The 55,035-nt window shown below is 65.5% G+C and carries 54 protein-coding genes and 1 tRNA gene (1 of these 55 only partly in view); 30 read left to right on the top strand and 25 right to left on the bottom strand.

Annotated features, from left to right (window positions below):
* Positions 1-268, bottom strand: partial view of a septum site-determining protein MinC gene (minC, locus tag ARC78_RS12065; protein ID WP_057506391.1) — the 5' portion only. 494 nt of this gene lie to the left of the window's left edge; 268 of the gene's 762 nt are visible here — the first part of the coding sequence; it begins with the start codon at positions 266-268; its stop codon lies beyond the left edge, outside the window.
* A gap of 1 nt (position 269) precedes the next feature.
* On the bottom strand, positions 270-860 hold the full coding sequence (locus ARC78_RS12060) for a GNAT family N-acetyltransferase (RefSeq protein ID WP_054659603.1): 591 nt from the start codon (positions 858-860) through the stop codon (positions 270-272).
* A gap of 140 nt (positions 861-1,000) precedes the next feature.
* Between ARC78_RS12060 and ARC78_RS12055 the strand changes: the two genes are divergently transcribed.
* The 4 genes from ARC78_RS12055 (at position 1,001) to ARC78_RS12040 (ending at position 4,739) form a co-directional block, all read left to right on the top strand.
* Positions 1,001-2,200 (top strand): sensor histidine kinase, encoded by a 1,200-nt coding sequence (locus ARC78_RS12055; protein ID WP_054659605.1) that lies wholly within the window; start codon positions 1,001-1,003, stop codon positions 2,198-2,200.
* Positions 2,200-2,841: a response regulator gene (locus ARC78_RS12050; RefSeq protein ID WP_054659606.1), complete on the top strand. Its 642-nt coding sequence runs from the start codon at positions 2,200-2,202 to the stop codon at positions 2,839-2,841. The genes ARC78_RS12055 and ARC78_RS12050 overlap by 1 nt, the downstream gene beginning before the upstream one ends.
* 284 nt (positions 2,842-3,125) lie before the next feature.
* Positions 3,126-4,265 (top strand): polyketide cyclase, encoded by a 1,140-nt coding sequence (locus tag ARC78_RS12045; RefSeq protein WP_054659608.1) that lies wholly within the window; start codon positions 3,126-3,128, stop codon positions 4,263-4,265.
* Positions 4,266-4,367: 102 nt separating this feature from the next.
* On the top strand, positions 4,368-4,739 hold the full coding sequence (locus ARC78_RS12040; protein ID WP_054659610.1) for a DUF423 domain-containing protein: 372 nt from the start codon (positions 4,368-4,370) through the stop codon (positions 4,737-4,739).
* A gap of 608 nt (positions 4,740-5,347) precedes the next feature.
* On the opposite strand, the gene ARC78_RS12035 is transcribed toward ARC78_RS12040, so the two are convergent.
* Genes ARC78_RS12035 through ARC78_RS12005 form a run of 7 tightly spaced genes read right to left on the bottom strand, consistent with a single transcriptional unit; the run spans position 5,348 to position 9,574 of the window.
* Positions 5,348-6,157 carry a M15 family metallopeptidase gene (locus ARC78_RS12035; protein ID WP_057506390.1) on the bottom strand — a complete coding sequence of 270 codons (810 nt, stop codon included), beginning with the start codon at positions 6,155-6,157 and terminating at the stop codon, positions 5,348-5,350.
* A gap of 9 nt (positions 6,158-6,166) precedes the next feature.
* Entirely contained in the window at positions 6,167-6,736 is a 570-nt protein-coding gene (locus ARC78_RS12030; RefSeq protein WP_083468564.1) for a PH domain-containing protein, read from the bottom strand.
* Positions 6,733-8,025 carry an alpha/beta hydrolase gene (locus ARC78_RS12025; RefSeq protein ID WP_057506389.1) on the bottom strand — a complete coding sequence of 431 codons (1,293 nt, stop codon included), beginning with the start codon at positions 8,023-8,025 and terminating at the stop codon, positions 6,733-6,735. Before ARC78_RS12025 ends, ARC78_RS12030 begins: the two co-directional genes overlap by 4 nt.
* A complete protein-coding gene (locus tag ARC78_RS12020; protein ID WP_054660372.1) occupies positions 8,025-8,207 on the bottom strand; it encodes a DUF4177 domain-containing protein in 183 nt (60 codons plus the stop codon). The genes ARC78_RS12025 and ARC78_RS12020 overlap by 1 nt, the downstream gene beginning before the upstream one ends.
* A complete protein-coding gene (locus ARC78_RS12015; protein WP_054660374.1) occupies positions 8,204-8,389 on the bottom strand; it encodes a type II toxin-antitoxin system antitoxin in 186 nt (61 codons plus the stop codon). The genes ARC78_RS12020 and ARC78_RS12015 overlap by 4 nt, the downstream gene beginning before the upstream one ends.
* The gene (locus ARC78_RS12010) at positions 8,386-8,670 is read right to left on the bottom strand and encodes a hypothetical protein (RefSeq protein WP_083468556.1); all 285 of its coding nucleotides are present in this window, start codon (positions 8,668-8,670) and stop codon (positions 8,386-8,388) included. The genes ARC78_RS12015 and ARC78_RS12010 overlap by 4 nt, the downstream gene beginning before the upstream one ends.
* Before the next feature lie 22 nt (positions 8,671-8,692).
* Entirely contained in the window at positions 8,693-9,574 is an 882-nt protein-coding gene (locus ARC78_RS12005) for an SPFH domain-containing protein (RefSeq protein ID WP_054660378.1), read from the bottom strand.
* A 270-nt stretch (positions 9,575-9,844) separates the two neighbouring features.
* Here ARC78_RS12005 and purT point away from each other — a divergent pair, with 270 nt between their 5' ends.
* Positions 9,845-11,032, top strand: coding sequence for a formate-dependent phosphoribosylglycinamide formyltransferase (gene purT, locus ARC78_RS12000; RefSeq protein WP_057506388.1), 1,188 nt, complete (start codon positions 9,845-9,847; stop codon positions 11,030-11,032).
* 67 nt (positions 11,033-11,099) lie between these two features.
* On the opposite strand, the gene ARC78_RS11995 is transcribed toward purT, so the two are convergent.
* Together ARC78_RS11995 and ARC78_RS11990 are read right to left on the bottom strand one after the other, a co-directional pair.
* On the bottom strand, positions 11,100-12,305 hold the full coding sequence (locus ARC78_RS11995) for an endonuclease/exonuclease/phosphatase family protein (protein WP_054660047.1): 1,206 nt from the start codon (positions 12,303-12,305) through the stop codon (positions 11,100-11,102).
* A gap of 37 nt (positions 12,306-12,342) precedes the next feature.
* Positions 12,343-13,098, bottom strand: a complete 756-nt coding sequence (locus tag ARC78_RS11990; RefSeq protein ID WP_054660049.1) for an arginyltransferase — start codon at positions 13,096-13,098, stop codon at positions 12,343-12,345.
* 151 nt (positions 13,099-13,249) lie between these two features.
* Between ARC78_RS11990 and ARC78_RS11985 the strand changes: the two genes are divergently transcribed.
* The gene (locus ARC78_RS11985) at positions 13,250-13,816 is read left to right on the top strand and encodes an EF-hand domain-containing protein (RefSeq protein ID WP_054660051.1); all 567 of its coding nucleotides are present in this window, start codon (positions 13,250-13,252) and stop codon (positions 13,814-13,816) included.
* Between the two features lie 104 nt (positions 13,817-13,920).
* Here the strand turns inward: ARC78_RS11985 and ARC78_RS11980 are convergent, their stop codons facing one another.
* From ARC78_RS11980 to ARC78_RS11965, 4 genes are all read right to left on the bottom strand, one after another.
* Complete coding sequence (locus tag ARC78_RS11980) at positions 13,921-15,120, bottom strand: RNA polymerase sigma factor (protein ID WP_057506387.1); 1,200 nt, start codon at positions 15,118-15,120, stop codon at positions 13,921-13,923.
* Between the two features lie 60 nt (positions 15,121-15,180).
* Complete coding sequence (locus ARC78_RS11975) at positions 15,181-15,690, bottom strand: putative signal transducing protein (protein WP_057506386.1); 510 nt, start codon at positions 15,688-15,690, stop codon at positions 15,181-15,183.
* A gap of 3 nt (positions 15,691-15,693) precedes the next feature.
* Entirely contained in the window at positions 15,694-16,590 is an 897-nt protein-coding gene (gene tesB, locus ARC78_RS11970) for an acyl-CoA thioesterase II (RefSeq protein WP_054660821.1), read from the bottom strand.
* Between the two features lie 64 nt (positions 16,591-16,654).
* A complete protein-coding gene (locus ARC78_RS11965) occupies positions 16,655-17,437 on the bottom strand; it encodes an enoyl-CoA hydratase/isomerase family protein (RefSeq protein WP_057506385.1) in 783 nt (260 codons plus the stop codon).
* 37 nt (positions 17,438-17,474) lie between these two features.
* On the opposite strand from ARC78_RS11965, the gene ARC78_RS11960 reads away from it, so the two are divergent.
* Positions 17,475-17,927, top strand: coding sequence for a copper chaperone PCu(A)C (locus ARC78_RS11960; protein ID WP_054657105.1), 453 nt, complete (start codon positions 17,475-17,477; stop codon positions 17,925-17,927).
* A 143-nt stretch (positions 17,928-18,070) separates the two neighbouring features.
* Here the strand turns inward: ARC78_RS11960 and ARC78_RS11955 are convergent, their stop codons facing one another.
* Together ARC78_RS11955 and uvrA are read right to left on the bottom strand one after the other, a co-directional pair.
* Complete coding sequence (locus ARC78_RS11955) at positions 18,071-18,478, bottom strand: acyl-CoA thioesterase (protein ID WP_054657103.1); 408 nt, start codon at positions 18,476-18,478, stop codon at positions 18,071-18,073.
* Positions 18,478-21,438 carry an excinuclease ABC subunit UvrA gene (gene uvrA / locus ARC78_RS11950; protein ID WP_057506384.1) on the bottom strand — a complete coding sequence of 987 codons (2,961 nt, stop codon included), beginning with the start codon at positions 21,436-21,438 and terminating at the stop codon, positions 18,478-18,480. The genes ARC78_RS11955 and uvrA overlap by 1 nt, the downstream gene beginning before the upstream one ends.
* Before the next feature lie 273 nt (positions 21,439-21,711).
* Here uvrA and rplU point away from each other — a divergent pair, with 273 nt between their 5' ends.
* From rplU to obgE, 3 genes are all read left to right on the top strand, one after another.
* Positions 21,712-22,020 carry a 50S ribosomal protein L21 gene (rplU, locus tag ARC78_RS11945; protein ID WP_054657101.1) on the top strand — a complete coding sequence of 103 codons (309 nt, stop codon included), beginning with the start codon at positions 21,712-21,714 and terminating at the stop codon, positions 22,018-22,020.
* Positions 22,021-22,039: 19 nt separating this feature from the next.
* Positions 22,040-22,300 (top strand): 50S ribosomal protein L27, encoded by a 261-nt coding sequence (gene rpmA, locus ARC78_RS11940; protein WP_054657099.1) that lies wholly within the window; start codon positions 22,040-22,042, stop codon positions 22,298-22,300.
* A 184-nt stretch (positions 22,301-22,484) separates the two neighbouring features.
* The gene (gene obgE, locus ARC78_RS11935) at positions 22,485-23,540 is read left to right on the top strand and encodes a GTPase ObgE (protein ID WP_054657097.1); all 1,056 of its coding nucleotides are present in this window, start codon (positions 22,485-22,487) and stop codon (positions 23,538-23,540) included.
* A 279-nt stretch (positions 23,541-23,819) separates the two neighbouring features.
* Here the strand turns inward: obgE and rpsT are convergent, their stop codons facing one another.
* Positions 23,820-24,089, bottom strand: coding sequence for a 30S ribosomal protein S20 (gene rpsT, locus ARC78_RS11930; RefSeq protein WP_005408560.1), 270 nt, complete (start codon positions 24,087-24,089; stop codon positions 23,820-23,822).
* Positions 24,090-24,201: 112 nt separating this feature from the next.
* On the opposite strand from rpsT, the gene murJ reads away from it, so the two are divergent.
* The 12 genes from murJ to radA all read left to right on the top strand — a co-directional run bounded on the left by murJ (position 24,202) and on the right by radA (position 37,757).
* Positions 24,202-25,818 (top strand): murein biosynthesis integral membrane protein MurJ, encoded by a 1,617-nt coding sequence (gene murJ / locus ARC78_RS11925; protein WP_083468364.1) that lies wholly within the window; start codon positions 24,202-24,204, stop codon positions 25,816-25,818.
* A 79-nt stretch (positions 25,819-25,897) separates the two neighbouring features.
* Positions 25,898-26,845 (top strand): bifunctional riboflavin kinase/FAD synthetase, encoded by a 948-nt coding sequence (locus ARC78_RS11920; protein WP_054657093.1) that lies wholly within the window; start codon positions 25,898-25,900, stop codon positions 26,843-26,845.
* Positions 26,842-29,673 carry an isoleucine--tRNA ligase gene (ileS, locus tag ARC78_RS11915; RefSeq protein ID WP_057506383.1) on the top strand — a complete coding sequence of 944 codons (2,832 nt, stop codon included), beginning with the start codon at positions 26,842-26,844 and terminating at the stop codon, positions 29,671-29,673. The genes ARC78_RS11920 and ileS overlap by 4 nt, the downstream gene beginning before the upstream one ends.
* A complete protein-coding gene (gene lspA, locus ARC78_RS11910; RefSeq protein ID WP_054657091.1) occupies positions 29,673-30,179 on the top strand; it encodes a signal peptidase II in 507 nt (168 codons plus the stop codon). Before ileS ends, lspA begins: the two co-directional genes overlap by 1 nt.
* 51 nt (positions 30,180-30,230) lie before the next feature.
* Positions 30,231-31,181 (top strand): 4-hydroxy-3-methylbut-2-enyl diphosphate reductase, encoded by a 951-nt coding sequence (ispH, locus tag ARC78_RS11905; RefSeq protein ID WP_054657089.1) that lies wholly within the window; start codon positions 30,231-30,233, stop codon positions 31,179-31,181.
* A 36-nt stretch (positions 31,182-31,217) separates the two neighbouring features.
* A tRNA-Thr gene (locus ARC78_RS11900) sits at positions 31,218-31,293 on the top strand.
* Between the two features lie 277 nt (positions 31,294-31,570).
* A complete protein-coding gene (cyoA, locus tag ARC78_RS11895) occupies positions 31,571-32,584 on the top strand; it encodes a ubiquinol oxidase subunit II (RefSeq protein ID WP_054657087.1) in 1,014 nt (337 codons plus the stop codon).
* Positions 32,585-32,586: 2 nt separating this feature from the next.
* Positions 32,587-34,584: a cytochrome o ubiquinol oxidase subunit I gene (cyoB, locus tag ARC78_RS11890; RefSeq protein ID WP_054657085.1), complete on the top strand. Its 1,998-nt coding sequence runs from the start codon at positions 32,587-32,589 to the stop codon at positions 34,582-34,584.
* Positions 34,581-35,213: a cytochrome o ubiquinol oxidase subunit III gene (gene cyoC / locus ARC78_RS11885; protein ID WP_054657083.1), complete on the top strand. Its 633-nt coding sequence runs from the start codon at positions 34,581-34,583 to the stop codon at positions 35,211-35,213. Before cyoB ends, cyoC begins: the two co-directional genes overlap by 4 nt.
* Entirely contained in the window at positions 35,213-35,554 is a 342-nt protein-coding gene (gene cyoD / locus ARC78_RS11880) for a cytochrome o ubiquinol oxidase subunit IV (RefSeq protein ID WP_054657081.1), read from the top strand. The genes cyoC and cyoD overlap by 1 nt, the downstream gene beginning before the upstream one ends.
* 96 nt (positions 35,555-35,650) lie before the next feature.
* A complete protein-coding gene (locus ARC78_RS11875) occupies positions 35,651-36,331 on the top strand; it encodes a lysoplasmalogenase (RefSeq protein WP_057506382.1) in 681 nt (226 codons plus the stop codon).
* 31 nt (positions 36,332-36,362) lie between these two features.
* Positions 36,363-37,757, top strand: a complete 1,395-nt coding sequence (gene radA / locus ARC78_RS11870; RefSeq protein WP_054657078.1) for a DNA repair protein RadA — start codon at positions 36,363-36,365, stop codon at positions 37,755-37,757.
* A 15-nt stretch (positions 37,758-37,772) separates the two neighbouring features.
* On the opposite strand, the gene ARC78_RS11865 is transcribed toward radA, so the two are convergent.
* Complete coding sequence (locus tag ARC78_RS11865) at positions 37,773-38,564, bottom strand: cytochrome C assembly family protein (RefSeq protein WP_057506381.1); 792 nt, start codon at positions 38,562-38,564, stop codon at positions 37,773-37,775.
* Positions 38,565-38,674: 110 nt separating this feature from the next.
* On the opposite strand from ARC78_RS11865, the gene ffh reads away from it, so the two are divergent.
* The 7 genes from ffh to rplS all read left to right on the top strand — a co-directional run bounded on the left by ffh (position 38,675) and on the right by rplS (position 44,257).
* Positions 38,675-40,054 carry a signal recognition particle protein gene (gene ffh / locus ARC78_RS11860; protein ID WP_057506380.1) on the top strand — a complete coding sequence of 460 codons (1,380 nt, stop codon included), beginning with the start codon at positions 38,675-38,677 and terminating at the stop codon, positions 40,052-40,054.
* An 89-nt stretch (positions 40,055-40,143) separates the two neighbouring features.
* Positions 40,144-41,214 (top strand): NAD(P)H-dependent flavin oxidoreductase, encoded by a 1,071-nt coding sequence (locus ARC78_RS11855; RefSeq protein ID WP_057506379.1) that lies wholly within the window; start codon positions 40,144-40,146, stop codon positions 41,212-41,214.
* A gap of 5 nt (positions 41,215-41,219) precedes the next feature.
* A complete protein-coding gene (locus tag ARC78_RS11850) occupies positions 41,220-42,005 on the top strand; it encodes an aminotransferase class IV (protein WP_054659047.1) in 786 nt (261 codons plus the stop codon).
* Between the two features lie 116 nt (positions 42,006-42,121).
* Positions 42,122-42,382, top strand: coding sequence for a 30S ribosomal protein S16 (rpsP, locus tag ARC78_RS11845; RefSeq protein WP_054659045.1), 261 nt, complete (start codon positions 42,122-42,124; stop codon positions 42,380-42,382).
* 40 nt (positions 42,383-42,422) lie between these two features.
* Positions 42,423-42,938 (top strand): ribosome maturation factor RimM, encoded by a 516-nt coding sequence (gene rimM / locus ARC78_RS11840; RefSeq protein WP_054659043.1) that lies wholly within the window; start codon positions 42,423-42,425, stop codon positions 42,936-42,938.
* A 5-nt stretch (positions 42,939-42,943) separates the two neighbouring features.
* On the top strand, positions 42,944-43,720 hold the full coding sequence (gene trmD / locus ARC78_RS11835) for a tRNA (guanosine(37)-N1)-methyltransferase TrmD (RefSeq protein WP_054659041.1): 777 nt from the start codon (positions 42,944-42,946) through the stop codon (positions 43,718-43,720).
* Between the two features lie 138 nt (positions 43,721-43,858).
* Positions 43,859-44,257: a 50S ribosomal protein L19 gene (gene rplS, locus ARC78_RS11830; RefSeq protein WP_057506378.1), complete on the top strand. Its 399-nt coding sequence runs from the start codon at positions 43,859-43,861 to the stop codon at positions 44,255-44,257.
* Between the two features lie 356 nt (positions 44,258-44,613).
* Here the strand turns inward: rplS and ARC78_RS11825 are convergent, their stop codons facing one another.
* A complete protein-coding gene (locus ARC78_RS11825) occupies positions 44,614-46,107 on the bottom strand; it encodes an MATE family efflux transporter (protein WP_054659039.1) in 1,494 nt (497 codons plus the stop codon).
* A 106-nt stretch (positions 46,108-46,213) separates the two neighbouring features.
* Between ARC78_RS11825 and ARC78_RS11820 the strand changes: the two genes are divergently transcribed.
* Positions 46,214-46,621: an RNA-binding S4 domain-containing protein gene (locus ARC78_RS11820; RefSeq protein WP_054659037.1), complete on the top strand. Its 408-nt coding sequence runs from the start codon at positions 46,214-46,216 to the stop codon at positions 46,619-46,621.
* Positions 46,622-46,715: 94 nt separating this feature from the next.
* On the opposite strand, the gene ARC78_RS11815 is transcribed toward ARC78_RS11820, so the two are convergent.
* The 5 genes from ARC78_RS11815 to ARC78_RS11795 form a co-directional block, all read right to left on the bottom strand.
* Positions 46,716-47,324: a DUF937 domain-containing protein gene (locus tag ARC78_RS11815; RefSeq protein WP_054659035.1), complete on the bottom strand. Its 609-nt coding sequence runs from the start codon at positions 47,322-47,324 to the stop codon at positions 46,716-46,718.
* A 171-nt stretch (positions 47,325-47,495) separates the two neighbouring features.
* A complete protein-coding gene (locus tag ARC78_RS11810; RefSeq protein WP_057506377.1) occupies positions 47,496-49,145 on the bottom strand; it encodes a catalase in 1,650 nt (549 codons plus the stop codon).
* A gap of 379 nt (positions 49,146-49,524) precedes the next feature.
* Positions 49,525-52,080: a DNA mismatch repair protein MutS gene (gene mutS, locus ARC78_RS11805; RefSeq protein WP_057506393.1), complete on the bottom strand. Its 2,556-nt coding sequence runs from the start codon at positions 52,078-52,080 to the stop codon at positions 49,525-49,527.
* 127 nt (positions 52,081-52,207) lie between these two features.
* Entirely contained in the window at positions 52,208-53,326 is a 1,119-nt protein-coding gene (locus tag ARC78_RS11800; RefSeq protein WP_083468374.1) for a metallophosphoesterase, read from the bottom strand.
* Between the two features lie 142 nt (positions 53,327-53,468).
* The gene (locus ARC78_RS11795; protein WP_054657345.1) at positions 53,469-54,908 is read right to left on the bottom strand and encodes a GGDEF domain-containing protein; all 1,440 of its coding nucleotides are present in this window, start codon (positions 54,906-54,908) and stop codon (positions 53,469-53,471) included.
* Positions 54,909-55,035 lie beyond the last annotated feature (127 nt).

Raw genomic sequence — 55,035 nt, 5'->3', positions numbered from 1 at the left:
TGCCATAGGCCAATGCCACCGGCAGCACGCCAGCCTCACGCAGTCCGTTCAACAGGGCCTGTGCGGTCGCCAGATCCGGCACCTGGCTGAGCCCGCCGAAATCCAGAATCACCGCCGCGCGCCCGAACAGCTTCGGGGCGCGGGTGACGCGATCGCGCATTTCCTGGCTCAGGCGCTCCACATCCAGGGTGCGGATGCGCAGGTTGGCAATGCCGACCTGCCCGATTTTCAGTTCACCCGCCTGTTCGAAATCCAAATTCACTGCCATCTCAAGTTCCCGTCGGCCGCTGCTGCAGCGGTCGGCGTGTGTGGCCTACCCACGGTACGTCGGGCAGGTTGTCGCCATAGGTTTGATGCACCCATTCGTAGCTGCACAGGTCCTTGAGCAGCATGCTGGTGCGCACGTCCACGTCGGGCATGGTGTTCTGGCCGACTTCGCGGAAGCCGAAACTGCCATGGAACAGCAGTGCGGCGTCGGCGCCATGGTCCAGGAACACCTCGCAGGCCATCTGTGGATAGCGAAGTTCCGCATAGCTCTGCGCATCGGCATAGAACGCGCGGCCCACGCCACCGCCACGGCGACGGCTGGCCACCACGATGCGGTCGATATAGAAAAAGCTGGGATAGCGCTGCTGGAACCACGCGTAGTTGCAGCTGTCATGGGCGCTGCCGCTGCCATAGCCGACCAGGAACCCGGCCAGGTTGCCATCGCGCTCGGCCACCCGGAAATATTCGGCGGTTTCGTAGAAACGGCGGAGTTTTGCCGCGTCCAGCGGGAGGATCGCCAAGCCGGCATTGTTGTTCAGTGCCAGAACGGAATCGAGCTCATGCTCGAGCACGTCGCGGATGACAATCGACATTGTGACTCCGTGGGGTAAAACGGTCGGCCTGTGGAGGCTGTGCGGCCAATTATCGCATGGGTGGCCGGAGCCGGGCGAGCCGACGCGGGCATGACTTCCGAGGGAGGGCGCAACCTGCCGCATATCCTTACTATGCCGGGATGTTGGGATACCTCAGCCACACCCGCGTTCTCCGCCTGGCCGGCCTTTTCACCTGGGCGCTGGTCAGCCTGCCGTTGATCTACACCCAGTACGCGCCGGAGGAGGGCGTGGCGCAGCCGGCGGCCGGAGAGGCGGCATGGCTGTTTGTGGCCTATCTGGTGTTCGGCGGTTGCTACTTCTGGCTCACCCGCGGGCTGAAAGCCTCCGGCCATACCAACTGGTATGACCGCACGGTGCTGCTGGTGCTGACGGTTTCGGCGCTGGCGGTGAGTTATCTCTCGGCCACCGGCCTGGGCAGCATCCTGATGATGGTGGCCGCCGGGGTGATTCCGTGGCTGCTGAGCAAGCGGGTGGGGATCGTCTGGCTGGTCCTGAGCCAGTTGGCGGTGTTCCCGGTCTACAACCTGATCCTCGGCCTGCCGTTGTTCGAGGCCCTGCTGCAGTCGCTGCTGTACGGCGGTTTCTCCATGTTCCTGTTCGTCACCAGCCTGGTGGCGCGCCAGCAGACCCAGGCGCGGGAGGAGCAGCGCCGGCTGAATGCGGAGCTGCGGGCCACCCGTCTATTGCTGGCCGAAAGCGCCCGGGTCAATGAGCGCACCCGCATCTCGCGCGAGCTGCATGATCTGCTGGGCCACCACCTGACCGCGCTGAGCCTGAATCTGGAGGTGGCCGGACATATCACCGAGGGCCAGGCCCAGGAGCATGTCCGTCAGGCGCATACGCTGGCCAAACTGTTGTTGACCGACGTGCGCGAAGCTGTGAGCCAGCTGCGGGAGAGCGGCGCGATCGATCTGGCGGCGGCGCTGCGGCCGCTGACCGAGCGGGTGCCCTCGCTGGACATCCATCTGGAGATGGACGAGCCGTTGAACGTGGAGGACCCCGAGCGCGCCCATGTGCTGCTGCGCTGTACCCAGGAGATCATCACCAACGCGGTGCGCCACGCCGGTGCCCGCAACCTGTGGATCCGGGTCCATCGGGAAGATGGCCAGGTCGTGATCGTCGCGCATGATGACGGGATCGGTGGCGAGGTGGACGAGATACTGCCGGGCAACGGTCTGCGTGGCATGCGTGAGCGCCTGGTTCAATATGGGGGGGCGCTGGAGGTGTCCATGCGGCGCGGTGAGGGCTTCCGTCTTCGCGCCTCATTGCCGGGCGTAACCAATATGATGCTGGCCTCCGGGCCCCAAGGAGTGAGTTGATGATCCGTGTCTGCCTGGTCGATGACCAAACCCTGGTACGGCAGGGCATCCGTTCGCTGCTGGCGCTGGATGACAGTATCGAGGTGGTGGCCGAGGCCACCGATGGCCGCCAGGCGGTGGAGATCATTCCGCAGGTCGCGCCCGATGTGGTGCTGATGGACATGCGCATGCCGGTGATGTCCGGCCTGGAGGCGCTGCAGACGCTGTCGCGGCTGGGCCAGTTGCCGCCGGCGATCATCCTGACGACCTTCGATGACGACCAGCTGGTGCTGGCCGGGCTCAAGGCCGGGGCCAAGGGCTATCTGCTCAAGGATGTGACCCTGGAGCAGCTGGTCGGTGCGATCCGCACTGTCGCCGATGGCGGCTCGCTGGTGCAGCCGGCCGTCACCCAGCGGCTGCTGTCGGGGCTGGAGCACATGCGCAACGAATTTGTCAGCCTGGACCGGCCCGATCCGCTCACCGACCGCGAGACCGAAATCCTGCGGCTGATGGCCAGCGGCTTCTCCAACAAGGAGATCGCCAACTCGCTGGGCGTGGCCGAAGGCACCATCAAGAACCACGTGTCCAACATCCTGTCCAAGCTGGGGGTGCGCGACCGCACGCGGGCGGTGCTCAAAGCCTTCGAACTCCAGCTGGTCTGAAGTGGTGGGAGTGAAAAATCGGGCCCGGCCGGTTTCCGTGCTGGCGTTAGGGTCCGGTGAGGATGGAAAATAGCCGCAACCGGCCCTCGGCCGTGTCGGGTCCGCAGGTGGCGGGGCTCCTGATCCGGGAGCGGAACGCCGCGCTTTGCAGCCCTCAACCCATGTTCCGTACCAGGCAGGGAAACCGGTGCGTCAATTCAGTCAACAACCTGCGCAAAGCCTGATAGGATGGGGGCTTCGCTTCAATCAACCCGGCCGTGGGATCGGCCACGGAGACTCTCTGAATGACCCGTATTATCGAGTTCCTGATTGCCCTGGGGATCGTGGCTGGCCTGTTCGTCATCATTGGCGTGTGCCTGCCGGGCGAGCGCCATATTTCTGAAAGCATCGAAACCAACCGCAAGATGACGATCGTGTATGACACGGTCAACAGCCTGCGCCGTTTCAAGGACTGGAATCCGCTGGTGCTGCGCGACAAGGGCATGGAACTGAAGCTCAGCGGTCCGGAGGCCGGCGTCGGTGCCCGCCTGGATTACAGCTCCAAGGACAGCGCGCTGGGTAGCGGCAGCTGGGAAATCAAGGAAAGCGAAAAGAACAAGCTGGTGCGTATCGCCATCGAGGACCCGACCCGGGGCCACGACAAGGTCACCACCTTCACTCTTGAGCCGACCGGCAAGAACGACCGCAACGTCAAGATCACCCAGGACTACTCCGTCAAGTACGGCATGGACCTGTTTGGTCGTTACGCTGGCCTGTACGTGAGCCGCCATATCGGTGATGACGTCAAGCTGGGTCTGTCACGCATGGCCAACATGCTGGCGACGGTGCCGAACGTCGACTACCGCGCTGCCGAAGCCCCGTTGACCGATCTGAAGATCGTTGACGTTCCGGCCGAGGATCTGCTGGTCGTCAATGCCGGCAACATCGATCGCAACAACGACACCATCCGCAAGTCCATCCAGGACAACCAGGAATGGATCAAGCGCACGATGGAGGCCAATGGCCTGGAAGCTGCCGGTCCGGTGCGCATCGTCACCACCGACTTTGCCGCTGACAAGTACGCCTTCGACGTGGCCCAGCCGGTCCGCAAGAAGAGTGGTGCCGCCGCCGCTGCCGACAAGCAGGAAGGTGATGCTGCCAAGATCGAAGCTCCGGCCGCGGTGGCTGCGACCGACGGCAAGTTGAACGTGAAGATTCCGGCCGGCAACCCGGTGACGTATTCGCACGTTCCGGCGCACCGTTCGTCCTTCGCTTCCTACGCCGGTCACATGGCGGGCCTGGATATCGCGCGCAACGCACTGCGTGCCTGGGCGACCACCCACGGCAACGAAGTGATCGACCGTCCGTACGAATCCTGGAAGGGAGGCGTCGACAAGGCGTTCACCACTGACGGTACGTATGACGTTTACTGGTCGGTGAAGTAATTCGCTGTCACAGCGGATGAACTGATCTGCCCTGAAACGCGCCGCTTCTTGCGGCGCGTTTTTTTTTGAGCCGCGCCAAGGCGCAAGTGGAGAAGTGGAATGATGCTGGGGCTGGAACGACGTGCGCGCAAATCTTCTTTCCTGGCGTTCAGTGGCGGGCTGCTGGCGGCGCTGGCCATCGGTCTTTCGGCCTACGCGTCACATGGGCTCAATGAGCCACTGGCGCAGTCGAACCTCAACACTGCCGCGCTGTACCTGTTCGGGCATGGCGCAGTGCTGGCGATACTCGGCCCGGCCTCGCTGAACACCCTGGGGCGAAGTGCGCTGTACGTGCTGCTGCTGGGGGTGCTGCTGTTTTCCGGCAGTCTGGCCGCCGGGGTGCTGGCGGGCTGGACTACGCGGCTGGCGCCCGCGGGCGGCATGTTGCTGATGGGCGGGTGGGTGCTGCTGGCCATTGCCGCGTTGCGGCGCTGACGCCAGGCCCTGCTGTCGACGCGGGTTCGCCCCCGGCTTTGCGCATTCCCAGCTGCTGCGCGATCACCGCGCTGGGGTCTGGATCAGGCGACTGGGTCTGATCCGCGGCAGCCAAGGCTGGGCGGTGGCGATGCTGCCGATGTTCCCGCTGGGCCGGACCGATATTCTGCCCATCGACGGCCGTGGCATCGGCAAGAAAGTGCAACGGGTGGACGGGAGCGCAGCGCCGCCCACGCCGCGCGCACTGCCGGCCCGGGGCGAGCGCCGGGGCCTGGATCGCAGCTGGGCCATCCTGTTTCTGTGGCGGATAGCCGATTTCCCCGAAGCCTCACGTGCGAAAGCCGGTCGTTTTCAGGCGTCAGCGCGATCGGCAGCGCCAACGGCCCGCGGGCCGGTTCCTGGCAACGAGCGAGTCTGCATGCTGGCGGCAGACGATGCAGGGGATGGGCGCGGCGATGGCAGGCGGGTTGTTCCTGCCCGTCGCTTACCCCCGCAAAACGGGGGACGCTGGCGCCTGCGAACAGGGCGGGCGATATCGCTGGTGGTCATCGCCACTGCCGGCGTGGCACGCCGGCGCGAGGCCCGTGCCGGCGACGCCCAGAGGCCGCTCAGGGAGTGGTGCGGCGGAAGCACCAGTGCCAGGGCTCATAGACGATGCCGTGCGGGTTGTCGCGCGGATAGCTCATGTGGAATCCGAAGTCGCCGGCCCGTCTCTGCAGCCAGCTGAAGGCGGCGGTGTGTTCGAACGACTCCTCGGCCGCCGGCGCGTCCGGAGCGCTGATGTCCAGCGCGTTGCCGCCATGGTGTTCGCTGTAACCGGGCGCGGCATTGACGGTGAGGATCTGCGCCACGTCCAGGCCGCGCGCCAGCTTGCGTTCAAAAATGCCGAGCTGGTAGGCATGGCTGCGGTAGCCGGAGATCGCCTCCAGTGCGATGCCGTCAAGGGAGGCGGTGTGCTGCATGCGCTGCCAGGCACGGCTGGCGCCACGGGTCAGCCACAGTGGCCGGCGGTAGCGGTCGAATCCGGCCAGATGCAGGTGTGCCGGTTCGGCGATCAGCCACAGGCCGGTGTGGCTGGCGTAGCGGGTACTGTGCAGGCCGAGCTGGTCCAGGCGCTGCTGCAGCTGGTGCAGTGGAAGTTCGCCCTCCGGTGGCGGAACACGGGCCGGGGTTGCCAGTGTGGCATCCAGTGCCACCATTGCCGGTTCGATGCCGGGCTCCGCCTGCAGGCGGCTGACCAGCGGCATCAGCCCATGCGGCAGTTGCACCGCCAGATAGCGGCCATCGCGCTTGCGGCGCAGCACGTGACTTGCCTGTGACAGCAGGCGGGCATCGTGGTTGCTGCGCGCCCGCAGCAGGCCACCGGGCCAGATCTCGATATCGGGCGTGTTGATCAGGAGGCGGGGGACATTGCGCATGGGGGCAGCTTAGGCGCGGGGCAGGTTGTCGGCCAGCCGTTTGAGTTCCTCCAGCAGGGCGCGCGGCTGCTCCGGGCTGAGCAGCACGCTGCTGCCATCGCGCAGGGGCAGCACCAGTACGCGGTGGTTGTCGGTGATCAGGCAGAAGCCCTTGCTGCCGTCCTTCATCCGGAAGTGGCCGGCGCGAAAGCCGGGCATCTGGAAACCGTTGGTTTTCAGGGCGGGTTTGAAGCCCGGGTTCTCGTCGAAGTCGACCACGCGGGCGCGGTCCAGTCGCATGGCACTGATCGGCACCTGCTTGCTGTACAGCGTGCTGGCGATCTTCAGCCGCCGGGCATCCAGCTGCAGATGACGCCGCCGGTAGGCCAGGGTCAAGCCGGCAGTGATCAGTGGCAGAACCAGCAACGGGCCCCAAGAGGCGAACGCGGCGGTGACGGGGGGCTTGCCTGCGAACAGCTGGATCAGCGGGTTGATGCAGATCACCAGCAGCACGGGACCCCACAGCCACAGCAGGGACGTCGCCGCCGGTGCGGCCAGCGGGATGGACTGCGCTGGAATCGATGGGGTCTGCGGTCTCATGGCCGGGTCTTGATCCACCGCGCGATGTCGCCGATCAGCACCTGCTCCACATGGCCGGGCCGGGAGTATTCCTCCAGTGAGCTTTTGCCTTCGCCGGTGATGCCCAGATGGTTGAGCGTGGGGTAATGCCGGAACTGGTAGCGCTCCCCTTGCAGCCCCTGGTTCCAACGCTGCCAGTCGGCATCGATCACCTGGAAGTCGCGGCCGCCCTGCAGCAGCAACACCGGCAGGGCGGTGCTGCGGGCATCGGCAACGGGGTCCACCTGTTCCAGTTGCTGCCAGAAGCGCCCGGGCAGGTTCATCAACGTGGCATCCGGATCGCCGCGGACGGTGGCGATCGCGGCTGTCAGCGCGTCCAGCTGCGCCTGTTCGGCAGTGCTGATGCTGCCGTCCAGCCCGGCCATGTAGCGGTTCTGTTCGGCCAGCAGATCGAGGATCGGCCGCGCCGGCGCGGCAAGCAGCACCAGCCCGGCGATCTTGCCGCTGGCGTTGGCGATGCGCCCGGCCAGCAGGCCGCCCTGGCTGTGGCCGAGCACATAGATGTGGTCGGGATCGATCCGCGGGCTGCCAGCCAGCGCCGCCACGGCGGCGACGGCATCGTCGGTGGTCTCATCATCGATGCTGAAAGCGCCGTTGAACTCCTGCGGTCGCGCATAAGTGCGTTTGTCGTAGCGCAGTACGGCGATCCCCTGCGCGGCCAGGCCGCGGGCGAGATCCAGGAACGGGCGGTTCGGGCCGATGGTCTCGTCGCGGTCCTGCGGGCCGGAGCCATGGACCAGTACCACCGCCGGGAACGGGCCCGGGCCCTTGGGCAGTGCCAGCGTGCCGGGCAGGGCGGCTTTGGCGCTATGCGGGGCCGGCACGCTGAAAGCCTGTTCGCTGAAACCGGCATCGGCGGCCGGGGCGGCGGCGGGTGGCGGCGCCGCCGGTTGAACCAGAAAGCCGGTGATCCGGTCGTCTTCGTCGAATGCGATCCTGGCCTGCAGCTGGCCGTTGGCGTAGTCCAGCGGGACGATGACGATGCGATAGCCGCCTTCCTCGCTGGTGCGGGCCTCGCCCCGCTTGCCGGCGGCCCCCAGCTGCGCGGTCAGCGATTCCCACACCGCCTTGAGCCTGTCGGCCGGAACCGCGGCCTTCATCTGCGGCGAGAACATCGCCTCGGCGGTGCTGTACCGGCCGGCATCGAGCTGGTCGAGCAGGCGCGTGGCCAACGCGGCCGGGTCCGCGGCAAAGGCGGTGCTGGAGAAGGCGAGCAGCGTTCCCGCAATCCACGCGTTGAGCCTGGTCATCACTGCTCCTTCTTGAACACCAGCGTGGGCGAGGAAGTGGTGGGCAGGGCATGGACCACGTTCACCAGCTCCCACCCCTGGCGCCCATGCTTGTCCAGCTGCTCCTGCAGGCTCTCGGGCTTGAACGTGCCCCACATGCTGGTTTCGGCTTTGACGACCAGATACTTCCACTGCTTGCTCATGACTCCTCCTTATTCGAATCATCCGGTGCGGGGCGGGGCAGGCGCCCGGCCTTACGCAGGGCGTCGCGGATCACGTACTCGATCTGCGCGTTGAGACTGCGCAGCTCGTCGTCGGCCCACCGCTGGGCAGCCGCCAGGACTTCGGCGTTGATGCGCAGCGGATAGGCCTTCTTCTCGCTCACGGGCGTGGCGCTCCATCGCCGCCGCGGCGCAGGTGCATCACCAGCGAGATGCCCAGCGCATTGACCGCGATCACCAGCGCGACGATCACTCCGTAGGCGATGGTCTGCTGGTCGCCGGCCAGGTGGAGACCAATGCCGCCGACAAACAGGCACAGCGCGATCAGCGCCCAGCGCAGGCCGATGCCGCGGGCGTGGGCGGTGCCGGGGCGTCCGCTCCACACCGCGAAGCACAGCGCCGGAATGCCGGTGGCGGCGATGATCAGGGGGGCGAAGACATTCACTGCGGTCACCTCAGGATGTTGTTCAGTACAGCGAGCCGGCGTTGACGATCGGCTGGGTGCCACGATCCGAGCACAGCACGGTGAGCAGGTTGCCGACCATCTGCGCCTTGCGTTCCTCGTCCAGCTGCACCACGGCATTTTTCTGCAGCTCCAGCAGGGCCATTTCGACCATGCCCACCGCGCCGGCCACGATCTGCGTGCGGGCGGCGATCACCGCGCTGGCCTGCTGCCGCTGCAGCATCGCCTGGGCGATTTCCGGGGCGTAGGCCAGGTGGCTGATGCGGGCGTCCAGCACCTGCACGCCGGCATCGGCCAGACGCTCGGCCAGCTCGTTTTTCAGGTGCTGGGAGATCTCGGCGGCATGGCTGCGCAGCGCGAGCTGGCCAGCGGTGTGCTGGTCGTACGGATAGCTGGTGGCCATCGCGCGCAGCGCCGATTCGGACTGGATATGCACGAAACTTTCGTAGTCGTCGACGTTGTAGACCGCCTCGGAGGCGTCCACGACCTGCCAGACGATGACCGCGGCGATCTCGATCGGCGAGCCGTCCAGCTCGTTGACCTTGAGCTTGCCGCTCTCGAAATTGCGCACGCGCTGGCTGACCTTGCGCTTGGTGAAGAACGGGTTGTTCCAGCGCAGGCCGTTGTCCTTGACCGTGCCAACGTACTTGCCGAACAGGCTCAGCACCGCGGCCTGGTTCGGCTGCACCATGTACAGGCCGCAGCTCAGGAAGAGGCCCAGGCTCACCAGCACGATGCCGGCCAGTACCAGCAGGCCACCGCCGCCCACGCCGGATTTGGTCAGCACCACGGCGAAAATGATGGCGGCCGTGCCCGCCAGCATCAGCGCGAGTGTGCCGAGCAGGGTGGGAATGCCGGACAGGGAACCGATCGACTTCTCTTTCATGGCACATCTTCCGTGGTAGTTTGATAGAAAGATATCAAATTGATATCAACATGCAAGTGGGTGCCGGTAGCGGGCGGGCGTAGTGCTGCTCCAGCGGGACCCGGTGGCGCGCGGGCCTGGGTTTGGGCCAACGGCCGCGGTTTCTGTTGCCACTGCTGATGAGCTGTCGGACGCCTCGGGCAGCGGCGCGGGGAACGGCTCGCCGGGGGCGGTTTCCGCCCGGATTGCCTAGAATGTGCACCCTCTTTCGCGCTTTCCCGGAACCGTCTGATGATCACCCTTGGTACCCCGCTGTCTTCGTCCGCCACCCGCGTCCTGCTGCTCGGTTCCGGCGAACTGGGCAAGGAAGTGGCCATCGAGCTGCAGCGCTTCGGGGTGGAGGTCATCGCCGCCGACCGCTACGCCAACGCGCCGGCGATGCAGGTGGCGCACCGCAGCCATGTCATCGACATGCTCGACCCGGTCGCGCTGAAGGCGCTGATCGCCCAGGAGCAGCCGCATCTGGTGGTGCCGGAGATCGAGGCCATCCATACCGAAACCCTGGTGCAGCTGGAAGCCGCGCAGGGCCTGCGGGTGATCCCGACCGCGCGGGCCGCGCGCCTGACCATGGACCGCGAAGGCATCCGCCGGCTGGCGGCCGAAACCCTGGGCCTGCCGACCTCGCCGTACCGCTTCGTCGATACCGAGGCCGAGTACCGCGAGGCGGTGGCCGCGATCGGCCTGCCGTGCGTGGTCAAGCCGGTGATGTCGTCCTCGGGCAAGGGCCAGAGCACGCTGCGCAGCGAGGGCGATATCGGCCCGGCCTGGGACTACGCGCAGACCGGCGGCCGCGCCGGTGCCGGCCGTTGCATCGTCGAAGGCTTCATCGATTTCGATTACGAGATCACCCTGCTGACCGTGCGTCATGCGGGGGGCACCGCGTTCTGCGATCCGGTCGGGCATCTGCAGAAGGATGGCGATTACCGCGAGAGCTGGCAGCCGCAGGCGATGTCGGCCAGGGCGCTGGAGAGTGCGCAGCAGATCGCCCGTGCCATCACCGACGATCTGGGCGGCTGGGGCCTGTTCGGCGTGGAGCTGTTCGTGAAGGGCGACGCGGTGTGGTTCAGCGAGGTCTCCCCACGCCCGCACGATACCGGACTGGTGACCCTGGTGTCGCAGGAGCTGAGCGAATTCGCGCTGCACGCACGCGCCATTCTCGGCCTGCCGATCCCGACCATCCGCCACTACGGGGCGTCAGCCTCCTGCGCGCTGCTGGCGCAGGGCCATGGCGTGCCGTTCTTCAGCAATGTGGCCGAAGCACTGGTCCATCCGGATTCGGCATTGCGCCTGTTCGGCAAGCCGGTGGTGGAAGGCCAGCGCCGGGTCGGTGTGACTCTGGCGCGCGCGGCGGATGTGGAGCAGGCGCGTGCGATCGCGCGCGACGCGGCGGCGGCGATCGGTATCGAGCTGCGCGGCTGAGCAGGCGCGGCGTTGCAATGAAAGACGCCGGCGATTGCCGGCGTTTTTTGTTCAGGGTGGAGGCGGGTCAGCGCACGTCGACCCAGACCAGGTGATGGTCGCTGCCATCGGCGATCTTCGCCTCGGGACGGTCGCTGGCCGGCCAGAACACGCCGCTGCCCACGTGCTGGAATCCGGTCGAGGGCAGCACATAGTCCAGCCGCATTGTGCCCGAGCGCGGGCCGAAATCGCCGGTGGCATGCTGTGGCGCGCCCTGGCGGAGCAGGCCCTTGCCGGCATACCTCAGTCCGGTCTCCTCGGCGCCCTTGCTGCTGGGCGTGGGGTAGCGCAGCACGCGCGGATGTTCGAGCAGTTCGAGGATGCCCTCATGGCGGCCATCGCCATCGACCGGGTCATTGTTGAGGTCACCGACGATCACAAAGCGCGCGTCGCCGGCCAGACCGCCGCAGCGGTGCTGGTCATCGCACAGCCACGGCTTGTCGCCGCCATCCAGATATTCCTTCCACAGCCGCAGTTCGTCGTGGTTGCGGGCGGCGTTGCGCTTCTCCTTGCCATCGAACACCGGCGGAGTCGGGTGCGAGGCCAGCACGTGCACGGTGCCCAGCGGGGTCTTCACCGGCACATCCCAGTGGGACTTGGACGACAGCCGCAGCTGTGACCAGACCGTATCGTTCCAGAACGGGGCGCCGCTTTCCGGATCGACCGGGCGCAGTGCGCCGGGCATCGTGCTCCACTTCAACAGCTGGAAAGTGCGTACCGCCGCCGCGTCGATCGGGTACCGGGACAGCACCAGCATGCCGTACTGGCCCGGGTGCAGGCCGTAGCCCCAGGCATCGTTGCCGCGGTCGCGGCCGGTGCCGCCGATCTCGCCGTTGTTGTCCAGATCCAGCCCGCTGGGCACGCCGGTGTTGACCGGGGCCAGGTAGCGGTAGGCGTAGTGCAGCGGCTGGCCGCCGCCAGGCTGGGCGACTTCCAAATAGCGCTGCTGGAACAGGTCGGCCGCACGGTGGGCCTCGTCGAAATCGAACTCGTTGAGCAGCACCAGATCCGGGCGGGTCTGCTGCAGCACCGCGGCGATCTTGCGCGCATGCGCGCTGTCGCCCTGCAACTGGCGGATCAGTCCGCCGGTTTCATCCGAATACAGCGAGGTGTTGTAGGTGGCCAGACGCAACTGGTTGGCGGAGGTGTCGGGCATCGCGGATGTCCGCTCGTCGGTTTGTGCGCAGGCGCTGCACAGCAGGGCAGCGGCGGCGATCAGGGCATGGGCTTTCATGCCGCTATTGTGTACCGGTTGAGGTGTCAGGCGTTTGTCAGGGGCTGTCCGGCAACGCGCCGAAATCGACCCAGCGCCGGCCGTCATAGGCCTCCAGCGGCTGGTAGCGACGTTTGTAGTCCATCTTGCGGTGGCCGCGGATCCAGTAGCCCAGGTACAGGTGCGGCAGGGCTTCGCGCTGTGCCCACGCGATCTGCTGGAGGATCGCGTAGGTGCCCAGGCTGCGCGCCTGCTCGTCCGGGTCGAAGAAGGTATAGACCGCCGACAGCCCCTGCTCGGTGACATCGGTGACCGCCACCGCCAGCAGGCGTCCGCGCTGATCGTCGATCCGGGCGGCGCGGACTTCCAGGAACCGGCTGTGCGGCCAGCTGCCGATCAGGAACTGGTCGAACTCGTGCGGACCGTGGTTGTCCATGCCGCCGTTGGCATGCCGCTGGCCCAGATAGCGCTGGTACAGCGCGAACTGTTCCTCGGTACGTTCGGCCGGCACCACCCGGCATTCCAGATCCGCATTGCGTGCCAGGCAGCGGCGCTGGCTGCGGTCGGCCAGGAAACGTTCTGCCGGAATTCGTACCGGCACACAGGCGTGGCAGTGGGCGCAGTGCGGGCGGTAGACCAGATCCCCGGAACGGCGAAAGCCCCAGCCCAGCGCGGTCGGATACAGCGCCCCGAGCCGGGCGTCCTGCGGGTCCAGCACCAGGTCGCGGGCCTGCCGGTCCGGCCAGTAGCCGCAGGGGTGCTCTCCTGTCTGGAACAGGCGCAGCTCTTCGTTCGGGTTGCCTTGCAGTGCCATGTCCACAGCATAGCCGCCAGCGGTCGCAAATCCTGCGCCTGTCTGAGTGATGAATACGGCCCGGTTCGTGGTCAACGGCGCAGGCCACCGCGCGTTGACGGTAACGAGGACGCACTGTCGCGTCCGTTCCACCACCCCAGGGAGTCATACCATGACCCGACGCAAGCCCCTTCTCCTGCTGGCCACGTTGCTGGCAACCTCCGTGACCGGCCTGGCCGTGGCCGCCAGTCCGGCCCCGTCCAAGCCGATGGCGCCGCGGATGGATACCAACGGCGACGGCGTGATTGATCGGCAGGAGGCCGCCGCGCATCCGCGTCTGGCCCAGCGTTTCGACGCGCTGGACAAAAACAAGGACGGCAAGCTGGCCCGCGATGAGATGCCGGCACCCCGTCATGGCATGCGCCACGGCCGTCATCATGGCGGTCGCGATGGCGGCTTCATGATGCGCGGCATGGATGCGGACAATGACGGGCGTATCAGCGCCGCCGAGTACCGCGCCCACTTCGACAAGCTGGATGTCAACAAGGACGGTTACATCGACCAGGCCGATCGCGTGGCCCGGGCCGAGCAGCGTCGCGCCGAATGGTTTGCCAAGGCCGATACCGACAAGGACGGCAAGCTGAGCCCGGCCGAGCTGGAGGCGTCGCGCAAGGATGGCCCGCGTGGCGGGCATGGCGCGCATCGCGCAATGCCTTCGCATACGCCGGCGGCGAAGTAGGTACTGGCCAAGCAACCAACGACAACACCCCCGCTGGACTCAGCGGGGGTGTTGCGTGTGTGGCGTTCAACCTTGCCGGAAATGCAGCAGCTGCGTGCGCTGGCTTACTTGGTCAGTAGTGAGAACAACACCGCGCCCACCGTGAACACGGTGGCGCTGACCATTGCGGTGCGGCCGAACATGCTGCGATAGACCCAGCTGGGTCCAGTGCGACCATGACGGGCCGCATCGCGTGCCAGCATCGGTGCCATCACCCGCGGCAGGGTGACCAGGTACTGGTAGTTCAACGCGATCATGCCGGCTGCCATGATGCCCAGGCCTGTCGCCAGCCCCAGGTTCAGCACCACCACGGCCAGAATGCTGCCGCAGAACAGCACGGTGGTCACGTTGTGCAGGCGCAGGAAACGACGGACCCGTTCGCGCTCGTCGGCGGTCTCCGCATAACGAAGCAGGTACAGGCTGGCAATACACGCCGTGAGCATGCCGATGCCGATGCCGACGGCGATCAGCCAGAGGTCGTGCGGGTTGTGCATCAAGCTGTTGGCGACGGCACCGATCGAGCCTCCGGCGGCGCCGCCGCTGACGGTGTTGGCGCCCAGTCCGCCGGCCCCGAGCTTGCCGGCGCCCGCCATGCTGCCGATGGCAATGGCGCTGGCGGTGCCGGGCGCCGCCAACATCACCGCCGAACTGACGACTGCCGCGAACGCCGTACCCGGCGCACTGGCGCGGGCGAATTCGCCAAAACGCCTGAGCATCTCCCCGCGCACACTGGCGCGGGCGCGCGACAGGCGTTTGCGCACGGCCGCATCGCTCAGGCCCAGCAGCAGCGCGACCTGCTGCGAGCTCTGGCCTTCGCGGTAGAACAGCAGCAGGGTTTCGCGGCTGTCCTCGGGCAGCGCGGAGATGATCTCCGCCGCCGCCAGCTCTTCTTCCACCCGCATCAGTACGTCGGCGCCATTGGGCGAGGGGTCGGCTGCCATGCCGATGGCGATCTCGGCCGCCTCACCGCTGAGCGGGCGGTTGCGGTTGGCGCGCAGCCAGTCGCGGGCCAGATTGCGGGTGATCTGCCGCAGCCATGGCAGGAAGCTGGAGGTGTTGCTGAGCTGGTTGAGCTGCTGCCAGGCCTTGATGAAGGCTTCCTGGGCGATGTCCTCGCTGGCGTGCACGTCACGGGTGATCGCCAGCGCGATCGCCGTCACCGTGTTCTGGCAGACCGCCACGATGCGCCCATAGGACTGCGTGCAGCCGTTGCGGGCGGCAGGCAGGTCGCGTTGCAGGGTGGCTTCCAGCTGGGCGGTGGTCATCGGCGGCTCCGGTGGACGATGCAAGGCATGACGGACGCCGGCGCCGGATGTGACCGCGGCTCAGTTGCGCGGGGGCTGCGCGCTGGGCTGGATGCGCACACGGACCTCGTCGGTCCGGTCCTGCGCCGGTGCGGTCGGCTGTGCCTGTGGCGCGGGCGCGGCGACCACCGGTTCCGGGGCGCCGCGGTGGCGCAGCACCATCATCAGGATCACTGCGGCAATGACCGCCATCAGGATGAAGCGGATGCGCCAGGCCCAGCTGCGACCGTTGCCGGTGGCCGCCGGGGGTTCGCTGAAGGCGTACTCGGCGGTGGGATGGTCGCGGCGGGTGGTGTCCAGCAGGCGTGCCTCGCGCAGTATCTCGCGCGCCCGCGGCTGGTCATTGGCATGCACCACCCACACCGACGGCAGATTGCCGGCGCTGGTCCTGTCCAGATAGCTGAACTGGCCCCGACGCTTGCTCTGGTACGAGCGGCCATTGGTGACGCGCACTTCGATACCGGCATCGCGCAGCATCTGCGCCACGCCCTCGGCGTTCTCGACCCGCTGACTGCTGAAAATCTTGCGCATGGTTCAGCCCTTGCTCGTTTCGTTGGCATCCGGCGTGACCCGGATCAGGCCTTCCTGCGCGGTGCTGGCCACCAGCACCCCGTCGCGGGTGAAGAACTGGCCGCGCGCCAGGCCGCGCGAATCCTGCGCGCTGGGGCTGTCCAGCGAATACAGCAGCCACTGGTCCACGCGGAACGGACGGTGGAACCAGATCGCGTGGTCCAGCGAGGCCATCTGCACATGCGGCTGGTAGTAGCTGATGCCGTGCGGGAAAGTGGCCGTGCCCAGCAGGTGGAAATCCGAGGCGTAGGCCAGCAACGCCTGGTGCAGTTCCGGCGCATCGCCGACCGGTTCGGTCAGGCGCAGCCACACCTGGTGATAGGGCGGGCGCTTAGGCGGATTGAGCTCGTCACGCGGGTAGACATGGCGGAACTCGAACGGGCCGCCGCGCGAGAGCCAGCGCTGCACCTTCACCGGCAACCGCTCCAGCACCTCGGCCGGCAACGGGCGGTTGGGCTCGATGTCCTCCGGTTGCGGCACCTCGGGCATCTTGTGCTGGTGCTCGGCGCCGGTTTCGGCCTGCTGGAACGAGGCCGCGCAGAAGAAGATCACCTTGCCGTGCTGGATCGCGGTGACCCGGCGCACCGAGAAGCTGCCGCCGTCGCGGGTGCGGTCCACGTCATAGACGATGGGGTGGTCGATGTTGCCGGCCCGCAGGAAGTAGGCGTGCAGCGAATGCACATGGCGGCCGTTGTCGACCGTGGCCTGGGCGGCGGCCAGCGCCTGGCCCAGCACCTGCCCGCCGAACACGTATTTGGTGCCGATATCGCGGCTCTGGCCACGGAACAGGTTGTCCTCCAGCCGCTCCAGCGACAGCAGGTCAATCAGTTCGGATACCACGGGTTCGGCGTTGGCGGACAAGACGGCGACCTTCAATTCGACAGGCCGCGATTATAGCGGTCGCCGGCTGCCCGCCGGTCCGCGGTCAGCGCTTGCCCAGCCGCGCCACCAGCGCCTGCAGCGCGGTCTGCGCATCGGCCGAATACCAGGCCTCGACGAAGCGCTCGAGCTGGATGTGTTCGGCCTGCATCGCCTCGTGCAGGTCGGCGCGGGCGATGGCCCGGGTCTGCAGCATCGGCTGGTGCGGCAGCGCCAGCTGCGTCTGCAGCCAGCCGATGGCGCGGGCCACGACCTGTGTGGCGTCATCGGCCAGTTCATCGACCAGGCCGATCTCCAGTGCCCGCTCGGCGCTGACCAGCTCACCGCCGGCCAGCAGCACGCCGGCGCGGTGGGCGCCGACCACGCGCCGCAGCAGGCGCTGGATGCCTTCCGGCGCGACCAGTCCCACCTGTACCTCGTTCAGGCCGATCACATAGGGCTTGGCCGGATCGGCGCTTTGCGCCATCACCCGGTAGTCGCAGCACAGCGCCAGCACGCAGCCGCCGGCAGGGGAGTGGCCGGTCAATGCCGCCACCACCGGGATGCGGCTTTCGGCGATCACCCGGGCGGCGCCGAAGAAGGCCTGCCAGCTGTCCAGCAGCTTGTGCCGGTCATTGCCGTGGCCGAGCAGGTGGGGCACATCCATGCCGCCGGTGAAGATACGCTCGCTGCCGGACACCACGATGCCCTGCACATCCTCGGCAATCGCCTGGTTCAGGGCGGCGATCAGGGCGCGGCACAGCTCGGTATCCAGCGCGTTGACCGGCGGTCGCGCCAGGCGCAGTTCGCGGATCGGGCCATGGTTGATCACTTCGATGAGCGTGGTCATGCTGCGGCTTCTCGTACGGCAGGGAGTTGTGGTTTCGATGATAACCAAACCATTCGTGTGCGTACTGTTGGCCGTGTGTGCGTCCAGTGCCGCCGCACAAACCCCGGCGCCGGCCTGCGTGACCATTAGCGGTGGCTGGGTGCGTCTACCGCCGGGTACGATGCCGATGGCCGCCGGTTATGCCCGCATCCGCAACGACTGCAGCGCTGAGGTGGTGGTGGTGGGCGCGGACAGTCGCGTGTTTGCCGAAGTGTCATTGCACGAAACCACGCGGGTGGACGGGGTCAGCCGGATGCGAGAGATCACGCGCCTGCCGGTGCCGGCCGGCAGGGGGGTCGAACTGGAGCCCGGCGGCCTGCACCTGATGCTGATGCGACCGGAGTTGGCGCTGACCGAAGGGGGGCAACTGCCGCTGCGGTTGCGTCTGGCCGATGGCAGCACGGTGGAGGGCCGTTTGCAGGTCAGGCGGCAGGCGCCGCCGCGGCCGTAACGACCGGGCGGTGCCAGTCGTGGGAGTCGGCGTGGAAGGGGCTCATGATGCGGTGCTCCGCAGGACCGCTTATCGGGTATCCGAACTGCATGAAAAAGCCGCCCGGCGGGCGGCTTTTGCGGTGTGCGGGTGTGGGGGAGGCGTCAGCTCGAGGCGTTGCGGATGGCCTCGGGCAGTGGCGCGCTCCTGCCGGTCTGCGTGTCCATCCACACCACCACCACGTTGCCGTCAGAGTACAGCTTGCTGCTGTCCTGCTGATCGATGATGCGGTGGCCGATGGTCACGCTGCTGGTGCCCAGCCGCTCGACGAACAGCTCCACGACGATGTCGTTGGGCCAGACGATGGGCAGGCGGTAGTTGATATTGGTGTTGGCCACCACCGGGGCGATGCGGTCGGTCATCGAGACGCCTTCCACGCCCTGCATCCAGCGCACACGCGCTTCTTCCAGATAAGACACATATTTGGCGTTGTTGACGTGGCCCATCGCGTCCATGTCGCGCCAGCGCACGCTGATCGGCACGCGGGCCAGCTGTTTGGGTTCAGTGCTCATCAGTCCGTCTTCTTCTTGCTGGGGGTTGCTGCTTTCCTGGTTGCGGTCTTCTTGACCGGCTTTTCCTTGCGCGGTGGGCGCGCATCGGGCTTGTTGGCCACGGCGGCCGGTTGTTCGGGACGCGCACAGGTGGAGGGCAGCATCCGCGCCAGGAACTGGCCGGTGTAGGAATCCGGGTACGCGGCCACGTCTTCCGGCGTACCGGTGACCAGGATGGTGCCGCCGCGGTGGCCGCCTTCCGGGCCCAGATCGACGATCCAGTCGGCGGTCTTGATCACGTCCAGGTTGTGCTCGATCACCACCACCGTGTTGCCCTCGTCGCGCAGCTTGTGCAGCACGCCCAGCAGCGCTTCGATGTCGTGGAAGTGCAGGCCGGTGGTCGGCTCATCGAGGATGTACAGGGTGCGGCCGGTATCGCGGCGCGACAGCTCCTTGGACAGCTTCACGCGCTGCGCCTCACCGCCGGACAGCGTGGTCGCGCTCTGGCCCAGCTTGATATAGCTCAGGCCCACGTCCACCAGCGTTTCCAGCTTGCGGGCGATCGACGGCACCGGCTCGAACAGCTTCAGCGCATCCTCGACGGTCATTTCCAGCACGTCGTTGATGTTGTAGCCCTTGTAGAGGATCTCCAGCGTCTCGCGGTTGTAGCGCTTGCCATGGCAGACATCGCACGGCACGTACACATCCGGCAGGAAATGCATCTCGACCTTGATCAGGCCATCCCCCTGGCAGGCCTCGCAGCGGCCACCGCGCACGTTGAAGCTGAAGCGGCCCGGCGAATAGCCGCGCGCACGCGCTTCGGGCACCTGCGCGTAGAGCTCGCGCAGCGGCGTGAACAGGCCGGTGTAGGTGGCCGGGTTCGAGCGCGGGGTACGGCCGATCGGCGACTGGTTGATGTCCACCACCTTGTCGAACAGGTCCAAGCCCTCGACCTCCCGGAACGGGGCGACCGGATGCGAGGCGCCATTGATCTCGTTGGCGGCCAGCGAGAACAGGGTGTCGTTGATCAGGGTCGATTTGCCCGAGCCGGACACGCCGGTGACGCAGGTCAGCAGGCCGGAGGGAATATCCAGGTCGACATCTTTGAGGTTGTTGCCGGTGGCGCCGCGCAGGTGCAGCGTCATCTTCGGATTGGGCGTGTGCCGGCGCGCGGGAATCTCGATGGCGCGCTTGCCCGACAGGTACTGGCCGGTCAACGAGCGCGGCGCATCGAGGATGTCCTGCAGCGTGCCCTGGCCGACGATCTCGCCGCCATGCACGCCCGCGCCCGGGCCAATGTCCAGCACGTAGTCGGCCAGGCGGATCGCATCCTCGTCATGCTCGACCACGATCACCGTGTTGCCCAGATCGCGCAGGCGGGTAAGGGTACCCAGCAGACGCTCGTTGTCGCGCTGATGCAGGCCGATGGACGGCTCATCGAGCACGTACATCACGCCCACCAGGCCGGCGCCGATCTGCGAGGCCAGCCGGATGCGCTGGGCCTCGCCGCCGGACAGGGTGTCGGCCTTGCGCTCCAGGGTCAGGTAATCCAGCCCGACATCGACCAGGAAGCCGAGTCGCTCGCCGATCTCCTTGACGATCTTGGTGGCGATCTCGCCGCGCCAGCCGGGCAGGCTCAGCTCGCTGAAGAAGCGCTTGGCCTCGTCGATCGGCAGCACCGCGATTTCCGGCAGTGGCCGGTCGGCGACGAACACATTGCGCGCGGCCTTGTTCAGGCGCGCGCCCTGGCACTCGGGGCAGGCCCGTTCGCTGATGTACTTGGCCAGTTCCTCGCGCACCGCCGGCGATTCGGTTTCCTTGTAGCGGCGTTCGAGGTTGGGGATGATGCCCTCGAAGCGGTGCTTGCGCTGGCTGCGGCCGCCGGCCTCGGTGAAGTAGGTGAACGTGATGCTGTCCTCGCCACTGCCGTACAGCACCGCCTTGCGCACATGCTCGGGCAGGGACTGCCACGGGGCGTCCACGTCGAAATCGTAGTGCTTGGCCAGCGAGGCGATCAGCTGGAAGTAGTAGGCGTTGCGCCGGTCCCAGCCGCGCACCGCGCCGGCTGACAGTGACAGTTCCGGATGTACGACCACGCGCGCCGGATCGAAGAACTCGGCCATACCCAGACCGTCGCAGCCCGGGCAGGCCCCGACCGGCGAGTTGAACGAGAACAGGCGCGGTTCCAGTTCCGGCAACGCGTAGTCGCAGACCGGGCAGCTGTACTTGGAGGAGAACAGCTGCGGTTCGGCATCGGCCGCCTCCAGGCTTTGCACCGAAGCCATGCCATCGCCCAGTTTGAGCGCGGTCTCGAAACTTTCGGCCAGCCGTTGCTTGATGTCCTCGCGCGGGCGGAAGCGGTCGATCACCGCCTCGATGGTGTGCTTCTGGCGCAGACCCAGTGGCGGAACTTCGTCGATCTCATACAGCTCGCCGTCGACCCGGACACGCACAAAGCCCTGTGCGCGCAGCTGGTCGAACACCTGCACATGCTCGCCCTTGCGCTCGCGGATCACCGGTGCCAGCAGCATGTAGCGCTGTTCCGGATCCAGTGTCAGCACTTGGTCCACCATCTGGCTCACCGTCTGCGCCTCCAGCGGATAGCCGTGGTCCGGGCAGCGCGGGCTACCGACGCGGGCGTACAGCAGGCGCAGGTAGTCGTAGATCTCGGTGATGGTGCCCACGGTCGAGCGCGGGTTGTGCGAGGTGGACTTCTGCTCGATCGAGATCGCTGGCGACAGGCCCTCGATGTGGTCCAGATCCGGCTTCTCCATCACGCTCAGGAACTGCCGCGCATAGGCCGACAGCGACTCGACATAGCGGCGCTGACCTTCTGCATAGATCGTGTCGAACGCCAGCGAGGACTTGCCCGAGCCGGACAGGCCGGTGATCACGATCAGCTTGTCGCGGGGCAGGTCGAGGTCGATGTTCTTGAGATTGTGCGTCCGCGCACCGCGGATGCGGATGAAATCCATCGCCATGGGAAATCCGATTTGGACTGCTGCCGGCGGGGCCGGTAACAGGAGGTGTGGGGGCGTCGCTGACGGCAGCCAGTCAGCCTAGCGAGCTTGTGATTTGGGGGCAATTGCCGGATTCCCCAGAGCGGGCAGGCCGGCATCCGGCGCTGTTCAGGCGATGGACAGTCAGAGCGGGCGGCGACTTGACCCGAACCTGTTGCGGCCAGTAAAATCCCGCTCCTGTCCGCCCTCGATGGCGGGCACGGCGACCACAATAACTACAGAGGAAGTCTGGTCATGTACGCAGTTCTGGTAACTGGCGGTAAGCAGTACCGCGTCGCGCAGGGTGAAACCCTCCGCGTCGAAAAGCTCGAAGTCGAAGCCGGCAGCGAGATCAAGTTTGACAACATCCTGATGCTTGGCGATGCCGATGGCATCAAGCTGGGTGATGCGCTGAAGGGTGCTTCGGTAACCGCCAAGGTCGTGTCCCACGGCCGCGCCGACAAGGTCCGGATCATCAAGTTCCGTCGCCGCAAGCACCACATGAAGCGTCAGGGTCACCGTCAGTACTACACCGAAATCGAAATCACCGGCATCGCCGGCTAATTGCTAAGGAGAATTCGTCATGGCACATAAAAAAGGCGTAGGTTCCTCGCGCAACGGTCGCGATTCCAACCCGAAATACCTCGGCGTCAAGATCTTCGGTGGCCAGGCCATCGAGGCCGGCAACATCATCGTGCGTCAGCGCGGCACCCAGTTCCATCCGGGTACCGGCGTCGGCCTGGGTCGCGATCACACGCTGTTTGCGCTGGTCGATGGCAAGGTTGAGTTCTCGGTGAAGGGTGCCAACAAGCGCCGTACCGTCAGCATCGTCGCAGAAGCTTAATTTCGCAGGTGCAAGCGCCCATACTCCGGTGTGGGCAGCTGACGAAAGCCCCGCTTAGGCGGGGTTTTTCGTTGGCGGAAATCCGTTGTGAGGGCTTGCAGCCCTGTTTTCCCCGGGGTGGCCGGGATCGTTAGAATTTGCGGTCGGGCAATGTGCCTGCCGCCATCAGTAGGCAACCAGAATCATGAAACTTGTAGACGAAGCGGAGATCCAGGTCATCGCTGGCAACGGCGGTAACGGCTGCGTCGGCTTTCGCCGCGAGAAGTTCATTCCGCTGGGCGGCCCGGATGGCGGTGATGGCGGTGACGGCGGCAGCGTGTGGGTCCGCGCCGACGAGAACCTGAACACCCTGGTCGATTTCCGCCATGACCGCATCTTCAGGGCGCAGCGTGGCGAAAACGGCATGGGGCGCCAGATGTATGGCAAGGGTGGCGAGGATCTGACCATTACCGTGCCGGTGGGGACGGTGGTGATAAACGTCGATACCGATGAGGTGATCGGCGATCTGACCCGGCATGGTGATCGTCTGCTGGTGGCCAAGGGCGGCAAGGGTGGCCTGGGCAACATGCATTTCAAAAGTTCGACCAACCGCTCGCCGCGGCAGTCGCTGCCGGGCGAGGAGGGCGAGGAGCGCCTGCTCAAGCTGGAGCTGAAGCTGCTGGCCGACGTTGGTCTGCTCGGGTTCCCGAATGCCGGCAAGAGCACGTTGATCCGTGCGGTTTCGGCGGCGACGCCGAAGGTGGCGGACTATCCTTTCACAACGCTGTACCCGAACCTGGGTGTGGTGAAGGTCGAAAATTACCGCAGCTTCGTGATTGCCGACATTCCGGGCCTGATCGAGGGTGCGGCCGATGGTGCGGGCCTGGGAGCGCAGTTCCTGCGTCACCTGCAGCGCACCCGCCTGCTGCTGCATCTTGTGGATATCTCGCCGATGGAGGGTGGGGTCGACGGGGTTTCGCCGGTCGAGCAGGTGCGTGCCATCGAGCGCGAGCTCGGCAAGCATGATCCGGAGTTGCTGCAGAAGCCGCGCTGGCTGGTACTGAACAAGGCCGACCTGATGTTCGAAGATGAAGCGCAGGTCGCGGCCGAGCAGATTGTCAAAGAGTTGGGCTGGACCGGGCCGTGGTATCTGGTGTCGGCGCTGGGGCGTGAGGGCACCTGGCCGATCATGAAGGACATCATGGCGTTCTTCGACCAGCAGAAACTGCTGGAGGCCGAGGCGCGGGACGCGGCGCTGTAAATTGCCCGGGCGGCTGGATCCGGTTTCCCTGCTGCCATCACCTATGAAAAACCCGGCTGCTGGCCGGGTTTTTCATGTGGCAATCCTGGGGTTGTCCGCCCGCGCGTGCGCAGGTGCTTGCAACGTTGGGGTGGTGTGTCCTGATCTGCTTCGGGCGCGCTGCGCCTGTGGCCCGGCTTGGCTTTTGGCGTTGTAGAGGCGGATTTCAGGCAATAAAAAACCCGGCTTGGGCCGGGTTTTTCAAGCCGGAAGCCTTGCGGCTTCTGGTGGGCTCGCTATTCAGGCAGCCTTGAGGGCCTTGATGCGGTCATTCAGGCGGCTCTTATGGCGGGCAGCCTTGTTCTTGTGGATCAGGCCACGCGCGCTGAAGCGATCCAGAATCGGCTGGGCGACAGCGAAGGCGGCTTCGGCGCCGGCGGCATCGTTGGCGTCCAGCGCCTTGATCACTTTCTTGACAGCGGTGCGCAGCATCGAGCGCTGAGCCACGTTGCGCGCGTTGCGCACGACGGTCTGCTTGGCGCGCTTCTTGGCGGACTTGATATTGGCCACGGTGGTGGTTTCCTGAAAATCGGTGTGGTGGGAACAGCAAGCACGCAAGTATGATGGTGGTCAGGGCGAACGTCAAGTCAGGTTGTCAAGGGGAAGTTTAGTGAGCGGCTGGTTGCTCAGATCCACCGCGGTTTTCAGCGCAATGACCTTTCTTTCGCGCATCAGTGGCCTGGTCCGCGACCAGATCTATGCGCAGGTGTTTGGTGCCAGTGCGGCGATGGATGCGTTCGTCATCGCATTCAGGATTCCCAACTTCATGCGCCGGCTCTCCGCCGAGGGCTCGTTTTCGATGGCGTTCGTGCCGGTGCTGGCCGAGTACAAGGCCAAAGGGGATCACGCCGCCGTCAAGGCGCTGGTGGACCGGGTGGCGGGTGTGCTGGCTGCGGTTCTGCTGGTTGCCACGGCGCTGGCGATTTTCCTGGCGCCGTGGGTGATGCGGGTGTTCGCACCGGGGTTCGAGCCCGGTAGCGAACAGGCGCGGCTGGCGACGTTGATGCTGCAGATCACCTTTCCCTATGCCCTGTTCATTTCATTGGCCTCGCTGGTCGGCGGGGTGCTGAACAGCTATCAGCGTTTCGCCATTCCGGCGCTGTCGCCGATCCTGCTCAATCTGTCGATGATCGCCGCCGCATTGTGTCTGGCGCCGCAGATGCAGGCGTGGGGGTTCGAGCCGGTGCTGGCGCTGGCCTGGGGTGTGCTGGTGGCCGGGATCCTGCAGCTGGGCTTCCAGTTGCCCTCACTGGCGCGCCTGGGTCTGCTGCCCCGGCCCCGGCTGGATGTCGCCCATGCCGGGGTGCGCAAGATCATGAAGCTGATGGTGCCCACGCTGTTCGGTTCGTCGGTGGCGCAGGTCAACCTGCTGTTCAACACGCTGGCGGCCTCGCTATTGATGGGGGGCAGTGTTACCTGGCTGTACTACAGCGACCGGCTGCTGGAGTTTCCGCTGGGCATGTTCGGGGTCGCCATCGGTACGGTGATCCTGCCGCATCTGTCCAGTCGTCATGCGGCGGCCGATCCGGCGGGTTATTCGAAGGGACTGGACTGGGGCTTCCGGCTGTGCCTGCTGATCGGCATCCCGGCCTGTCTGGGGCTGGTGCTATGCGCGCAGCCGTTGCTGGCGACCCTGTTCCAGTACGGCCGGTTCACCGAGCAGGACATGCGCATGAGCAGTCTGAGCCTGATGGCGCAATCGCTGGCGGTGCCGGCCTTCCTGCTGGTGAAGGTGCTGGCGCCGGCGTTCTATTCGCGGCAGGACACCCGCACCCCGGTCAAGGCGGCGCTGGCCTCGATCGCGATCAATGTCCTCAGCACCGTCTTGCTGTTCGCGATGATGCTCCGGTTCAGTCCGATGGGGCAGGCGGCGTTGGCGGCGGCCGGGGGTGACTGGCTGGAGGCGCTCAAGCGCGTGGAGGGCGCGCATGCCCTGCTGGCACTGGCCATTGCAGTGGCTGGCTGGGCCAATGCGTTGCAGCTGTGGTGGTATCTGCGCAGGGCGCGGGTGTACCAGCGGCAGCCGGGCTGGGGTCGCTTTCTACTGCAGCTGCTGGTCGCCAGTGTGCTGATGCTGGTGGCGGTGCTTGCGCTACGGCTGCTTTGGGTCGACTGGACGCCGTGGGCATGGTGGGAGCGCGGCTGGCGCCTGGCGGTGCTGGTGGGCAGTGGTGGCGCGGTGTACGCCGCCGGCTTGCTGCTGATGGGCTACCGGCCCCGCGAGCTGCGTGGCCAGTAAGCCGACAGCGCGGCCCGCACCGTTATACTTCCGGGCTACACACGACAGAGCCGGCCCGTGTGGGTCGGATCCGGATGGAATGAGCAGGCTTTTTAGAGACGTCGACGGCGGGGTGTTGTTCCCGCAGGGAAGCGTGGTCTGCATCGGTGCTTTCGACGGCCTGCACCTGGGCCACCGGGCGCTGGTGCGCCATGCAGTCGCCCGTGCCCGTGCGCTGGGAGTTCCGGTTGTGGCACTGGCCTTCGAGCCGCTGCCGCGCGAGTTCTTCGCCAAGGGCAACCCGCCGCCGCGGCTGATGCTGGCCCGGGACAAGGTCGGTGCGCTGCGCGGGCTGGGTGTGGACAGCATCGGCCTGCTGCGGTTCGACGCGAAGATGGCTGCGACCTCGGCCGAGGATTTCGTCCGCCAGATGCTGGTGCGGCGGTTGTGCGCGCGCGAGGTCTGGATCGGCCCCAAATTCCACTTCGGCAACCGCCGTGGCGGCGATATCGCGCTGCTGCAGGCGATGGGCGCGGAACTGGGCTTTGTCGCCGGTGAGATCGAGCCGGTTCACCTGAACGGCGAGCGCATTTCCAGCACCCGTATCCGCGAGCTTATCGTGGCTGGCGAGTTTGCCCATGCCGGCGATCTGCTGGGGCATCCATACGCCATCGGAGGCCGGGTCGTGCGCGGGAAGCAGCTCGGACGCACCCTGGGCTTTCCCACGGCCAATTTGCGTTTTCCGAAAACACCCGCACTTTCTGGTATCTACGCCACCTGGGTGCACGGCGTGTTCGAGCAGCCCTGGCCGTCGGTGTCGAGCTTCGGCACGCGCCCGACCGTGCAGGGAGTGGAGCCGCTGCTGGAAGCCCATCTGTTCGATTTCCAGGGCGACCTGTACGGCCGCCATATCGAAGTGGAATTTGTCGCCAAGCTGCGCGATGAAGAGAAATTCAATGATCTGCCGGCGTTGACCGCGCAGATGCACCGCGACGCCGAACAGGCGCGTCGCATCCTTTCCGAACACAGATTGCGAGCCACCGCGTGAGCCAGGATTACAAAGCCACCCTCCATCTGCCGGCAACGGAATTTCCGATGCGTGGCGACCTGCCCAAGCGTGAGCCGGGCATCCTGGCGCGTTGGGAAGAGCAGGGCATTTACGCGCAGCTTCGCGAGAACGCGAAGGGCCGTCCGCTGTTCGTGCTGCACGACGGCCCGCCGTATGCCAATGGCCAGATCCACCTGGGCCATGCGGTCAACAAGATCCTCAAGGACATCATCGTCAAGTCGCGTTACCTCGACGGCTTCGATGCGCCCTACATCCCGGGCTGGGATTGCCACGGCCTGCCGATCGAGATCGCGGTGGAGAAGAAGTGTGGCAAGGTGGGCGTCAAGCTCGATGCCGAGCAGTTCCGCCAGAAGTGCCGCGAGTACGCCGAAGAGCAGATCAACCTGCAGCGCGCTGATTTCAAGCGCCTGGGCGTGATCGGCGATTGGGAAAACCCCTACAAGACGCTGAGCTTCGACTTCGAGGCCAATGAAATCCGTGCGCTGGCCAAGATCGTGGCCAACGGTCACCTGGTGCGCGGCGCCAAGCCGGTGCACTGGTGCTTCGACTGCGGCTCGGCCTTGGCCGAGGCGGAAATCGAATACCAGGACAAGACCTCCCCGGCCATCGACGTGGCCTATGCCGCGCGTGATTCCAAGGCGCTGGCGGCCAGTTTCGGTGTCGAGCTGCCGGCCGGTGTGGAAGTGGCCGTGCCGATCTGGACCACCACGCCGTGGACGCTGCCGGCTTCGCTGGCGGTGTCGCTGGGTGCGGATATCGAATATGTGCTGGTCGAAGGCCCGGCCCACAACGGCCAGCCGCGCTGGCTGGTGCTGGCCTCGGCGCTGGCCGAGCGTTCGCTGTCGCGCTATGGCGTGACCGACATGGTCGTGCATGGCCATGCCAAGGGCTCGGCGCTGGAGAACCAGCTGCTGGCGCACCCGTTCTACGCCAGCCGCGACCTGCCGCTGCTCAACGGCGAGCACGTCTCCGATGCCGACGGTACCGGTGCGGTGCATACCGCGCCCGGCCATGGTCAGGAAGACTTTGCGGTCAGCCAGCAGTACGGGCTGATGGACAAGTACAACGCCGGCCAGGTCAATCCGGTCGATGGCCGCGGCGTCTACCTGCCGTCGACGCCGCCGGCCGGTACGGTCGAACTGGCCGGCCAGCACCTGTGGAAGGCGCAGCCGCTGATCGTCGAGGTGCTGCGTGAGAGCGGCGCATTGCTTGCCTTCTTCGAAATCCAGCACAGCTATCCGCATTGCTGGCGTCACAAGACGCCGGTGGTGTTCCGCGCCACCCCGCAGTGGTTCATCTCGATGGACAAGGCCAACCTGCGCAATGACGCGATGGCGGCCATCGACAACGTCGGCTGGTTCCCGAGCTGGGGCAAGGCGCGTATCAGCAACATGGTCGACGGTCGCCCGGACTGGTGCATCAGCCGCCAGCGCACCTGGGGCGTGCCGATTGCCTTGTTCACCCACCGCGAAACCGGTGAGCCGCACCCGCGCAGCGTCGAGCTGATGCGGCAGGTGGCCGACCGTGTGGAGCGGGGCGGCATCGACGTCTGGTATTCGCTGGACGCCAGCGATCTGCTCGGCGATGAAGCGGCGCAGTACGAAAAGGTCACCGACATCCTCGATGTCTGGTTCGACTCCGGCGTCACCCATGAAGGCGTGCTGCTGGCACGTGGCTACGGCAAGCCGGCCGACCTGTACCTGGAGGGCTCGGACCAGCACCGCGGCTGGTTCCAGTCCTCGCTGCTGACCGGCGTGGCCATCGACAAGCACGCTCCGTACAAGCAGTGCCTGACCCACGGTTTCACCGTGGACGAGCACGGCCGCAAGATGTCCAAGTCGCTGGGTAACGGCATCGAGCCGCAGGAAATCATGCGCACCCTGGGCGCGGACATCCTGCGCCTGTGGATCGCCTCGGCCGACTACAGCAACGAGATGTCGCTGTCGCAGGAAATCCTCAAGCGCAACGCCGACGCCTACCGTCGTCTGCGCAACACCGCGCGCTTCCTGCTCGGCAACCTGGACGGTTTCGATCCGGCCCAGCATCTGCTGCCGCTGCAGGACATGGTGGCCCTGGACCGCTGGATCGTGCATCGCGCGTTCGAGTTGCAGGAGAAGATCAAGGCCGCCTACGCCAACTACAACATGGCCGAGATCGTGCAGCTGCTGCTGAATTTCTGCAGCGTGGATCTGGGCTCGCTGTACCTGGACGTGACCAAGGACCGCCTGTACACGATGCAGGAAGATTCGCGCGGCCGTCGTTCGGCGCAGACGGCGATGTTCCATATCGCCGAGGCGTTCGTGCGCTGGGTGGCCCCCATCCTGACCTTCACCGCCGAAGAGCTGTGGGGTTACCTGCCGGGCAAGCGTGTCGACAACGTGCTGTTCACCACCTGGTACGACGGCCTGGCGCCGCTGCCGGCCGATGCTCAGCTGACCGCTGCCGATTTCGACCAGCTGCTGGCGCTGCGCGAGCAGGTGTCCAAGGTGCTGGAGCCGATGCGCGCCAACGGTGCCATCGGTGCCGCGCTGGAAGCGGAGATCACCGTCGCCGCCAACGAGGAACAGGCCGCTCGCTGGCAGCCGCTGGCCGAGGAGCTGCGCTTCCTGTTCATCAGTGGCGATGTCAGCGTGCGCCCGGCGACCACCGACGAGGTGTTTGTCAGCGCGCAACCGACTGGCAAGTCCAAGTGCGTGCGTTGCTGGCATTACCGCGCCGATGTCGGTTCGGTCGAGGCGCATCCGGAGCTGTGCGGCCGGTGCGTCACCAACATCGAGGGGGCCGGTGAAAGCCGGCGGTGGTTCTGATGTCGGCTGCGCGTCCCAAGCCCGATGCGCTGATCTGGCTGCTGGTTTCAGCAGCCGTGATCGGTCTGGACCAGTGGAGCAAGGCGTGGGTGCTGTCCAGCCTGCCCGAGTTCACCGCTGTGCCGGTGATTGACGGGTTCTGGAACTGGTACCGCACCTACAACACCGGCGCCGCGTTCAGCTTTCTCAGTGACGCCGGCGGTTGGCAGCTGTGGTTCTTCACCTTTCTGGCAGTGGCGATCAGTGGCCTGATGGCCTTCTGGCTGTCGCGCACGCCACGCGCCAACTGGCGCAGCGCGTTGCCGTACGCGCTGGTGATCGGCGGCGCCGTGGGCAACGTTATCGACCGCCAGATCCACGGCCACGTGATCGACTTCATCCAGTGGTACGTCGGCAACCATTATTGGCCGTCGTTCAATATCGCCGATTCGGCGATCGTTGCCGGCGCCATCGGCATCGCCCTGTCGGGGCTGTTCGAAGGCAAGTCCAGCCCAAAAGCCGGATAATTCCTCCCTGTTTCACCGAAACCGGCCGTCGCCGGCCGGAGTATTTGACTGATGGACGTTCTGCTCGCCAATCCCCGTGGTTTCTGTGCCGGTGTCGATCGCGCCATCGAGATCGTCAAGCGTGCGATCGAGACGCTGGGTGCGCCGATCTACGTGCGCCATGAAGTGGTGCACAACCGGTTTGTGGTGGACGACCTGAAGGCGCGCGGTGCCATCTTTGTCGAAGAACTCGACGAAGTGCCGGACGGCAATACCGTGATCTTCAGCGCGCATGGCGTCTCGCAGGCGGTGCGCGCGGAAGCCGGTCGCCGTGGCTTGAAGGTGTTCGACGCCACCTGTCCGCTCGTGACCAAGGTGCACCTGGAGGTCGCACGCCATTGCCGGGCCGGTCGCGATGTGGTGCTGATCGGCCATCAAGGCCATCCGGAGGTCGAGGGCACCATGGGCCAGTGGAACCGCGAGAACGGGGTCGGCCACATCTATCTGGTGGAAAGTGTCGAGGATGTGGAGGCCTTGCAGGTCTCGCAGCCGGAAAACTTCGCCTACACCACCCAGACCACGTTGTCGGTGGATGACACCCGCGCCGTGATCGATGCCCTGCGCAAGCACTTCCCGGCGATCCAGGGGCCGAAGAACGACGACATCTGCTATGCCACGCAGAACCGCCAGGATGCGGTGCGCGAACTGGCTTCGCAGTGTGATCTGGTGCTGGTGGTGGGCTCGGTGAACAGCTCCAATTCCAATCGCCTCAGTGAGCTGGCCCGTCGCGAAGGCGTGGAGTCGTATCTGATCGATGGTGCCGAGGAGATCGACCCGCAGTGGGTCGCCGGCAAGCAGCGCATCGGCCTGACCGCGGGGGCCTCGGCGCCGCAGGTGCTGGTGGATGGGGTTATCGCCCGTCTGCGTGAATTGGGCGCAGCCAGCGTCCGCGAGCTCGATGGTGAGCCTGAATCGATGGTGTTCGCGTTGCCCAAGGAGCTGCGTCTACGTTTGATCGATTGACCGGGCACATCACGTTCACTTAGAATTCGCGCCTTCGCCGGAATAGCTCAGTTGGTAGAGCGGCGCATTCGTAATGCGTAGGTCGTAGGTTCGATTCCTATTTCCGGCACCAGTAAACAAGAACGCCGACTGTCCGCAGTCGGCGTTCTTGTTTTTACGCGCCGCGTGCGTCTGGTGCGACAACATGTCGCATGCCGGAAATGGCGATTCTTGTGCGAAATCATTGTCAACGGCTTTCTTAAGCAGTGCGTGAAGGCCTAAAATTGCGGGGCTGAAATCTGGCAGTCCTGTGTACGTGTTCCCCCCGGCGGGCAATCCCCGGGTGGTCGTCCGCGCAAGTGCGCTAAGGGGTTGTCGGGCTGAGCACTCCCTCGCAATTGGATCGACCGATGATTCCGTTGAAAACTCTTGGACGCATGCTGCGTCCGGGCTTAATTGTCGCGATGGCCGTCTTGATGACGGGCTGCGACTGGTCCTTGTTTGACCCCAAGGGTCATATCGCCCGTGAAGAACTCACGCTGCTGATCACCTGTACGGTGCTGATGCTGCTGGTGGTGATTCCGGTGATCATCATGACGCTGGTGTTTGCATGGAAGTACCGTGCCAGCAATACCAGTGCCCGTTATGAGCCGAAGTGGTCGCATTCCACCGCCATCGAAGTGGTGGTGTGGTCGATCCCGTGCATGATCGTGCTGGTACTGGCGGTGCTGACGTGGCGTTCTTCGCACGCGTTGGATCCGTACAAGCCGCTGGAATCGGACAAGAAGGCCATCACCATCGAGGCGGTTTCGCTCGACTGGAAGTGGCTGTTCATCTATCCGGAAGAAAACGTGGCTGTGGTCAACGAGCTGACCTTCCCGGTCGGTGCGCCGCTGAACTTCAAGCTGACCTCCGATACGGTGATGAATGCGTTCTTCATTCCGCACCTCGGCAGCATGGTGTACTCGATGGCGGGCATGGAAACCAAGCTGCATCTGATTGCCGATGAAGCCGGCTCGTTCGATGGCATGTCATCGCATTACAGCGGTGCGGGTTTCAACAAGATGCATTTCAAGGCCCATGCCGTTACCGATGAGCAGTACCAGCAATGGTTGGCCAAGGTCCGTGCCGAAGGTTCGGTGCTGGATCAGGCCTCGTTGACCGAGTTGGGTGCCCAGAAGAACCACGACTGGTTCCCGGTGACCTACTACGCCAGCACGCAGGCGGGCCTGTTCGACGCGATGATCGCTCGGCACATGGGTGACAACCATCACTACGGTATGAAACACGACCGTAGCGATGCCGCGGCAAATGGCGTGAGCCATGAAGGTCACGATGCCGGCGATACCGCACCGCAGGCTGAACACCACTCAGGCGAGCACGCTGCAGCCGGTCATGCCGGTCACAGCGGCTCGGGAGAATGACAATGTTGGGAAAACTCTCGTTTGAGGCGATTCCACACGACCCGATCATCATCACCACCTTGATCGGCGCCACGCTGGTCGGTCTGCTGGTGCTGGCGCTGATCACCAAGGCGAAGTTGTGGGGTTATCTGTGGAAGGAGTGGTTCACTTCGGTGGATCACAAGAAGATCGGCGCGATGTACCTCATCGTCGCTTTCGTCATGTTGCTGCGCGGCTTTGCCGACGCGATCATGATGCGCACGCAGCAGGCAATGGCTGCCGGCGGAAATGAAGGTTTCCTGCCGCCACATCACTACGACCAGATCTTCACCGCCCATGGCGTGATCATGATCTTCTTCGTGGCGATGCCGCTGATCACCGGCCTGATGAACCTGGTCGTGCCGCTGCAGATCGGTGCGCGCGACGTTGCGTTCCCGTTCCTGAACTCCCTCAGCTTCTGGCTGTTCATGGCAGGCACCGCCCTGATCATGATCTCGCTGGGCGTGGGTGAGTTTGCCGCGACCGGCTGGCTGGCGTTCCCGCCGTTGTCGGGGCTGGAGTACAGCCCGGGTGTGGGTGTGGACTACTACATCTGGGGTCTGCAGGTTGCCGGTCTGGGTACGACGCTGAGCGGCATCAACTTCCTGGTGACCATCCTGAAGATGCGTACCCCGGGCATGCCGCTGATGAAGATGCCGGTGTTCTCCTGGACCGCACTGGTCACCAACGTGCTGATCATCGCCGCGTTCCCGGTGCTGACCATCACCCTGGTGCTGCTGACCCTGGACCGCTACCTGGGCATGCACTTCTTCACCAACGATGCTGGCGGCAACGCCATGCTGTACATCAACCTGATCTGGATCTGGGGTCACCCGGAGGTCTACATCCTGGTGATGCCGGCGTTCGGTGTGTTCTCTGAAGTGATCGCCACCTTCTCGCGCAAGACCCTGTTCGGCTACAAGGGCATGGTCTACGCCACCGCGGCGATCGGCGTGCTGTCGTTCCTGGTGTGGCTGCACCACTTCTTCACCATGGGCTCGGGTGCCAACGTCAATGCCTTCTTCGGCATCACGACGATGATCATCTCGATCCCGACCGGCGTGAAGATCTTCAACTGGTTGTTCACGATGTACCGTGGCCGCGTGCACTTCACCTCGCCGGTGCTGTGGACGATCGGTTTCATGGTCACCTTCGTCATCGGCGGCATGACCGGCGTGATGCTGGCGATTCCGGCGATCGACTTCGTGTTGCACAACTCGCTGTTCCTGATCGCGCACTTCCACAACGTCATCATTGGCGGCGTGGTGTTCGGCATGTTTGCCGGTATCACCTACTGGTTCCCGAAGATGTTCGGCTTCAAGCTGGATGAGACCTGGGGCAAGCGTGCGTTCTGGTGCTGGTTCATCGGTTTCTATGTCGCCTTCATGCCGCTGTACGCACTGGGCTTCATGGGTGTCACGCGCCGTCTGCAGAGCTATCCGAACACCGACCACCAGCCGTTCTTCATCGTGGCGATGATCGGTGCGTTCATCATCGGCGCGGGCATCCTGTGCCAGTTCATCCAGATCATCGTGTCGATCCGTGATCGCAAGAAGAATGTGGACCTGACCGGCGATCCGTGGGACGCCCGTACCCTGGAGTGGGAGACCACTTCTCCGGTGCAGTTCTACAACTTCGCTGTATTGCCGAAGGGTGAAGAGCTGGATGATTTCTGGGAACGCAAGCAGCGTGGCGAAGCCTGGCCGAAGCCGGCCAAGTACAGCGATATCCACATGCCGCGCAACACCGGCGCCGGTGTCGTGATCGGTGCCTTCAGCCTGGTGTTCGGTTTCGCGATGATCTGGCACATCTGGTGGCTGGCCATCGTTGGCCTGGTCGGCATGATCGCCAGCTTTATCGTCCGCACCTTCGACAAGGACGTGGATTACTGGGTGCCTGCGGCTGAAGTCGAACGTATCGAGAATGAGCACCGCAAGCACCTGATCGCTCAGGGGCTGGTGAAGACCGAGGTGAAGGCATGAGCACAAACGCCCACACGATGACCCACGGTTCGGCCGCAGACGCGGCCGGCCATGAGCACGAGCACCATCACGACGCCGGCGAAAGCACCGTTTTCGGCTTCTGGGTGTACCTGATGAGCGATCTGCTCATCTTCGCCACCCTGTTCGTGACCTATGTGGTTCTGGCCGGCGCGACCAATGGTGGCCCGGGTGCCAAGGAACTGTTCGACCTGAAGTTCGTGGCCGGTGAAACCGCGCTGCTGCTGGTGTCCTCGCTGACCTTCGGTCTGGGCATGATCGCCATGCACCAGAAGAAGATGGGCCAGATGTTCGGCTGGCTCGGCTTCACCTGGCTGCTGGGCGCCGGCTTTATGGCCATGGAAATCTGGGAGTTCAATCACCTGGTGCACCAGGGCTATGGCCCGGACCACAGTGCGTTCCTGTCGGCGTTCTTCGCGCTGGTCGGCACCCACGGCTTGCACGTGACCGCCGGCCTGCTGTGGCTGCTGGTGATGTTCGTCCAGCTCAAGCAGAACGGCCTGACCGAGACCAACAAGACCCGCATGGCGTGCCTGAGCCTGTTCTGGCACTTCCTGGATCTGGTCTGGATCGGCGTGTTCTCTGTCGTCTATCTGTCGGGAGCCCTCTGATGTCCGCACATGACAATCACGACCATGCCGCCGGTGGCTCCAGCCACGGCAGCGTCAAGTCCTACCTGACCGGCTTCGTGCTGGCGGCAGCGCTGACCATCATCCCGTTCTGGGCGGTGATGAGTGGCGGCCTGTCCTCGACCTTTGCCACCGCCATGGTGATTCTGGTCGCCGGCGTGCTGCAGCTGCTGGTGCACCTGGTGTTCTTCCTGCACCTGGACCGCTCCTCGGCCGCACGCTGGAACGTCAATGCAGGTCTGTTCACCCTGGTGGTGATCGGCATCATTCTCGCCGGCACGATGTGGGTGATGTGGAACATGAACTACCACATGATGCACTGAGTGGGCTGACGCTCCTCGCCGACAAAGGCCGCCGCAAGGCGGCCTTTGTTTTTTCCGGCAGCGGGGCGATGCTGTGCGAAAAAAGGGGGGGGTGCGATGGGCGGACGCAAGGTGCTGACGGCAGGAATCGTGATCGCCGCCGCAGGCGCGATCCTGGGGGGTATGGCGGGTGGTGCCTGGCTGCCGCTGCACTACGTAGGCAAGCCACTGGCGACACTGCTGATCCTGGGCGTGGCGGCCACCGCGGTCGATGCCGACAGACGGTATCGCCGGTGGATTGTGCTGGGGCTGGTGTTCTCGCTGATGGGCGATGTATGGCTGATGCTGCCCGGGGACTATTTCGTCGCCGGGCTGATCGCGTTCCTGCTGGCGCATCTGGCCTATATCAGCGCCTTCCTGCCGGGGTTGCATCGGCGCGCGGCGCTGCCGGCGGCGTTGTGCCTGGCTGCGTACGCGGTGGGGTATGTGTGGCTGCTGTGGCCCTATCTGCCCGCTGCGTTGCGACTGCCGGTGCTGGTTTACGTGGGGGTGCTGGCGTTGATGGCGATCGCGGCCCTGGGGCGGCGCCTGCAGCAGCCGGTGCGTGGTGCGTCGCGCGACTCGAGCGGTCGGGCGGCGCTGGGGGGAGTGCTGTTCATCGCCAGTGATTCGGTACTGGCCTGGGACCGCTTCACCGGTGGCGTGCCGCTGGCCCTGTTGCTGGTTCTGTCCACTTACTACCTGGCGCAATGGTGCATTGCCTGTTCGGTCTCAGCCAGCGCGAATCGCCCGCGCTAAAGTAGCCGGCCATCCCTTCACGGAACCGGCAATGGCCAAGACCCAGAGCAAGGCCCGCACCGCGTATGTCTGCGGCGAATGTGGCGCGGAGTACAGCAAGTGGCAGGGCCAGTGCACCGAGTGCGGCGTCTGGAACGTGCTCAGCGAGATCGTGCTGGAAAGCGCGGCGGCGGCGAAATCGCCGGCCTCGCGCCGCAGTGGCTGGGCTGGCAAGGTCGAGGCGCCGAAGATCACCGCGCTGAAGGATGTCCAGCAGACCGATCATCTGCGTGTGTCCACCGGTATCGGCGAGTTCGACCGGGTGCTGGGTGGCGGTCTGGTCGAAGGCGCAGTGGTGCTGGTGGGGGGAGATCCGGGTATCGGCAAATCCACGTTGCTGTTGCAGGCGGTGGCGAAGATGGCTGGCACGCTGCCGGTGCTCTATGTCACTGGCGAGGAGTCGCTGGCGCAGGTGGCCGGTCGCGCAGTACGTCTGGACCTGCCGCTGGAAGGCGTCAATGCACTGGCTGAAACCGGCGTCGAGCACATCCTGCAGCACGCCGCCAGCGCACGCCCGAAGTTGATCGTGGCCGACTCGGTGCAGACCCTGTGGACCGAGACGGTGACCGCCGCGCCCGGTTCGGTCAGCCAGGTGCGCGAGAGCGCCGCCCGTCTGGTGCGCTTCGCCAAGGAGACCGGTACCGCCGTGTTTCTGGTCGGGCATGTGACCAAGGAAGGCGGCATCGCCGGGCCGCGCGTGCTGGAGCACATGGTCGATGCAGTGCTGTATTTCGAAGGTGAGAGCGGCAGCCGCTTTCGCGTGCTGCGCGCGTTCAAGAACCGCTTTGGTGCGGTCAACGAGCTCGGGGTATTCGCGATGGGGGAAAAGGGCCTGAAGGAAGTGCCCAATCCCTCGGCTATCTTTCTCTCCGGTGGCAGTACCCGACAGCCGGGCAGCTGTGTGATGGTCACGCGCGAGGGCACCCGTCCCTTGCTGGTGGAGGTGCAGGCGCTGGTGGATTCCTCGCCGTTGTCCAATCCGCGCCGGGTAGCGGTAGGGCTGGAGCAGAACCGGCTGGCGATGCTGCTGGCGGTATTGCACCGGCATGGGGGCGTGCTGGTTGGTGACCAGGACGTGTTCGTCAATGTGGTCGGAGGCATCCGCGTGCAGGAAACCGCGGTGGACCTGCCGGTGCTGCTGGCGGTGCTGTCCTCGCTGCAGGACCGGCCGCTGGCCGACAAGACCATCGCCTTCGGCGAGGTCGGCTTGTCCGGGGAGATCCGGCCCGTGCCCAATGGCGAGGACCGGCTGCGCGAGGCGGCCACGCATGGTTTCAAGCGTGCCATCGTGCCCAAGGCCAACGCGCCCAAGGCCGGATCGGTCAAGGGCATGGAAGTGATCGCGGTGGAGCGTCTGTCGCAGGCACTGGAAGCGGCGGCGGAATGACGTCGCCGCAATCGATCAGCCGCGTTTGAGCACCAGTTCGATGACGAATTGGCTGCCGAAGAAGGCCAGCAACAACAGCACCATCGCGCTCAGTGTCCAGTGCACGGCCTTGATGCCACGCCAGCCATAACGGCGCCGGCCGATCAGCAAGGTGCCGAACACGATCCACGACAGCACGCTGAGCACGGTCTTGTGCACCAGCTTCTGCGCCAACAGGTTGTCGACGAACAGCACGCCGGTGAGCAGGGTCAGGGTCAGCAGGCTGAAGCCTACGGTGATCGTGCGGAACAGCAGGGTTTCCAGGTCCGCCATCGGTGGCAGCGCACGCAGCCAGGGGCGGAACTCGCGCTGCCGCAGTGCGCGTTCCTGCAGCCACAGCATCATCGCCAGCAGCGCGGCGATACTCAGCGTGGCATAGGACAGCAATGCCAACCACGCATGGGTGGCCAGCTGCCAGCCCAGCGCCTTGCTCGGTGCATGCCCGTAGCTGTGGTAGATGACCAGCAGGATCGCGGCCAACGGAAACGCCACCACGCCCAGTGCCGCCATGCGTCCGCGTGCACCCACCAGAGTCGTCAGCAGCGCCATGCCCAGCCCGACCAGCGACAGTGCGGCGAAGAAGTGCATGTCCGGGCCGCCGACAGTGTTCAGCGCCACCAGCACGTGATAACCGGCGTGCAGGACTTCCGCGGTGACGGCCGGGACGAGCCAGCCGCGCGGTGGAGCGCTGGCGCCGGCTGTCAGTCCGCGGATCAGCAGGCCTGTAGCCAATAGGTAGAGCAGGGCGGCAATGAGAACGATTGTCATCGCAACAGTTTCGCATACGGGCCTGCCGCTGGCGATGCGAACCGGCGATCGCGGCGAGGGGTCGTTATACTTGCCCACTCTGTTTCCACGATTTCCGCAGGTTCCGCCGCATGTTCGAGTCACTGACCCAGCGCCTTTCCGGCACCATCGAGCGCCTGCGTGGGCGCGGCCGTTTGACCGAGGAAAACATCCGCGAGGCCACCCGCGAGGTGCGCATCGCCCTGCTGGAGGCCGATGTCGCCCTGCCGGTGGTGCAGGCGCTGGTCGAGAAGATCAAGATCCGTGCGGTCGGTCAGGAAGTGCTCAAGTCGCTGACCCCGGGCCAGGCGCTGATCAAGGTCGTGCGCGACGAGCTGACCGCGGTGATGGGCTCGCAGGCGTCCGATCTGAACCTCAATGTGCCGGCGCCGGCCATCATCCTGATGGCGGGCCTGCAGGGTGCGGGCAAGACCACCACCGTGGGCAAGCTGGCCAAGCACCTGAAGGAAAAGCGCAAGAAGAAGGTGATGGTGGTCTCGGCCGACGTCTACCGTCCGGCCGCCATCGAGCAGTTGAAGACGCTGGCCGACCAGGTCGGCGTACTGTTCTTCCCGTCCAGCCCGGAGCAGAAGCCGGTGGACATCGTCCGCGCCGCCATCGATGACGCGCGCAAGTCCTTCGCCGATGTGCTGCTGGTCGATACCGCCGGCCGTCTGGCCATCGACGAAGCGATGATGGCCGAAATCCAGGCCCTGCATGCCGCGGTCAACCCGGCCGAGACCCTGTTCGTGGTCGATGCCATGACCGGCCAGGACGCGGCCAACACCGCCAAGGCCTTCGGCGAGGCGCTGCCACTGACCGGCGTAGTGCTGACCAAGACCGACGGTGACGCCCGTGGTGGTGCCGCGCTGAGCGTGCGCTACATCACCGGCAAACCAATCAAGTTCACCGGTACCGGTGAAAAGGTCGACGGCCTGGATGTGTTCCATCCCGAGCGTGTGGCCAGCCGCATCCTCGACATGGGCGACGTGCTGTCGCTGGTGGAGCAGGTCGAGCAGCAGGTCGACAAGGACAAGGCGCAGAAGCTCGCCGAGAAGGTCGCCAAGGGCAAGAAGTTCGACCTGAACGACATGCGCGACCAGTTGGAGCAGATGCAGAACATGGGCGGCATCGGTGGCCTGATGGACAAGCTGCCGGGCCTGGGACAGATCCCCGAGCACCTCAAGGCGCAGGTCAGCCAGAGCAAGGAAGTGCCACGCATGATCGCCATCATCAACTCGATGACCAAGAAGGAGCGGCGCAATCCGGGCCTTCTGAACGGTTCGCGTCGTGCCCGCATCGCGCGCGGCTCCGGCACCCAGCCGGCCGACGTCAACAAGCTGATGAAGCAGTACATGCAGATGGAAAAGATGATGGGCAAGCTGGCCGGTGGCGGCATGAAGGGCATGATGCGCAACATGAAGGGCATGCTCGGCGCCATGGGGGGGCGTGGCGGCCTGCCGTTCCGCTGATCCGGCCGACGGCGGGGCGCTGCAGGCCGCGCAGGGAGCCTGCGATAACGCGTGCCCGTGGTTTCCCCACACCTGTATAGGGTTTTGTAATGACTCCCGGTATCCGGCAGCGCGTTGATCGTTTCTGCCAGCGCTTCGGCGTTGGCTTGCCGGTGCTGCTGGCGCCCATGGCAGGCGCCTGCCCGGTGTCGCTGTCGGCGGCGCTGACCAATACCGGCGGCATGGGCGCGATGGGCGCGGTGCTGTCCACGCCGGAACAGATCGGCCAGTGGATGGCGGCGTTCCGCGCGCAATCGTCGGGTCCGGTGCAGATCAATCTGTGGCTGCCCGATCCTGTGCCGCAGCGTGATGCGGCCGCTGAGGCGGCCACGCGCGGATTTCTCGCGCAGTGGGGGCCGCCCGTGCCGGTGGCTGCCGGTGACGCGGTGCCGCCTGATTTCGCTGCCCAGTTCGAGGCGCTGGTCGCCGCTCGCCCTGCGGTGGCCTCGACCATCATGGGTATCTTTTCCAAGGAACAGGTGCAGCGGCTGAAGGCGGCAGGGATCGCCTGGTTCGCCTGCGCCACAACCCTGGATGAAGCCATGCAGGCGCAAGCGGCCGGTGCCGATGCGGTGGTCGCGCAGGGCATGGAGGCCGGCGGTCATCGCGGCGCGTTCGATGCCGCGCAGGCCGAGCGGCAGATGGTGGGCCTGTTCGCGCTGCTGTCGCGTCTGGTCGATCATTTGCAGGTGCCGGTAATCGCTGCGGGCGGCATCGCCGACGGGCGCGGGGTTGCAGCGGCATTGATGCTGGGCGCCAGTGCGGTGCAGGTGGGCATCGCGTTTCTGGCCGCCGATGAGTCCGATATCCCGGTTGCCTGGCGGCAGGGCTTGGCCGCCGCGGAGCCGGAGGCCACCTGCGCGACCCGGGCATTCAGTGGCCGTCTGGGACGTGCGCTGGCTACTGCCTATGTGCGGGCGGCCGACGCGGGCGATGTACCGCCGCCGCGCCCATATCCGGTGCAGCGCGGGCTTACCGCCCCGATGCGGCAACAGGCTGCTATCGACAACCGGCTGGACGCGATGCAGGCCTGGGCCGGCCAGTCGGCATGGATGGCGCGCAGCGCACCGGCGGCAGGAATCCTGCGTTCGCTGTGGACGCAGGCAAGGGAATTGCTGTGAGCGGAATGTTCTGCAACGGCGAGCCGGTGGATGCGGCGCTGGTCAGTGCGGCGCTGGTCAATTACGGGCACTTCACTTCATTGCAGGTACGCGGCGGCGCGGTACAGGGCTGGGCGCTGCATATGCAGCGATTGCAGCAGGGGACGCGCGAGCTGTTCGACGCGACGCTGGATGAAGGGCAGTTGCGGGCTTGGTTGCGGCAGGCATTGCAACATGGCGAGCTGGTGGATGCCTCGGTGCGGATCACGGTATTCGCGCGGGATTTCGACTTCCGCCGGCCATTGCGCGCAGTACCGGTGGATGTGCTTATAGCGGTCGGTGCACCGGCCGCGAGGCCGGCCCTGGCGCGCTCGGTGCTGCCGCTGGCCTATCAGCGTGATCTGCCGCATATCAAGCATCTTGGAACGTTTCCGCTTTTCCACCATCGCCGCCAGGCCGTGCAGCAGGGTTTCGACGACGCGGTATTTGTCGATACGGCCGGCCGGATCAGCGAGGGCAGCACCTGGAACATCGTTTTCTGGGATGGCGCCCAGGTGGTCTGGCCGCAGGCGGCGGCTCTGCGCGGCACCACCGAACAGCTGCTGGTTGACGGCCTGCAGTGGCAAGGTGAGCGGCAGCTCCGCCGGGAGGTGATGCTGGATGCGCTTGCAGCGTTCCGCGGTGCCGCCGCCTGCAACGCAAGCGGTGTGTGGTCGTTGGCGCGGATCGGCGATCAGCGCTTCGGCGGCTCGGACGAGTTGCTCCTGCGCTTGCAGCAGGCACAGGCCCATGCCGCCTGGCAGCCGCTGTAGGCGAGGGTGCCGGTTCAGTTTTTGCGGGTGGCCGGGGTTGGAATGGAGCAATAGCGCCGCTATAATCGCCGGCTTACCGCGCCATCCTGGCGACTGGGCAACAAAGGAAAACGACCATGGTCAAGATTCGACTGACCCGCGGCGGCGCGAAGAAGCGTCCGTTCTACCACATCATCGTCACCGACGTCCGTAGCGCCCGCGACGGCCGCAACATCGAGCGCGTCGGTTACTACAATCCGGTTGCCCAGGGTGCAGAGCAGCGCATCGTGCTGGACATCGCCAGCGTCGACAAGTGGGTTGCCAACGGCGCCCAGATGACCGACAAGGTCCGCAACCTGTACAAGGAAGCGACCAAGTCTCAGGCCGCTGCGGCCTGATTCTGACGGGCCACGCGAAAGCGTGGCCCAGTCACAAGTCATGAAGAAAGATTCTGAGCGCCGGATCCTGCTGGGCAGGGTTGCCGGCGCTTTTGGTGTGCGCGGCGAAATAAAGCTCGAGTCCTGGACCGAGCCGCGTTCCGCTATTTTCAACTACCAGCCTTGGATTCTGCGTACTCCTGCAGGGCAGGAATCCGAGTTGAGCGGCGTACGTGGCCGTGATTCCGGCAAGCATCTGGTTGCGAGCTTCCCGGGCGTGACCGACCGCGATGTGGTCGAAGCCATGCGTGGCACCGAGGTCTATGTCGCCCGCAGTGCGCTGCCACCGCCCAAGCCCGACGAGTATTACTGGGTCGACCTGGAAGGTCTGGACGTGCAGACAGTGGAGGGGGTCAAGCTGGGGCAGGTCTCGCATCTGTTCAGTACCGGCTCCAACGATGTGCTGGTGGTGCGCGGCGACCGCGAGCGCATGATCCCGTTCGTGATGGACGACTTCGTCAAATCGGTCGATTTCGATGCCGATTTGATCGTCGTCGACTGGGATCCGGAGTTCTGAGTCCCATGCGTGTGGATGTGATCAGCCTGTTTCCGGAGTTTCTGGCCCAGTCGGCCGCGCTTGGCGTGGTCGGGCGGGCCCAGGAGCGCGGCTTGCTGGAGCTGCATGGCTGGAATCCGCGCGATTACGCCGAGGGCAATTACCGGCGGGTGGATGACCGTCCATTCGGTGGTGGCCCTGGCATGGTGATGCTGATCGAGCCGCTGCGGGCTGCGTTGGCGGCCGCGCGTGCCGCCGATCCACAGCCGGCGCCGCTGATCTACCTCAGCCCGCAGGGGCGTCCGCTGAGCCAGGCCAAGGTCCGGGAACTGGCGGCGCTGCCACGGATGATCCTGCTCTGTGGTCGCTATGAGGGCGTGGACGAGCGCTTTATCGCCAGCGAGGTGGACGAGGAGATCTCTATCGGTGATTACGTGCTGTCGGGCGGCGAGCTGGGCGCGGCGGTGATCATCGACGCGGTGACCCGCCTGCAGGAGGGAGCCTTGAACGACGCCGAATCGGCGGTGCAGGACAGTTTCGAGGGCGATGGCCTGCTGGATTGCCCGCATTACAGCCACCCCGCCAGCCATGCGCTGGGGAACGTGCCGGAAGTGTTGCGATCAGGAAACCATGCCGCCATTGCCCGCTGGCGTCGGCAGCAGTCATTGCTCCGGACGGCCTTGCGGCGGCCTGATCTGCTCGATGAGGCCGGGCTGGGCAAGGCTGACCGCAAGCTGCTGGCCGAGGCTGTGGCAGGTCTGGAAATCCAGACACCGCCTACTGGCGCCGACGGCAGCCAGTAGGCTATAATTGCCGATTCCCGCCAGCCGATATCGACTGGTGATGGAGACAAAACAACAAACGTGCAGCGCAATCCGGTGACTGCATCAGTCCAAGCTGTCGAATCGACACGCCCACCCGAAAACAATCGGTGTAATCCAATGAGCAAGCTGAACAAGTCCATCGTCGCGGAATTCGAATCCGCCCAGATCACCCGCGAACTGCCGAAATTCAGCCAGGGCGACACCGTCGTGGTGAACGTGAAGGTCAAGGAAGGCAACCGCGAGCGCGTGCAGGCCTACGAAGGCGTCGTGATCGGCACCAAGAATGCCGGCCTGAACTCCGCTTTCACCGTGCGCAAGATCTCGCACGGCTACGGCGTCGAGCGCGTGTTCCAGACCCACAGCTCCATCATCGACTCGGTCGAAGTGAAGCGCCGCGGCAAGGTCCGTTCCGGCAAGCTGTACTACCTGCGTGGCCTGGAAGGCAAGAAGGCGCGCATCAAGGAAGACCTGGCCGGCAACGCCCGCGCCAAGGCCGCCCGTCAGGCTGCCGAGTAATACCCGCCGGCTGGTTCAAACCCAGTCTGCAGCAACGGCCACCTTCGGGTGGCCGTTTGCGTTTATGGCAGAACAGATACTTCCGGGCGGAGGTGGAAGCCGGCGCGAGTTGGGGGTGGCTTCCTGCTGGCAGTGGCGTTATCGCTGTATCAGGAGGGGATGTTTTGTCCAGTGCGGTAGCAGCTTGGCTGGATCTGACCGGTTCAGTGCGTTGTCGGCCGGCTGATCGCGGGCGCATGGTTTGGCCGTCGTTTGCCGGCGCGCGACGCGCGCTGGAGTCCTCACGATCTCCCGCATCGCACTGAATCCGGAATCTCCCGGCACAGGCTGCTGCACCTGGACACGGCGTCCGGGGATCAGCGTGCTGTCGTATCGCCGGGAGCAGGTTCCATCCCAAGGCCGATATCGACATCGGCCACGGGCGCCGGGGGCGCGGCGCCGATCTCCGCCGGCGTGGCCACAGTGTCGGTCTCGGGCGTGACCAGCATGCTCGCCTTGCGCCAGTTTCCCCAGCGGTAATAGGCCATGATCATCAGCATCGAGCAGAACGCACTGACCGGGAAGCTCCACCAGATCGCATCGGCCCCCATCAGCGGTTGCAGCCATTTGGCGAAGGGCACACGGATGCCCCACATCGCCACGGCCAGGATCAGCAGCGGCGGCACCACCGCACCGGTGGAGCGCACCACGCCGGCAACCACGAAGTTCACCCCAAAGAACAGGAACGACCAGACCGCGATGTGGTTCAGGTGGCGGCCGATCTCCAGTGACTGGCTGGCCGCCGGCAGGAACAGCGCCAGCGTGCTGCGATCGAACAGGATGATCGGTGCGATCAGCGCGCCGGTAAGCAGGAAATTGAACAACACACCGGTCCGCGCGGTGGAATCTACCCGCTCCCAGCGGCCGGCACCCACATTCTGCGCGGCCATGGACGAGCAGGCCGCACCGATGGCCATCGCCGGCATCTGCACATAGGTCCACAGCTGCAGCGCGGCGCCATAGGCCGAGGCGGTTTCTACGCCATAGCCGTTGACCATGGTGATCATCATGATCATTGCCAGCGAGATCAGGATCATCTGCAGGCCCATCGGCACGCCCTTGAGGATCAGTGAGGTGAGGATGACCGGGTCGATTTTCAGCAGCCGGGCATCCTTTCGGCCCAGCCACAGCATGTGCCGCTTGTTGCGCAGATACAGCAGCAGCGCGGTCAGCGCCAAGGCCTGCGAGAAGAACGTGGCCCATGCCGAGCCGGCCACGCCCAGTTCGGGGAACGGACCGATCCCGAAGATCAGCAGCGGATTGAAGGCGATATCCAGCAGCACGGCCAGCAGCAGGAAGCCGAATGGCGTGCGTGCATCGCCGGCGCCACGCAACGCGGCACTGATAAAGGCGAAGGCGTACAGCAGCGGCATCGCCAGAAAAATCACTTTCAGATACGCGTCAGCCAGCGGCAGCGATTCGGCCGGGGTGCCCATCGCCAACAGCAGCCGGTGCGACAGGAACCAGCCCAGTACCGCAATCACGGCCGAAAGACCGACGAAAAAGGTGGCGCTGGTACCCATCACCCGGCGCGCCTGCGGCAGATTCCTGGCACCGATGGACTGGCCGATCAGGATCGTGGCGGCCATGCCGATGCCGAACACCGAACCGATCAGGAAAAACATGATGTTGTTGGCGTTGGCCGTCGCGGTGAGTGCGGCCTCGCCCAGGAACTTGCCGACCCAGATCGCATTGACCGAGCCATTCAGCGACTGGGCGATGTTGCCCGCCAGAATAGGCAGCGCGAACAGCAGCAGGCTGCGCCCGATCGGGCCTTCGGTCAGTGAGCGGGCATGCGTGGCTTTCGACATGGATGCGGCTGCCGGTTTCGGGGCTGGCACACTATCACCTTGCAGATGAGGGGGCCGAAGGCGGGTATCCACCGCCCGGTCACAAATTGGAGGCCGGGGCACTAAGATGAATCACCCAGCAGTTCCCGTGGAGAGTATCCGCCTGGATGTGTGGCTGTGGGCCGCGCGCTTCTTCAAGACCCGGAGCCTGGCCAAACAGGCGGTGGACACCGGCAAGGTCGAGGTGGACGGACAGCGACCCAAATCTTCGCGGGCGATACGGATAGGCGATGATTTGCGCGTGCAGCGTGGCGAAGAGGTGGTCCAGCTCAATGTGCGCGGGCTGAGTGATAGCCGTGGACCGGCACCGGTAGCGCAGGCGCTTTACGAGGAGACCGCTGCATCGAAACAGGCGCGCGAAGCGCTGCGCCTGCGCCGTGCTGCGGAGCGGACCGGCTATCAGGCGCCGGAACATCGTCCGGACAAGCGCGCGCGCCGGCTGATCCGGGCGTTGGGGGATATTGACGCGCATTAGCGTCGAGCAGCGCGGGCTGCTGTCACCCGATGCGGATCTTCAACAACGGAACGCCACCGGAGCGGTGGCGTTGATTTGTGAGTGGCAGTGAGGTTCAGCGTTTGCCGCTGCCGAGCAGGCCGCTGCCCAGCTTGATCAGGTCGGCGACACCGAACTGGCCGTCGCCGTCCTGGTCCAGCACGCTGCCGAGCAGCCCACCCGCGATGCCCCCAGCCTGCGACACCTGCTGTTTTTCCTGGCCCAGAATCTGCGCCAGGCCGTCCGCGTTGGCTGTGCCCCCGCCGCTCATGCGCTGGGCGATGAAGGCCATCACGATGGGTGCCAGGATTTTCAGCAGCTGGCTCGACGTGCCCGGGCTCAGGCCGGTGGCCTGGGCCAGGCCGGCTTCGGCGCGGGCCTGGTTGCTGCCGAAGATGTGGTCGAGGATGCCGGCGCCATTGGCGGCCGGAGTCGCGCTATTGCCGCCCAGTACCGCGCCCAGCACGCTGCCGATGTCCAGGCCGCTGTGATTGTTCTGGAGGGCGCCGAACAGGGCCTCGGCGCCCTGCGGCTTGGCCGCGTTGTTGCCCAGGGCGCCCATCAGCAGCGGCAGCGCCGCGCTGACCGCGGTGGACGCCTGCTGGCGGTCAATGCCCAGTTGCTGCGAAACCTGTTGCAGCGGTGCGCCCTGCAACTGGGAGAGGAGATCGTCGGTCAGGCTCATCGGCACGGATCCTTGCGGTGGGAGGCTGTTTGCATGGTACCCCCGGGCACGGGCGGAAGAGCCAGGGCAGAGGCGGCTGCGGGAAGAAGGTCTGCAGCGTGGCGCGGTCCGGAAGCACCACCGCCCGCGCTGGGCGGGCGGTGATGGCAGGGAAGTGCCGGTCGTTGGTGCTTACAGCTCGATGTCTTCGGCGCCCGGGGTGGCGGTGGGGAAATCGCTGCCCGGGTGCGGCGGGGGCGCGAATGGATCGGCCGGGGCAGCTGCCGCGGCCAGCTTCTGCAGCGCCGCCGCGATGCCGGCACCATAGGCCGGGTCGGCCTTGTTGCAGTTGTCGATGTGGCGCTGCTTGATGAAGTCCGGCGCATCGCCCAGGGCGCGGGCGGTGTTGTCGAACAGGCGCTGCTTCTGCTCGGCGCTGTAGCTGCGGAACAGCGCGCCCGGCTGGCTGAAGTAGTCGTTGTCGTCTTCGCGGAAGTTCCAGAAGTCGGCATCGCCACGGATCTTCAATGCCGGCTCGCGGTACTGCGGTTGTTCCTGCCACTGGCCGTAGCTGTTGGGCTCGTAATGTGGCAGACCGCCGTAGTTGCCATCCACACGCATGGCGCCATCGCGATGGTTACTGAATACCGGGCAGCGGGCGGCGTTGACCGGGATCTGGTGGTGGTTGACGCCCAGCCGGTAACGCTGCGCATCGGTGTAGGCGAACAGGCGTGCCTGCAGCATCTTGTCCGGCGACGGACCAATACCCGGGACGAGGTTGCTCGGGGCGAAGGCCGACTGCTCCACATCCTGGTACCAGTTCACCGGGTTGCGGTTGAGTTCGAACTCGCCCACCTCGATCAACGGGTAATCGCTCTTGGGCCAGACCTTGGTCAGGTCGAACGGATGGATGCGGTAGGTTTCCGCTTCCAGCTCCGGCATGACCTGCACGAACAGCTTCCACTTCGGGAACTCGCCGCGCTCGATCGCCTGGAACAGGTCGCGGCCATGGCTTTCGCGGTCTTTGCCGACCAGCACTTCGGCCTGCGCATCGGTCAGCGCCTGCACGCCCTGCTGGGTGATGAAATGGAACTTCACCCAGAAGCGCTCGCCGCCTTCATTGGTGAAGCTGTAGGTGTGCGAGCCGAAGCCGTTCATATGGCGGAAGCTGCGCGGGATGCCGCGGTCGCTCATCACCACGGTGACCTGCATCAGGGCTTCCGGCAGCAGTGTCCAGAAGTCCCAGTTGTTGCGGGCGCTGCGCAGGTTGGTGTGCGGGTCGCGCTTGACCGCCTTGTTGAGGTCGCCGAACTTGCGCGGATCACGCAGGAAGAACACCGGGGTGTTGTTGCCGACCAGGTCCCAGTTGCCTTCCTCGGTGTAGAACTTCAGCGCGAAGCCCCGGATGTCGCGCTCGGCGTCGGCGGCGCCACGCTCGCCGGCCACGGTGGTGAAGCGGGCGAACATCTCGGTCTGCTTGCCCACCGCCGAGAAGAGCTTGGCGCGGGTGTACTTGCTGATGTCATGGGTGACGGTGAAGGTGCCGAATGCACCGGAGCCCTTGGCGTGCATGCGACGCTCGGGAATGATCTCGCGGTTGAGGTTGGCCAGCTTCTCCAGCAGCCACACGTCTTCCATCAGCAACGGGCCGCGCGGGCCGGCGGTCTTGCTGTTCTGGTTGTCCACCACCGGCGCACCGAAGGCGGTGGTCAGCGGCGTTACCGCCGCGTCGCCATGCTGCTGCTTGGGGGTGGTGCTGGTGTCACGCTGCGACTGTGCGGCCTGCTCGGGGGAGGGGGCGCTGTGGTACGGACAGGTCGGCTTGGTGTCGTTGCTGCTCATGGCTGGCTCCAGCGGGGCGGGGGATGGGTTTCCAGCCCTGACTGTAGCCATGCCGTGGTGAAATGGGTAATCGAATGATGTGCTCGCAGTGATAGTGATTGGCTATCAACGTTCCAATTGGAATTCGCGGGCCCTCTTGCTACCCGTGCCGGGCGGGGCAAGCGTTCGGTTGATGTGAAAATTTCGCGTAGCGGTAGCTGCCGGCGGCCTTCTCGACCACTCCGGTGTCGCAGATCGCAAACAAGGCGGTGCACAGAACCTGGCCTCGCGTGCGGGTTATCGACGTTGCGGTCTTGGAAACGCAAGGGCCGCACTGGGGCGGCCCTTCGTTAAGCGGTCGAGTGCAGGGCACGATCCCCGCGGATATCCGTCGCATCGATTACAGCAGGGATTTCACCCGGTACAGCGCTTCCAGCGCCTGTTTTGGAGTCAGTTCATCCGGGTCTATCGCCTGCAGGGCATCCAACGCTGCCGAACTCGGTGCGGCAAACAGACCAAACTGCTGTGGTGCATCCAATGCCTGGGGCGCCATGGCCGCGCTCTGGGTTTCGCCGCCGCGCTGTTCGAGCTCGGCCAGGCGGCGTCGTGCCTGCGCCACGGTGGCCTTGGGCAGCCCGGCCAGCGCGGCCACCTGCAGGCCGAAGCTGCGGTTGGCCGGGCCATCCTTCACTGCGTGCATGAACACCAGCGCCTCGCCATGCTCGACCGCATCCAAGTGCACGTTGGCGATGCCGCTGGCGCCCCCCTCGTGGCTTTCGTCGGCCAGCGCGGTCAGTTCGAAGTAGTGCGTGGCAAACAGGGTGTAGCAGCGGTTCTGGTAGGCCAGGTGGCGGGCCACCGCATCGGCCAGGGCCAAGCCGTCATAGGTCGAGGTGCCACGTCCGATTTCGTCCATCAACACCAGCGAGTGGGCGCTGGCATGGTGCAGGATGTAGCTGGTTTCGGCCATTTCCACCATGAAGGTGGATTGGCCCTTGGCCAGGTCGTCACCGGCGCCAATGCGGGTCAGGATGCGGTCGATCGGGCCGATCACCGCACGGCTGGCCGGCACGAAGCTGCCGATATGCGCCAGCAGCACGATCAGCGCATTCTGCCGCATGTAGGTCGACTTGCCGCCCATGTTCGGGCCGGTGATCACCAGCATGCGGCGGTCCGGATGCAGGTCCAGATCATTGGGCTCGAACGGCGCTTCGCGCACGGCTTCCACCACCGGATGACGTCCGCGTTCGATGCGCAGGCACGGTTCTTCCTGCAGCTGCGGCTGTGACCAGTCCAGCGCCTGCGCACGTTCGGCGAAGCCGGCCAGGACATCCAGTTCGCCGAGGGCGCCGGCGCAGCGCTTGAGCGGCTCCAGATGCACGGCAATGGTGTCGAGCAGGCCTTCGTACAGCAGTTTCTCTCGGCTGAGTGAACGTTCGCGGGCCGACAGCACCTTGTCCTCGAAGTTCTTCAACTCTTCGGTGATGTAGCGCTCGGCATTGGTCAGGGTCTGCCGGCGGGTGTAGTGCACCGGCGCCTTGTCGGCCTGGCCTTTGCTGATCTCGATGTAGTAGCCGTGTACCCGGTTGTAGCCGACCTTCAGCGTGGCAATGCCGCTGGCTTCGCGCTCGCGCAGCTCCAGATCGATCAGGAACTGGTCGGCATTGGTCGAGAGCCGGCGCAGCTCGTCCAGTTCGGCGTCGAAGCCTTCGGCGATCACGCCGCCGTCGGCAAGCTTCAGCGGCGGTTGTTCGGCGATCGCGCGGGCCAGCAGCTGCGCGCTTTCATCATGGGAGCCCAGTTCGGCGCGCAGCTGTTGCAGGCGCGGCGAATCCAGCGGCTGCAGTTGCGCGGCGATCGCCGGCAACAGCGCCAGACCGTCACGCAGCGTGGAAAAATCGCGCGGGCGTGCCGAGCGCAGCGCCATGCGGGTGAGGATGCGTTCGATATCACCCAGCGCGCGGAAGCTCTCGCGCAGATCGGCGTCGGCGCCGCGATCGATCAGTGTGGCGACCGCGTGGTGACGCTGCTGCAGCACCTCGCGCAGTCGCAGCGGACGGTGCAGCCAGCGCCGCAGCAGGCGCCCGCCCATCGGCGAGACGGTGCTGTCGAGTACACCGAGCAAGGTGTTGCGGGTGTCGCCGTCCACGCGCGTGTCCAGTTCCAGATGGCGGCGGGTGGCTGCGTTCATCGCGATCGCCTCACCGGCGTTTTCCATCGCGATGGAGGTCAGATGGGGCAGGCGCTGCTTCTGGGTTTCCTCGACATAGCCCAGCAACGCGCCGGCGGCGGCGGTCGCGCGCGGTTTGTCGTCGATACCGAAGCCGGAAAGATCATGCAGCTTGAAGAAATTCAACAGCTGGCGGCGGCCGCTGTCGGCATCGAACAGCCACGGCGCACGCCGCCGCACGCCGCTGCGCTGGCGCAGGAATTCCGGCCAGCCGTCTTCGTCGGGGACCAGCAGCTCGGCCGGTTCCAGGCGGGCCAATTCGGCTTCCAGTGCGTCGTCGCTGTCGACTTCGTTGACCAGGAAGCGGCCACCGGCCAGATCGGCCCAGGCCAGGCCGTAGCCGGCCTTGTTGCGCGAGATCGCCATCAGCAAGGTGTCGCGGCGCTCATCCAGCAAGGCCTCGTCGGTGACGGTGCCGGGCGTGACCACGCGCACCACCTTGCGTTCGACCAGGCCCTTGGCCAGCGCCGGATCGCCGATCTGCTCGCAGATAGCCACCGATTCGCCCAGTGCCACCAGCCGCGCCAGATAGCCTTCGAAGGAATGCACCGGCACGCCGGCCATCGGGATCGGCGCGCCGCCGGAGCTGCCACGCTGGGTCAGGGTGATATCCAGCAGGCGCGCGGCCTTGCGTGCATCGTCGTAGAACAGCTCGTAGAAATCGCCCATCCGGAAGAACAGCAGCAGGTCCGGGTAGTCGGACTTGGCGGCGAAAAACTGCTTCATCAGCGGGGTGTGTTCGGGCTTTTTCTCGGTCACGCGCTTTCCACTTCGATTGCCGGGCAGCCGGGCTGCCACAAAGGCGTCATTGTAGGGGCAGCCTGAGGGCGGGACGACGGCCGGGCTTGGCCGTTCAGTTGCCGCGGCCTTCGGCCAGCGGCACCCGCGAGCCGTCGAGCAGGCCGCGGCTGAGCTTGCCGTTCTCGATAAACAGCAGTTCGCCGTTCTCACCGTTCTTGATGCTGCTGTCGATGGCGATGATGCGATCACCGTGGAAGCTGCTCACGTGCGGCATCGAGGTGTGGCCGACCACGATCCGCCGCAGGTCCAGCTGCTCCAGCACCTGTTGCACGCCGGCAGTGTCCAGCTGGCCATCGAAATAGCCGCGGTACCAGATCGGGCTGGTCTTGCCGTCATACAGCGGGGCAAGCTTGGGATCGGCTTTCAGCTCGGCCCGGGGACGGCCGAGCGAAGCCCGGTAGGCGGCATTGGTGGCAGCCGGGTCCAGCGCCAGCTGGATCGCCTCGGGCGAAATGCCACCGTGCAGGAACAGGGTATCGCCAATGCGCAGCAGCACCGGGCGGGTGCGCAGCCATTGGCCGATCACCGAATCGGCGCCATACAGCTGCGGGTAGCTCTGGCCCAGCAGCTGCGCGCTGCGCAGATATTTGGGATTGACGTAGCTCAGGTTGTCGTAGAGCACCATCGTCTCGTGATTGCCGAGAACGAAGTGCACCGCGCCGCCCGCCTTTGCCGCCTGCTGCTGCAGGCTGTACAGCAGCCAGAACGCCTCGGTGACCTGCGGGCCACGATCAAACACGTCGCCAGCGATCACCAGCGTGTCGCGGCCCAGCGCCCAGCGGTCCTTGCCATCGATCACCTTGTTGGCGCGCAGCAGCTGCACCAGCAGCCCGTACTGGCCATGGATATCGGACAGGGCGACGATGCGGGCCGCGGCCGGCAGCGAGGAGGCTGAAGCCGGCAGTGGCTGCAGTACGGTCAGCGGGCGCGGGTAGCCGCACTGCGACGGAACCGGGGTAGTGGCGCGGCGGGCGAGCGTGCGCTCGACCACCCGGTCATTGCAGATCCATCGCGCCTGCAGTTGCCGCCCGTTGCGGAAGATGTAGGGACCGTCGCTGTCCACGTGCGCCGCCGGGGCGGAGAGCTCTCTGGCGCTGGCCACGCCGGGCAGCAGCAGGGTGGCGTGGAGCAGCAGGGCGGCCCAGCGGGTGGCGGTACGGGCAAATGACATGGACGACATCCGGCAGACGAGGGGCGGGCGGGGGGACATCCGCCACCCCATGCTACGTGGCCGCACGCGTGCGGGCATCGGCCATTGGTTGGCCCGGCCGGCGAAGGTAATGGGCTACCGGCCCTGCGCCGGCGCCGAGAAGTCAGCGGTTCTGAAGCGATGCACGGTCCGGGGCTTCCGGCAGGCTGTCGTCGGCCAGCACGATGCGGTTGCGGCCCTGTTTCTTGGCCTGGTACATCGCGGCATCGGCGCGTGCCATGACCCGTTCGTAATCCGGGTGCCCGTCATACAGGGCGACCCCGATGCTGGTGGTGATCGCCAATGGCTGGCCATCGGCCAGGAGCACGGGTGAATCGGAAATACGCCGGCACAGGCCATCGGCGATGACCAGCGCCTGACGCTCGTCCACCGCCACCAGCACCACCACGAACTCCTCGCCGCCATAGCGGAACACGTAGTCGCTGCCACGGGTGAACTGGCTGAGCATGCTGGCGATGTGCTGCAGGGCGCGGTCGCCGGCCTCATGGCCGTGCTGGTCGTTGATGCTCTTGAAGTGATCCAGATCCAGCAGCAACACCGCAAAGCCGGCCTTGTTCTTGTTCGCCAGCTCGATTTCCCGGCGCAGGACGGTCGGCAGGAAGCGGCGATTGAGCAGGTTGGTCAGGGCATCGCAACCGGCGTCCAGTTCGCCGATACGCTCGAACAGCATCCCCAGCAGGTTGCGTATCTGGCCGACGCGCGCCCGCACTTCCTGCAGATGGGCCGAACGCACCTTGAGGTCGCGCTTTGTATCCAGGGTGTCATGCAGGGTCTGGTCCACTGCGGCCATCAGCGCGCAGATCTGCTGGGTTTCGGAGCTTTCACCGAAGCTGGGAATGCCCTTGTGGGTCAGCCACAGGCCGAACTCGGAGCCGGCCAGCGACTGGAACTCCGGTGTCTCGTTCTGGCTGGCCAACGCATAAAGCAAGGTGTTTTCCCAGTCCAGCAGCAGGGCGCGCTGGCGTTCGCGCTCGGTACCCACGTTCTGCACCAGCGAGAACAGCCGGTATGCCGCATCGGTGCGCGAGGAGCGTTCGCGTGCATTGGAGTAGGCCAGGGTCATGCATTCCAGTGCGATGTCGAACGAGGCGGTAAGGCAGGCAACGGCGGCGTGCGCGTGTTCGCTGTGTCCGGCCTGCTCGCTGATCAGCTGGAAAAGCCGCTGTTTCAGCACCCGCATGCCGCGGGTCACCAGGTCGACGGGGATGCCGACCCGGGCGTGGACATCGCCCACCACCCGCTGGGCGGCGATCAGCGATTCCACCCGTTCCGGCGTGGCCAGCAGCAGGTCCCGCACCCAGCGCTGCATGGCCGGCTGCAGGCGCGTACGCACCTGGTCGTGTGACAGCAGCCGTGAGGCCCGCTTGTCATCCAGCATCACCTGATAGAAATGCACCGCCATTTCGGCTGCGCCGGTATCGGCAAGCTGGGCCAACACCTGCGTCGCGGCAGGGCCGGCTTCGGTCAGTCCACGTTGCCAGGCGGCAACCAGCGCCGGATTCTCGGTGTCGATAGCGGACGAAACGGCGGTAATGCTATGCATGACAGAGTGCGCGACTGCTCAAGGTAGGCAGGCGTTATCGGCAGAAAGGGCAAGTACTTTAGCGGTGAACCGGGATGGAGGTCACGGCTGGCGGGAACGAGGCAGGGGATTGGGACGGGAATAGCTG

The organism is Stenotrophomonas pictorum JCM 9942, assembly GCF_001431585.1.
GTDB classification, from domain to species: Bacteria; Pseudomonadota; Gammaproteobacteria; order Xanthomonadales; family Xanthomonadaceae; genus Stenotrophomonas; species Stenotrophomonas pictorum.
The sequence above is the reverse complement of the archived record's forward strand: the minus strand, read 5'-3'. Positions and strand labels throughout refer to the sequence as shown.

What these genes read in the sequence shown, in the direction of transcription:
- cyoB (WP_054657085.1), top strand. Translation starts at nt 32,587, where the DNA reads ATGTTGGGAAAACTCTCGTTTGAGGCGATTCCACACGACCCGATCATC.
- ARC78_RS11955 (WP_054657103.1), bottom strand. Translation starts at nt 18,478, where the DNA reads ATGAGCACTGAACCCAAACAGCTGGCCCGCGTGCCGATCAGCGTGCGC.
- ispH (WP_054657089.1), top strand. Translation starts at nt 30,231, where the DNA reads ATGGACGTTCTGCTCGCCAATCCCCGTGGTTTCTGTGCCGGTGTCGAT.
- radA (WP_054657078.1), top strand. Translation starts at nt 36,363, where the DNA reads ATGGCCAAGACCCAGAGCAAGGCCCGCACCGCGTATGTCTGCGGCGAA.
- ARC78_RS11815 (WP_054659035.1), bottom strand. Translation starts at nt 47,324, where the DNA reads ATGAGCCTGACCGACGATCTCCTCTCCCAGTTGCAGGGCGCACCGCTG.
- rplS (WP_057506378.1), top strand. Translation starts at nt 43,859, where the DNA reads ATGAGCAAGCTGAACAAGTCCATCGTCGCGGAATTCGAATCCGCCCAG.
- ARC78_RS11920 (WP_054657093.1), top strand. Translation starts at nt 25,898, where the DNA reads ATGAGCAGGCTTTTTAGAGACGTCGACGGCGGGGTGTTGTTCCCGCAG.
- ARC78_RS12040 (WP_054659610.1), top strand. Translation starts at nt 4,368, where the DNA reads ATGCTGGGGCTGGAACGACGTGCGCGCAAATCTTCTTTCCTGGCGTTC.
- ARC78_RS12035 (WP_057506390.1), bottom strand. Translation starts at nt 6,157, where the DNA reads ATGCGCAATGTCCCCCGCCTCCTGATCAACACGCCCGATATCGAGATC.
- uvrA (WP_057506384.1), bottom strand. Translation starts at nt 21,438, where the DNA reads ATGGCGATGGATTTCATCCGCATCCGCGGTGCGCGGACGCACAATCTC.
- cyoC (WP_054657083.1), top strand. Translation starts at nt 34,581, where the DNA reads ATGAGCACAAACGCCCACACGATGACCCACGGTTCGGCCGCAGACGCG.
- mutS (WP_057506393.1), bottom strand. Translation starts at nt 52,080, where the DNA reads ATGAAGCAGTTTTTCGCCGCCAAGTCCGACTACCCGGACCTGCTGCTG.
- ARC78_RS11875 (WP_057506382.1), top strand. Translation starts at nt 35,651, where the DNA reads ATGGGCGGACGCAAGGTGCTGACGGCAGGAATCGTGATCGCCGCCGCA.
- ARC78_RS12050 (WP_054659606.1), top strand. Translation starts at nt 2,200, where the DNA reads ATGATCCGTGTCTGCCTGGTCGATGACCAAACCCTGGTACGGCAGGGC.
- ARC78_RS12060 (WP_054659603.1), bottom strand. Translation starts at nt 860, where the DNA reads ATGTCGATTGTCATCCGCGACGTGCTCGAGCATGAGCTCGATTCCGTT.
- ARC78_RS12020 (WP_054660372.1), bottom strand. Translation starts at nt 8,207, where the DNA reads ATGAGCAAGCAGTGGAAGTATCTGGTCGTCAAAGCCGAAACCAGCATG.
- obgE (WP_054657097.1), top strand. Translation starts at nt 22,485, where the DNA reads ATGAAACTTGTAGACGAAGCGGAGATCCAGGTCATCGCTGGCAACGGC.
- cyoA (WP_054657087.1), top strand. Translation starts at nt 31,571, where the DNA reads ATGATTCCGTTGAAAACTCTTGGACGCATGCTGCGTCCGGGCTTAATT.
- ARC78_RS11820 (WP_054659037.1), top strand. Translation starts at nt 46,214, where the DNA reads ATGAATCACCCAGCAGTTCCCGTGGAGAGTATCCGCCTGGATGTGTGG.
- lspA (WP_054657091.1), top strand. Translation starts at nt 29,673, where the DNA reads ATGTCGGCTGCGCGTCCCAAGCCCGATGCGCTGATCTGGCTGCTGGTT.
- purT (WP_057506388.1), top strand. Translation starts at nt 9,845, where the DNA reads ATGATCACCCTTGGTACCCCGCTGTCTTCGTCCGCCACCCGCGTCCTG.
- ARC78_RS12045 (WP_054659608.1), top strand. Translation starts at nt 3,126, where the DNA reads ATGACCCGTATTATCGAGTTCCTGATTGCCCTGGGGATCGTGGCTGGC.
- ARC78_RS11800 (WP_083468374.1), bottom strand. Translation starts at nt 53,326, where the DNA reads ATGTCATTTGCCCGTACCGCCACCCGCTGGGCCGCCCTGCTGCTCCAC.
- rimM (WP_054659043.1), top strand. Translation starts at nt 42,423, where the DNA reads ATGAAGAAAGATTCTGAGCGCCGGATCCTGCTGGGCAGGGTTGCCGGC.
- rpmA (WP_054657099.1), top strand. Translation starts at nt 22,040, where the DNA reads ATGGCACATAAAAAAGGCGTAGGTTCCTCGCGCAACGGTCGCGATTCC.
- cyoD (WP_054657081.1), top strand. Translation starts at nt 35,213, where the DNA reads ATGTCCGCACATGACAATCACGACCATGCCGCCGGTGGCTCCAGCCAC.
- ARC78_RS11975 (WP_057506386.1), bottom strand. Translation starts at nt 15,690, where the DNA reads ATGCGCAAGATTTTCAGCAGTCAGCGGGTCGAGAACGCCGAGGGCGTG.
- ARC78_RS11985 (WP_054660051.1), top strand. Translation starts at nt 13,250, where the DNA reads ATGACCCGACGCAAGCCCCTTCTCCTGCTGGCCACGTTGCTGGCAACC.
- ARC78_RS11825 (WP_054659039.1), bottom strand. Translation starts at nt 46,107, where the DNA reads ATGTCGAAAGCCACGCATGCCCGCTCACTGACCGAAGGCCCGATCGGG.
- rplU (WP_054657101.1), top strand. Translation starts at nt 21,712, where the DNA reads ATGTACGCAGTTCTGGTAACTGGCGGTAAGCAGTACCGCGTCGCGCAG.
- trmD (WP_054659041.1), top strand. Translation starts at nt 42,944, where the DNA reads ATGCGTGTGGATGTGATCAGCCTGTTTCCGGAGTTTCTGGCCCAGTCG.
- ARC78_RS11850 (WP_054659047.1), top strand. Translation starts at nt 41,220, where the DNA reads ATGTTCTGCAACGGCGAGCCGGTGGATGCGGCGCTGGTCAGTGCGGCG.
- ARC78_RS11855 (WP_057506379.1), top strand. Translation starts at nt 40,144, where the DNA reads ATGACTCCCGGTATCCGGCAGCGCGTTGATCGTTTCTGCCAGCGCTTC.
- ARC78_RS11810 (WP_057506377.1), bottom strand. Translation starts at nt 49,145, where the DNA reads ATGAGCAGCAACGACACCAAGCCGACCTGTCCGTACCACAGCGCCCCC.
- ARC78_RS11990 (WP_054660049.1), bottom strand. Translation starts at nt 13,098, where the DNA reads ATGGCACTGCAAGGCAACCCGAACGAAGAGCTGCGCCTGTTCCAGACA.
- ARC78_RS11865 (WP_057506381.1), bottom strand. Translation starts at nt 38,564, where the DNA reads ATGACAATCGTTCTCATTGCCGCCCTGCTCTACCTATTGGCTACAGGC.
- ARC78_RS12025 (WP_057506389.1), bottom strand. Translation starts at nt 8,025, where the DNA reads ATGACCAGGCTCAACGCGTGGATTGCGGGAACGCTGCTCGCCTTCTCC.
- ARC78_RS12030 (WP_083468564.1), bottom strand. Translation starts at nt 6,736, where the DNA reads ATGAGACCGCAGACCCCATCGATTCCAGCGCAGTCCATCCCGCTGGCC.
- ARC78_RS11795 (WP_054657345.1), bottom strand. Translation starts at nt 54,908, where the DNA reads ATGCATAGCATTACCGCCGTTTCGTCCGCTATCGACACCGAGAATCCG.
- ffh (WP_057506380.1), top strand. Translation starts at nt 38,675, where the DNA reads ATGTTCGAGTCACTGACCCAGCGCCTTTCCGGCACCATCGAGCGCCTG.
- ARC78_RS11960 (WP_054657105.1), top strand. Translation starts at nt 17,475, where the DNA reads ATGATAACCAAACCATTCGTGTGCGTACTGTTGGCCGTGTGTGCGTCC.
- ARC78_RS11965 (WP_057506385.1), bottom strand. Translation starts at nt 17,437, where the DNA reads ATGACCACGCTCATCGAAGTGATCAACCATGGCCCGATCCGCGAACTG.
- ARC78_RS11980 (WP_057506387.1), bottom strand. Translation starts at nt 15,120, where the DNA reads ATGACCACCGCCCAGCTGGAAGCCACCCTGCAACGCGACCTGCCTGCC.
- ARC78_RS11995 (WP_054660047.1), bottom strand. Translation starts at nt 12,305, where the DNA reads ATGAAAGCCCATGCCCTGATCGCCGCCGCTGCCCTGCTGTGCAGCGCC.
- rpsP (WP_054659045.1), top strand. Translation starts at nt 42,122, where the DNA reads ATGGTCAAGATTCGACTGACCCGCGGCGGCGCGAAGAAGCGTCCGTTC.
- ARC78_RS12005 (WP_054660378.1), bottom strand. Translation starts at nt 9,574, where the DNA reads ATGAAAGAGAAGTCGATCGGTTCCCTGTCCGGCATTCCCACCCTGCTC.
- ARC78_RS12055 (WP_054659605.1), top strand. Translation starts at nt 1,001, where the DNA reads ATGTTGGGATACCTCAGCCACACCCGCGTTCTCCGCCTGGCCGGCCTT.